At 72.7% G+C, this 55,705-nt stretch carries 54 protein-coding genes and 1 pseudogene (2 of these 55 only partly in view); 27 read left to right on the top strand and 28 right to left on the bottom strand.

From position 1 onward, the window contains the following. The 5 genes from ACLZOT_RS33455 to mug all read left to right on the top strand — a co-directional run. Positions 1-526, top strand: the 3' portion of a protein-coding gene (locus ACLZOT_RS33455) for a hemolysin family protein (RefSeq protein WP_416972878.1). The gene continues 488 nt to the left of window position 1, outside the view; only the last 526 of its 1,014 coding nucleotides appear in the window; its start codon lies off the left edge, out of view; the stop codon is at positions 524-526. Positions 527-875: 349 nt separating this feature from the next. Continuing rightward, positions 876-1,664: an SGNH/GDSL hydrolase family protein gene (locus ACLZOT_RS33450; RefSeq protein WP_416972877.1), complete on the top strand. Its 789-nt coding sequence runs from the start codon at positions 876-878 to the stop codon at positions 1,662-1,664. A 23-nt stretch (positions 1,665-1,687) separates the two neighbouring features. Beyond that, positions 1,688-2,131 carry an excalibur calcium-binding domain-containing protein gene (locus ACLZOT_RS33445; RefSeq protein WP_416972876.1) on the top strand — a complete coding sequence of 148 codons (444 nt, stop codon included), beginning with the start codon at positions 1,688-1,690 and terminating at the stop codon, positions 2,129-2,131. Positions 2,132-2,204: 73 nt separating this feature from the next. After that, positions 2,205-3,647: an adenylosuccinate lyase gene (purB, locus tag ACLZOT_RS33440; RefSeq protein ID WP_416972875.1), complete on the top strand. Its 1,443-nt coding sequence runs from the start codon at positions 2,205-2,207 to the stop codon at positions 3,645-3,647. Continuing rightward, positions 3,644-4,189 (top strand): G/U mismatch-specific DNA glycosylase, encoded by a 546-nt coding sequence (gene mug, locus ACLZOT_RS33435; RefSeq protein ID WP_416972968.1) that lies wholly within the window; start codon positions 3,644-3,646, stop codon positions 4,187-4,189. Before purB ends, mug begins: the two co-directional genes overlap by 4 nt. A 3-nt stretch (positions 4,190-4,192) precedes the next feature. Here the strand turns inward: mug and ACLZOT_RS33430 are convergent, their stop codons facing one another. Together ACLZOT_RS33430 and ACLZOT_RS33425 are read right to left on the bottom strand one after the other, a co-directional pair. Continuing rightward, positions 4,193-4,876, bottom strand: coding sequence for an ABC transporter permease (locus ACLZOT_RS33430; RefSeq protein WP_416972874.1), 684 nt, complete (start codon positions 4,874-4,876; stop codon positions 4,193-4,195). Positions 4,877-4,885: 9 nt separating this feature from the next. Beyond that, positions 4,886-5,797, bottom strand: a complete 912-nt coding sequence (locus ACLZOT_RS33425) for an ATP-binding cassette domain-containing protein (RefSeq protein WP_416972873.1) — start codon at positions 5,795-5,797, stop codon at positions 4,886-4,888. A gap of 109 nt (positions 5,798-5,906) precedes the next feature. Here ACLZOT_RS33425 and ACLZOT_RS33420 point away from each other — a divergent pair, with 109 nt between their 5' ends. From ACLZOT_RS33420 to ACLZOT_RS33410, 3 genes are all read left to right on the top strand, one after another. After that, complete coding sequence (locus ACLZOT_RS33420; protein ID WP_416972872.1) at positions 5,907-7,055, top strand: sensor histidine kinase; 1,149 nt, start codon at positions 5,907-5,909, stop codon at positions 7,053-7,055. Positions 7,056-7,069: 14 nt separating this feature from the next. Then, the gene (locus ACLZOT_RS33415) at positions 7,070-7,720 is read left to right on the top strand and encodes a response regulator (RefSeq protein ID WP_416972871.1); all 651 of its coding nucleotides are present in this window, start codon (positions 7,070-7,072) and stop codon (positions 7,718-7,720) included. Positions 7,721-7,782: 62 nt separating this feature from the next. Next, positions 7,783-8,151: a bleomycin resistance protein gene (locus ACLZOT_RS33410; RefSeq protein WP_416972870.1), complete on the top strand. Its 369-nt coding sequence runs from the start codon at positions 7,783-7,785 to the stop codon at positions 8,149-8,151. Positions 8,152-8,174: 23 nt separating this feature from the next. Here ACLZOT_RS33410 and ACLZOT_RS33405 read toward each other — a convergent pair whose 3' ends face one another. Next, the gene (locus ACLZOT_RS33405; RefSeq protein ID WP_416972869.1) at positions 8,175-8,612 is read right to left on the bottom strand and encodes an ATP-binding protein; all 438 of its coding nucleotides are present in this window, start codon (positions 8,610-8,612) and stop codon (positions 8,175-8,177) included. Positions 8,613-8,774: 162 nt separating this feature from the next. On the opposite strand from ACLZOT_RS33405, the gene ACLZOT_RS33400 reads away from it, so the two are divergent. Both ACLZOT_RS33400 and ACLZOT_RS33395 read left to right on the top strand, forming a co-directional pair. Next, on the top strand, positions 8,775-9,659 hold the full coding sequence (locus ACLZOT_RS33400; protein ID WP_416972868.1) for a helix-turn-helix domain-containing protein: 885 nt from the start codon (positions 8,775-8,777) through the stop codon (positions 9,657-9,659). Then, positions 9,656-9,898: a DUF397 domain-containing protein gene (locus tag ACLZOT_RS33395; protein ID WP_416972867.1), complete on the top strand. Its 243-nt coding sequence runs from the start codon at positions 9,656-9,658 to the stop codon at positions 9,896-9,898. Before ACLZOT_RS33400 ends, ACLZOT_RS33395 begins: the two co-directional genes overlap by 4 nt. Positions 9,899-9,914: 16 nt before the next feature. Here ACLZOT_RS33395 and ACLZOT_RS33390 read toward each other — a convergent pair whose 3' ends face one another. Continuing rightward, positions 9,915-10,496 (bottom strand): hypothetical protein, encoded by a 582-nt coding sequence (locus tag ACLZOT_RS33390; RefSeq protein WP_416972866.1) that lies wholly within the window; start codon positions 10,494-10,496, stop codon positions 9,915-9,917. Between the two features lie 125 nt (positions 10,497-10,621). On the opposite strand from ACLZOT_RS33390, the gene ACLZOT_RS33385 reads away from it, so the two are divergent. Then, a complete protein-coding gene (locus ACLZOT_RS33385) occupies positions 10,622-11,791 on the top strand; it encodes an ROK family transcriptional regulator (RefSeq protein ID WP_416972865.1) in 1,170 nt (389 codons plus the stop codon). Between the two features lie 265 nt (positions 11,792-12,056). On the opposite strand, the gene ACLZOT_RS33380 is transcribed toward ACLZOT_RS33385, so the two are convergent. Continuing rightward, positions 12,057-12,812 (bottom strand): GntR family transcriptional regulator, encoded by a 756-nt coding sequence (locus ACLZOT_RS33380; protein ID WP_416972864.1) that lies wholly within the window; start codon positions 12,810-12,812, stop codon positions 12,057-12,059. 235 nt (positions 12,813-13,047) lie between these two features. On the opposite strand from ACLZOT_RS33380, the gene ACLZOT_RS33375 reads away from it, so the two are divergent. Then, entirely contained in the window at positions 13,048-13,878 is an 831-nt protein-coding gene (locus ACLZOT_RS33375; RefSeq protein WP_416972863.1) for an alpha/beta fold hydrolase, read from the top strand. On the opposite strand, the pseudogene ACLZOT_RS33370 reads toward ACLZOT_RS33375, so the two are convergent. Then, positions 13,849-14,761 (bottom strand): annotated as a pseudogene (locus ACLZOT_RS33370) (EamA family transporter). The gene ACLZOT_RS33375 and the pseudogene ACLZOT_RS33370 overlap by 30 nt on opposite strands. A 47-nt stretch (positions 14,762-14,808) precedes the next feature. Here ACLZOT_RS33370 and ACLZOT_RS33365 point away from each other — a divergent pair. The 4 genes from ACLZOT_RS33365 (at position 14,809) to ACLZOT_RS33350 (ending at position 21,278) form a co-directional block, all read left to right on the top strand. Beyond that, entirely contained in the window at positions 14,809-16,269 is a 1,461-nt protein-coding gene (locus ACLZOT_RS33365) for a PLP-dependent aminotransferase family protein (RefSeq protein WP_416972862.1), read from the top strand. A gap of 131 nt (positions 16,270-16,400) precedes the next feature. After that, entirely contained in the window at positions 16,401-17,987 is a 1,587-nt protein-coding gene (locus ACLZOT_RS33360; RefSeq protein ID WP_416972861.1) for an alkaline phosphatase D family protein, read from the top strand. Between the two features lie 173 nt (positions 17,988-18,160). After that, positions 18,161-19,387, top strand: coding sequence for a GNAT family N-acetyltransferase (locus ACLZOT_RS33355; RefSeq protein ID WP_416972860.1), 1,227 nt, complete (start codon positions 18,161-18,163; stop codon positions 19,385-19,387). A gap of 202 nt (positions 19,388-19,589) precedes the next feature. After that, on the top strand, positions 19,590-21,278 hold the full coding sequence (locus tag ACLZOT_RS33350; protein WP_416972859.1) for a DUF885 domain-containing protein: 1,689 nt from the start codon (positions 19,590-19,592) through the stop codon (positions 21,276-21,278). A 51-nt stretch (positions 21,279-21,329) separates the two neighbouring features. Here the strand turns inward: ACLZOT_RS33350 and ACLZOT_RS33345 are convergent, their stop codons facing one another. After that, positions 21,330-21,794, bottom strand: a complete 465-nt coding sequence (locus ACLZOT_RS33345; protein ID WP_416972858.1) for a rhodanese-like domain-containing protein — start codon at positions 21,792-21,794, stop codon at positions 21,330-21,332. A gap of 94 nt (positions 21,795-21,888) precedes the next feature. Between ACLZOT_RS33345 and ACLZOT_RS33340 the strand changes: the two genes are divergently transcribed. After that, the gene (locus tag ACLZOT_RS33340; protein WP_416972857.1) at positions 21,889-22,335 is read left to right on the top strand and encodes an Lrp/AsnC family transcriptional regulator; all 447 of its coding nucleotides are present in this window, start codon (positions 21,889-21,891) and stop codon (positions 22,333-22,335) included. Here the strand turns inward: ACLZOT_RS33340 and ACLZOT_RS33335 are convergent. From ACLZOT_RS33335 to ACLZOT_RS33315, 5 genes are all read right to left on the bottom strand, one after another. Then, entirely contained in the window at positions 22,329-25,313 is a 2,985-nt protein-coding gene (locus ACLZOT_RS33335; protein WP_416972856.1) for an AAA family ATPase, read from the bottom strand. The two genes, ACLZOT_RS33340 and ACLZOT_RS33335, sit on opposite strands and share 7 nt — an antisense overlap. Next, positions 25,310-26,464: an exonuclease SbcCD subunit D gene (locus ACLZOT_RS33330; RefSeq protein ID WP_416972855.1), complete on the bottom strand. Its 1,155-nt coding sequence runs from the start codon at positions 26,462-26,464 to the stop codon at positions 25,310-25,312. The genes ACLZOT_RS33335 and ACLZOT_RS33330 overlap by 4 nt, the downstream gene beginning before the upstream one ends. 87 nt (positions 26,465-26,551) lie before the next feature. After that, positions 26,552-27,178, bottom strand: coding sequence for a YigZ family protein (locus ACLZOT_RS33325; protein ID WP_416972854.1), 627 nt, complete (start codon positions 27,176-27,178; stop codon positions 26,552-26,554). A gap of 24 nt (positions 27,179-27,202) precedes the next feature. Beyond that, the gene (locus ACLZOT_RS33320; protein WP_416972967.1) at positions 27,203-27,718 is read right to left on the bottom strand and encodes a SixA phosphatase family protein; all 516 of its coding nucleotides are present in this window, start codon (positions 27,716-27,718) and stop codon (positions 27,203-27,205) included. Between the two features lie 341 nt (positions 27,719-28,059). Then, positions 28,060-28,788 carry a hypothetical protein gene (locus ACLZOT_RS33315; RefSeq protein ID WP_416972853.1) on the bottom strand — a complete coding sequence of 243 codons (729 nt, stop codon included), beginning with the start codon at positions 28,786-28,788 and terminating at the stop codon, positions 28,060-28,062. Between the two features lie 186 nt (positions 28,789-28,974). Between ACLZOT_RS33315 and ACLZOT_RS33310 the strand changes: the two genes are divergently transcribed. Together ACLZOT_RS33310 and ACLZOT_RS33305 are read left to right on the top strand one after the other, a co-directional pair. Continuing rightward, positions 28,975-29,385, top strand: coding sequence for a CoA-binding protein (locus ACLZOT_RS33310; RefSeq protein WP_416972852.1), 411 nt, complete (start codon positions 28,975-28,977; stop codon positions 29,383-29,385). A 39-nt stretch (positions 29,386-29,424) separates the two neighbouring features. Next, positions 29,425-30,624: a 4-hydroxybenzoate 3-monooxygenase gene (locus ACLZOT_RS33305; RefSeq protein WP_416972851.1), complete on the top strand. Its 1,200-nt coding sequence runs from the start codon at positions 29,425-29,427 to the stop codon at positions 30,622-30,624. Positions 30,625-30,677: 53 nt separating this feature from the next. Here ACLZOT_RS33305 and ACLZOT_RS33300 read toward each other — a convergent pair whose 3' ends face one another. The 3 genes from ACLZOT_RS33300 to ACLZOT_RS33290 form a co-directional block, all read right to left on the bottom strand. After that, entirely contained in the window at positions 30,678-31,238 is a 561-nt protein-coding gene (locus tag ACLZOT_RS33300) for a YbaK/EbsC family protein (RefSeq protein WP_416972850.1), read from the bottom strand. A gap of 69 nt (positions 31,239-31,307) precedes the next feature. Further along, on the bottom strand, positions 31,308-31,880 hold the full coding sequence (locus ACLZOT_RS33295; protein ID WP_416972849.1) for a helix-turn-helix domain-containing protein: 573 nt from the start codon (positions 31,878-31,880) through the stop codon (positions 31,308-31,310). 45 nt (positions 31,881-31,925) lie between these two features. Next, positions 31,926-32,690, bottom strand: coding sequence for an acyltransferase (locus ACLZOT_RS33290; RefSeq protein ID WP_416972848.1), 765 nt, complete (start codon positions 32,688-32,690; stop codon positions 31,926-31,928). A 100-nt stretch (positions 32,691-32,790) separates the two neighbouring features. On the opposite strand from ACLZOT_RS33290, the gene ACLZOT_RS33285 reads away from it, so the two are divergent. Further along, positions 32,791-33,321 (top strand): gamma carbonic anhydrase family protein, encoded by a 531-nt coding sequence (locus ACLZOT_RS33285; protein WP_416972847.1) that lies wholly within the window; start codon positions 32,791-32,793, stop codon positions 33,319-33,321. A gap of 20 nt (positions 33,322-33,341) precedes the next feature. On the opposite strand, the gene ACLZOT_RS33280 is transcribed toward ACLZOT_RS33285, so the two are convergent. Next, positions 33,342-33,992 (bottom strand): DedA family protein, encoded by a 651-nt coding sequence (locus tag ACLZOT_RS33280; protein ID WP_416972846.1) that lies wholly within the window; start codon positions 33,990-33,992, stop codon positions 33,342-33,344. Between the two features lie 172 nt (positions 33,993-34,164). On the opposite strand from ACLZOT_RS33280, the gene ACLZOT_RS33275 reads away from it, so the two are divergent. Then, on the top strand, positions 34,165-34,557 hold the full coding sequence (locus ACLZOT_RS33275) for a hypothetical protein (RefSeq protein ID WP_416972966.1): 393 nt from the start codon (positions 34,165-34,167) through the stop codon (positions 34,555-34,557). Positions 34,558-34,560: 3 nt separating this feature from the next. On the opposite strand, the gene ACLZOT_RS33270 is transcribed toward ACLZOT_RS33275, so the two are convergent. Further along, the gene (locus tag ACLZOT_RS33270) at positions 34,561-36,960 is read right to left on the bottom strand and encodes a beta-glucosidase family protein (RefSeq protein ID WP_416972845.1); all 2,400 of its coding nucleotides are present in this window, start codon (positions 36,958-36,960) and stop codon (positions 34,561-34,563) included. A 602-nt stretch (positions 36,961-37,562) separates the two neighbouring features. Beyond that, positions 37,563-39,689 (bottom strand): RICIN domain-containing protein, encoded by a 2,127-nt coding sequence (locus ACLZOT_RS33265; protein ID WP_416972844.1) that lies wholly within the window; start codon positions 39,687-39,689, stop codon positions 37,563-37,565. Positions 39,690-40,120: 431 nt separating this feature from the next. Here ACLZOT_RS33265 and galU point away from each other — a divergent pair, with 431 nt between their 5' ends. The 3 genes from galU to ACLZOT_RS33250 all read left to right on the top strand — a co-directional run bounded on the left by galU (position 40,121) and on the right by ACLZOT_RS33250 (position 43,660). Beyond that, entirely contained in the window at positions 40,121-41,044 is a 924-nt protein-coding gene (galU, locus tag ACLZOT_RS33260; protein WP_416972843.1) for a UTP--glucose-1-phosphate uridylyltransferase GalU, read from the top strand. A 99-nt stretch (positions 41,045-41,143) separates the two neighbouring features. Further along, a complete protein-coding gene (locus ACLZOT_RS33255) occupies positions 41,144-42,301 on the top strand; it encodes a hypothetical protein (protein WP_416972842.1) in 1,158 nt (385 codons plus the stop codon). A gap of 78 nt (positions 42,302-42,379) precedes the next feature. After that, positions 42,380-43,660: an MFS transporter gene (locus ACLZOT_RS33250; protein ID WP_416972841.1), complete on the top strand. Its 1,281-nt coding sequence runs from the start codon at positions 42,380-42,382 to the stop codon at positions 43,658-43,660. On the opposite strand, the gene ACLZOT_RS33245 is transcribed toward ACLZOT_RS33250, so the two are convergent. Together ACLZOT_RS33245 and tuf are read right to left on the bottom strand one after the other, a co-directional pair. After that, positions 43,622-44,401 carry a spermidine synthase gene (locus ACLZOT_RS33245; RefSeq protein ID WP_416972965.1) on the bottom strand — a complete coding sequence of 260 codons (780 nt, stop codon included), beginning with the start codon at positions 44,399-44,401 and terminating at the stop codon, positions 43,622-43,624. The two genes, ACLZOT_RS33250 and ACLZOT_RS33245, sit on opposite strands and share 39 nt — an antisense overlap. A gap of 144 nt (positions 44,402-44,545) precedes the next feature. Next, positions 44,546-45,718: an elongation factor Tu gene (tuf, locus tag ACLZOT_RS33240; RefSeq protein WP_416972840.1), complete on the bottom strand. Its 1,173-nt coding sequence runs from the start codon at positions 45,716-45,718 to the stop codon at positions 44,546-44,548. 323 nt (positions 45,719-46,041) lie between these two features. Here tuf and ACLZOT_RS33235 point away from each other — a divergent pair, with 323 nt between their 5' ends. Further along, positions 46,042-46,782, top strand: a complete 741-nt coding sequence (locus ACLZOT_RS33235; protein ID WP_416972839.1) for a TVP38/TMEM64 family protein — start codon at positions 46,042-46,044, stop codon at positions 46,780-46,782. Between the two features lie 3 nt (positions 46,783-46,785). Here ACLZOT_RS33235 and ACLZOT_RS33230 read toward each other — a convergent pair whose 3' ends face one another. From ACLZOT_RS33230 to ACLZOT_RS33210, 5 genes are all read right to left on the bottom strand, one after another. Further along, positions 46,786-47,955, bottom strand: coding sequence for a thiolase family protein (locus ACLZOT_RS33230; RefSeq protein ID WP_416972838.1), 1,170 nt, complete (start codon positions 47,953-47,955; stop codon positions 46,786-46,788). Positions 47,956-48,061: 106 nt separating this feature from the next. Further along, positions 48,062-48,652, bottom strand: coding sequence for a hypothetical protein (locus ACLZOT_RS33225; RefSeq protein WP_416972837.1), 591 nt, complete (start codon positions 48,650-48,652; stop codon positions 48,062-48,064). Between the two features lie 16 nt (positions 48,653-48,668). Beyond that, positions 48,669-49,379: a cupin domain-containing protein gene (locus tag ACLZOT_RS33220; protein ID WP_416972836.1), complete on the bottom strand. Its 711-nt coding sequence runs from the start codon at positions 49,377-49,379 to the stop codon at positions 48,669-48,671. Next, a complete protein-coding gene (locus tag ACLZOT_RS33215) occupies positions 49,373-50,287 on the bottom strand; it encodes a PmoA family protein (protein ID WP_416972835.1) in 915 nt (304 codons plus the stop codon). Before ACLZOT_RS33215 ends, ACLZOT_RS33220 begins: the two co-directional genes overlap by 7 nt. Next, entirely contained in the window at positions 50,284-51,420 is a 1,137-nt protein-coding gene (locus ACLZOT_RS33210) for a Gfo/Idh/MocA family protein (RefSeq protein ID WP_416972834.1), read from the bottom strand. The genes ACLZOT_RS33215 and ACLZOT_RS33210 overlap by 4 nt, the downstream gene beginning before the upstream one ends. A gap of 337 nt (positions 51,421-51,757) precedes the next feature. On the opposite strand from ACLZOT_RS33210, the gene ACLZOT_RS33205 reads away from it, so the two are divergent. Then, positions 51,758-52,633 carry an undecaprenyl-diphosphate phosphatase gene (locus ACLZOT_RS33205; protein ID WP_416972833.1) on the top strand — a complete coding sequence of 292 codons (876 nt, stop codon included), beginning with the start codon at positions 51,758-51,760 and terminating at the stop codon, positions 52,631-52,633. Positions 52,634-52,737: 104 nt separating this feature from the next. Here the strand turns inward: ACLZOT_RS33205 and ACLZOT_RS33200 are convergent, their stop codons facing one another. Beyond that, on the bottom strand, positions 52,738-53,220 hold the full coding sequence (locus ACLZOT_RS33200) for a hypothetical protein (RefSeq protein ID WP_416972832.1): 483 nt from the start codon (positions 53,218-53,220) through the stop codon (positions 52,738-52,740). 112 nt (positions 53,221-53,332) lie between these two features. Beyond that, complete coding sequence (locus tag ACLZOT_RS33195) at positions 53,333-53,845, bottom strand: DinB family protein (protein ID WP_416972831.1); 513 nt, start codon at positions 53,843-53,845, stop codon at positions 53,333-53,335. Positions 53,846-53,956: 111 nt separating this feature from the next. Here ACLZOT_RS33195 and ACLZOT_RS33190 point away from each other — a divergent pair, with 111 nt between their 5' ends. Beyond that, positions 53,957-54,859, top strand: a complete 903-nt coding sequence (locus ACLZOT_RS33190; protein WP_416972830.1) for a Gfo/Idh/MocA family protein — start codon at positions 53,957-53,959, stop codon at positions 54,857-54,859. Here ACLZOT_RS33190 and lnt read toward each other — a convergent pair. Next, positions 54,786-55,705 carry the 3' portion of an apolipoprotein N-acyltransferase gene (gene lnt, locus ACLZOT_RS33185; RefSeq protein WP_416972829.1) on the bottom strand. The gene runs 652 nt beyond the window's last position, so 920 of the gene's 1,572 nt are visible here — the last part of the coding sequence; the start codon falls outside the window, past its right edge — the gene reads right to left on this strand; the stop codon is at positions 54,786-54,788. The two genes, ACLZOT_RS33190 and lnt, sit on opposite strands and share 74 nt — an antisense overlap.

Here is a 55,705-nt window from a genome sequence, read left to right as displayed (position 1 = left end):
GCTGAAGCTCCTGCGCATCGAGGCCAAGGACGAGGTGACCGCGACGTTCTCGGACGCCGAGCTCGCCCAGATCGTCAAGGACGCCGGGGAGGCGGGCCTCATCGACGACCGCGCGCAGGAACGTCTCCACGACGCCCTCGAACTCGGCCGCCGTCCCGTACGCGACGTCGTCCTCCCCCTCGAACGCGTCGTCTACGCGCGCGTGGGGGTCACCCCCGAGGCCCTGGAGGAACTCTCCGCCTCCTCCGGCTTCTCCCGCTTCCCCGTCGTCGACGAGGGCCGCCGCATCGTCGGCTACCTCCACATCAAGGACGCCCTCGACGCCTCCCCCCGCGACATGCCGTTCCGGCTGCGGGACCTGCGGCCCATCGCGCGCGTGCGCGAGGCCACGCCGCTGGACGACGTCCTGACGGCGATGCGGGGCAGCCGTACGCATCTGGCGGCGGTCCTGGGGGACGACGGACGGCTGGCCGGGATGGTGACGATGGAGGACGTGCTGCGGGAGCTGTTCGGGCAGCGGGCGTGAGGGGGCGGGCCGGGCGGGTGTGATCCGGCGGTGGGGCCGGGCGGCCGGCGAGTCGGGCCGGAGGGGCCGATCCGGCGAGGCCGACTGGCGCCTGCGGGAGGCTGTGGGGCTGGTCCGGCGAGGCCGGTCGCCATGTGCGGGCAGCCAGCGAGGCGCGATCCGTGAGGCTGGCCCGGTGAGGTCGGCTAGCACCTGCGGGCAGCCCGTGAGGCCGATCCGCCGAGGTCAGTCGGCGCTTGCGGCCGGTATGGCCATCCGCTGATCCGGCACCCCGCCGGCGCGGTCGGTTGCCTCGGGCACCGGGGCGACCGACCGGCCGGTATCGCCCGGGGTTACCATCGCTGACGCCATGCAGACGAAACCCACTCCCCCGTACGGCAGCCTCGTCGCGGTCGGCGACTCCTTCACCGAGGGCATGTCGGACCTCCTTCCCGACGGCACCTACCGAGGCTGGGCCGACCTCCTCGCGGCCCGCATGTCGGCCCGGACCACCGGCTTCCGGTACGCCAACCTCGCCGTACGCGGCAAGCTCATCAGCCAGATCGTCGAGGAGCAGGTGGGGGTGGCCGCCGGTATGGGCGCCGACGTCATCACCCTCGTCGGCGGCCTCAACGACACCCTCCGCCCCAAGTGCGACATGGTCCGCGTCAAGGACCTCCTCACGGAGGCGGTGGAACGCCTGGCGCCGAGCTGCGGACACCTGGTCCTGATGCGCAGCCCCGGCCGCCAGGGCCCCGTCCTCGAACGTTTCCGCCCCCGCATGGAGGAACTCTTCACCTGCGTGGACGACCTGGCCTCGAAGCACGGCGCCCTGGTGGTCGACCTCTACGGCGCCCCCTCCCTCGCGGACCCCCGCTCCTGGGACGTCGACCGCCTCCACCTCACCCCCGACGGCCACCGCCGCGTAGCGGAAGCGGTCTGGCAAACCCTGGGCCACACCCCCGAATTCCCGGACTGGCACGCCCCGATACCCCCCACTCCCCCACCGACCTGGACAGCCCGCCGCACCGCAGACATCCGCTTCACCCGCCAGTACCTCCTCCCGTGGATAGCCCGCCGCCTGACGGGCCGCTCCTCAGGAGACGGCCGAGCCCCGAAACACCCGGAGCTGCTGCCGTACGAGGGCCCGACGCCGTAAGCCTCACGCGGCGGCGGGCGTGCATGGGGTGGCCGGCGCGGGTGTTCTCCGCGCCGGCCGGGGTGTTCATCGCCTTCATCGCGCTGGGGGTCGTGGTCGGCGCCTGCGGCGCGGAGCCGGACAGCCCACGGCCCGAGCCGTCGACCGTCCAGCCGGTGACACCGACGCCGACCCCCACACCAACCCCGACACCGCCGACGCCTACGACCCCGTCGCCGTCGGCCGTGGTGCCGGAGGCCCCGACGCCCGAGGCGGAGATCCCCGCCACCCCCGAGATCCCCGAACCGGCCGCCCCAGAGCCTTCGGAGACCCCGCCGAGCCCGGCGGACCCGTACGTGTACTACAAGAACTGCGACGAGGCGCGCGCCGCTGGAGCCGCACCGCTGCACAGAGGGGACCCCCGTTATCGCGCGGAACTGGACCGCGACGGCGACGGTGTGGCCTGCGAGCCGTACTTCGGGCGGTGATGCGCGTCTCGTAGCTTCGCACCAACCCCACCCCGGCCCTGGCCTGCGTGAATCGCCAGTAGAATCAGGTCACGTGACTTCCGCTGCCGTAAAGCCCCGTATCCCGAACGTCCTCGCCGGACGGTATGCCTCCGTCGAGCTGGCCACCCTGTGGTCGCCCGAGCACAAGGTGAAGCTGGAGCGGCAGCTCTGGCTCGCGGTGCTGCGGGCGCAGCGGGATCTGGGGATCGAGGTGCCCGAGGGGGCGATCGAGGATTACGAGCGGGTGCTGGAGACCGTTGACCTCGGGTCGATCGCCGAGCGGGAGAAGGTCACGCGGCATGACGTGAAGGCCCGGATCGAGGAGTTCAACGACCTCGCGGGGCACGAGCAGGTGCACAAGGGGATGACGTCCCGGGACCTCACCGAGAACGTCGAGCAGTTGCAGGTGCGGCTGTCGCTGGAGCTGGTCAGGGACCGCACGGTGGCGGTGCTGGCCCGGCTCGCGAAGCTGAGTTCGGAGTACGGCGAGCTGGTGATGGCCGGCCGCTCGCACAACGTGGCGGCGCAGGCGACGACCCTGGGCAAGCGTTTCGCGACGGCGACGGACGAACTGCTCGTGGCGTACGCGCGCGTGGAGGAGCTGCTCGGCCGCTACCCCCTGCGCGGCATCAAGGGCCCGGTGGGCACGGCGCAGGACATGCTGGACCTTCTCGGCGGCGACGCGGCGAAGCTGGCGGACCTGGAGGGCCGTATCGCCGGTCACCTGGGCTTCTCGCAGGCGTTCACGTCGGTGGGCCAGGTGTACCCCCGCTCGCTGGACTACGAGGTCGTGACGGCCCTCGTACAGCTCGCGGCGGCCCCGTCGTCGCTGGCGAAGACGATCCGTCTGATGGCGGGCCACGAGCTGGTGACGGAGGGCTTCAAGCCGGGCCAGGTCGGCTCCTCGGCGATGCCGCACAAGATGAACACGCGCTCCTGCGAGCGGGTCAACGGCCTGATGGTGATCCTGCGCGGGTACGCGTCGATGACGGGCGAGCTGGCGGGCGACCAGTGGAACGAGGGCGACGTGTCGTGCTCGGTGGTCCGCCGCGTCGCCCTCCCGGACGCGTTCTTCGCGCTGGACGGCCTGCTGGAGACGTTCCTGACGGTGCTGGACGAGTTCGGCGCGTTCCCGGCGGTCGTCGCGCGCGAGCTGGACCGCTACCTGCCGTTCCTGGCGACGACGAAGGTCCTGATGGGCGCCGTACGCGCGGGCGTGGGCCGTGAGCTCGCGCACGAGGCGATCAAGGAGAACGCGGTCGCCTCCGCGCTGGCGATGCGCGAGCAGGGCGCCGAGCGCAACGAACTCCTCGACAAGCTCGCCGCCGACGACCGCATCCCCCTGGACCGCGCGCAGCTCGACGCGCTGATGGCCGACAAGCTGTCCTTCACGGGCGCGGCGGCCGACCAGGTCGCGTCGGTGGTGTCCCGCGTCGAGGAGATCGTCAAGCAGCGTCCGGAGGCGGCCGGTTACACCCCCGGGGCGATCCTCTGACCCGCTTCACCCAGGCCGAGCTGGAGGCCGCGCGCGACCGCCTCGTCCCCGACGTGGCCGCGCCCGGCCTCCGCGTGCTGTTCTGCGGCATCAACCCGGGCCTGATGACGGCGGCGACGGGCCACCACTTCGCCCGCCCCGGCAACCGCTTCTGGCCGGTCCTGCACCTCTCCGGCTTCACACCCCGCCAGCTGAAACCGGCGGAGCAGTCGCAGCTCCTGTCGTACGGCCTCGGCATCACGAACGTCGTCGCCCGCGCGAGCGCGCGTGCGGACGAACTCTCCGCCGAGGAGTACCGCGAGGGCGGGCGCATCCTGTCGGCCAAGGTGACCCGCCTCAAGCCCCGCTGGCTGGCGGTCGTCGGCATCACGGCCTACCGGGCCGCCTTCGACGACCGGCACGCGCGCGTGGGACCGCAGGAACGGGTCATCGGCGACACGCGCGTGTGGGTGCTGCCGAACCCCAGCGGCCTGAACGCGCACTGGACGGCGTCGACGATGGCGGAGGAGTACGCGCGCCTGCGGGAGGCGGCGGAGGACTGACGTTCACGCGTCCCGCCTCCGTACCCGCCAACCCCCCACCCCCAGCGCCGCAGCGCTCCACAAGGCCGTCACCAGCAGCCCCGCCCACGGATCGACGTCCGGCTCGCTGTGCAGCACCGCCTGCCCCGCCCGGTCCGGGAACCAGTCCGCGGCCGTCCCGGACATGTCCCCGACGACGAACGACACGATCAGCAGAAACGGTACGACGATCCCGAGCGTCGCCACCCCGCTGCGCAGTACGGCCGTGAGCCCCGCCGCCAGCAGAGCCATCAGCGTCAGATAGATCCCGCACCCCACGGCACCCCTGACGCCCTCACCCCACCCGACCCCGTCACCGGTCAGAAGGGTGACGGCACCGGTGAGCAGGCCGACCGCCAGTACGGGTCCGGCGATGGCCGTCACCTTCGCCGCGAACCAGCGTGTGCGGTCGGGTACGGCCGCGAGGGACGTCCGCAGGGCGCCGTCGCGGAACTCGGCGGCCATGGCGGTCGCCGCGAAGGACACGGCGGCGATCTGGCCGAAGCTGATGCCGAAGAAGGCGGCGAAGAGCGGGTCGCCGTCGGACGCCCCCTGCCCGGCGAGGGCCGAGAAGGCGACGGTGGTGAGGCAGAGCGCGCCCAGGGCGACGAACGGTGACCGCAGGGTGCGGATCTTGAGCCACTCGGCGTGGAGTGCGGAAACGTACATGCGGGGCTCCTAGAGGTGTGCCGTGAACTCGGTCTCGCCCGCGGTCAGGTCGAAGTACGCCTGCTCCAACGTGCCCTCCTCGGCGGCGAGTTCGAGGAGGGGCACGCCCGCGTCGGAGGCGAGGCGGCCGATGTCGTCCACGCGCGCGTGGTGGACGGTCCAGTGCCCGTCGGGGTGTACCTCGGCGCGACGGCCCGCGCGCGCGAGGGCGTCGGTGAGGGCGGCGGGGTCGGACGTACGCACCCGTACGCGCGGGTGCACGCGTGCGTCGACGAACTCCTTGAGCGGGGTGTCCGCGAGGAGGCGGCCCCGGCCGAGGACGACGAGGTGGTCGGCGTAGGCGGCGGTCTCGTTCATGAGGTGGCTGGAGACCAGGACCGTACGGCCCTCCTCGGCGAGGCGGCGCAGGAGGCGGCGGATCCAGGCGATGCCCTCCGGGTCGAGGCCGTTGGAGGGCTCGTCCAGCAGGACCACCGCGGGGTCGCCGAGGAGGGCGGCGGCGATGCCGAGGCGCTGGCGCATGCCGAGGGAGTACGTCCGTACGCGCCCGCGCGCGGCGGACGCGAGGCCGGTCTCCTCCAGGACCGCGTCGACCCGGCGTACGGGGATGCGGTTGCTCGCGGCCAGCACGCGCAGGTGGTCGCGGCCGGTGCGGGCGGCGTGCGCGGCCTGCGCGTCGAGCAGCGCGCCGACGTGGCGCAGGGGTTCGGGGAGCGAGGCGTAGGGGCGGCCGTCGAAGGTGGCACTGCCCGAGGTGGGGTGGTCCAGGCCGATGAGGAGGCGCAGGGTGGTGGTCTTGCCCGCGCCGTTCGGGCCGAGGAAGCCGGTCACGCGGCCGGGTTCGACGCGGAAGGTGAGGCCGTCCACGGCGCGGCGGGTGCCGTGGACCTTGGTCAGGTCGCGGACGTCGATGCTGGTCATGTCCACCACCCTGGCGTCCGGCCCGGTCCGGGGGCTTCCCCCGGCGGTGGGATCCGTCTCCCCCGGCCGGGGGAGGCCCGTTGTCAGTGGTGCCTGTCACGCTGTCCGTATGGCCCGGTTCCTGAGCCCGCTGCTGCGGGGGACGACGTACACACGGCTCCTGCATCTGTGGGTGCCGATGCTCCTGGTGAGCGTGTGGATGTTCATCGATCCCCGGCGGCCGTGGGTGGTGGCGCTGCTGGTCATCCCGGTCGGGCTGGTCGCGGGGGTGCGGACGGGCGAGGGCGTGCAGGCGCGGTGGATGCTCACGCCGGGGAAGGAGAACCCCGGCTTCTCGATCGCGCCGTCGGTGACCCGGCGGGACCGGCTGCGTACGGTCGTCTGGCTCGAAGCCCGGTTGCTGCTGGGGGCTGCGGCGACGTTCGTGTGTGTCTGGATGCCGTCGCTCGTGTACGACCTCGTGCGGCTCTCCCTGGGACACCCGAGCGGCCTGGTGGCCTGGAGTCCGTCGCCGCACTGGTCGTACGCCCTGCTGATCCCGTTCCCGCTCCTCGCCCTGTACGGCGGTGTCGTCGGCCTCGGGCAGCTCGTGACCGTCGCCGCGCGCGCCCTCCTCGGCCCGTCCGCCGCCGAGCGGCTCGCGGCGCTGGAGGAGCGTACGGAACGGCTGCTGGAGCGCACGCGCATCGCCCGGGAGCTGCACGACTCGATCGGGCACGCGCTGACGGTGGCCGTCGTGCAGGCGGGCGCCGCGCGGGCGGCCGGTGATCCGGCGTTCACCGCGCGGGCGCTGGAGGCGATCGAGGAGACCGGGCGGGCCGCGCTGGAGGATCTGGAGCGGGTCCTCGGGGTGCTGCGGGAGTCCGAGCGTCCGGCGAGCGGCCGGCCGACGCTCGCGGAGGCGGACCGGCTGCTGGAGTCGGCGCGGGCGTCGGGGGCGCTGGTGGACGCGGAGCTGTCGGGGCCGCTGGAGACGGTGCCGGGGCCGGTGTCGCGGGAGAGCTACCGGATCCTTCAGGAGGCGCTCACGAACGTCCTGCGGCATGCGGGACCGGTACCGGTGCACGTCCGCGTGGGCGTCGAGGCGGACGTACTGCGGCTGGAGGTGCGTAACCCGCTGGCCGAGCGCCTCCCCGGACCCGGGCGCGGCAGCGGGCTGCGGGGCATCCGCGAACGGGCCGCGCTGCTCGGTGGGCAGGCGTCCACCGGGCCCGACGCCGGGGAGTGGCGGGTACGGGCGGAGCTGCCGTTGGGCTGATCTACGCTGACCGGATGCCGGTCACTGTTCTCCTCGTCGACGACGAGCCGCTGGTCCGCGCGGGGTTGCGGGCCGTCCTGGAGGCCCAGCCCGACATCACCGTCGTCGGCGAGGCGGCCGACGGAGCCGCCGTCGTACCGCTCGTCCGGCAACTGCGGCCCGACGTCGTCGCCATGGACGTACGGATGCCACTGCTCGACGGGATCTCCGCGACCCGGGCCGTGCTGCGGGGAGTCGACGCGCCGCCGAAGATCCTGGTGGTGACGACCTTCGAGAACGACGAGTACGTGTACGAGGCGCTGCGGGCCGGGGCCGACGGGTTTCTGCTGAAGCGGGCGCCGGCGGCGGAGATCGTGAACGCGGTGCGGGTGGTGGCGGCCGGGGACTCGCTGCTGTTCCCGGCGTCCTTGCGGAAGCTGGCGGCGGAGTACGGGGGCGGGGAGGGCCGGGACCGGCTGGAGTCGGCCGGGCTGACCGAGCGGGAGGGCGAGGTGCTGCGGCTGATGGCCCGGGGGCTGTCGAACGCGGAGATCGCCGGGCAGTTGGTGGTGGGCGCGGAGACCGTGAAGTCGCATGTCAGCGCGGTGCTGGGGAAGGTGGGGGCGCGGGACCGGACGCAGGCGGTGATCGCCGCGTACGAGTCGGGGTTCGTGGCGCCCGGGTAAGGGGACGGTGAGGCCGGCGCTGGGGCGGTTGCTCCGGGGCGCACGCGTGTGAGACTGCCCGTATGGCACAAGTGACCTTCACGAGCGTCGCCCCCGTCATCCCCGTCCGCGATCTCGACGCCGCCCTGGAGCGGTACCGGCGCCTGGGCTTCACGGCGGACGCCTACGACGGTCCGGACCGGTACGGCTTCGTCGAGCGGGGCTCGGTCTCGCTGCACCTCACCGAGTGGGCCGACCACGATCCCACCCGCACCGGCGCCGTGATCTACCTCTACGTGAGCGACGCGGACGCGCTCCATGCGGAATGGAAGGCGTCCGGCGTCGAGGGCCGCCTCGGGGAGCCCGAGGACACGCCGTACAAGCTCCGGGAGTTCACGTACACCGACGTCGAGGGAACGGCTCACCGCGTGGGGTCACCACTGGCGACGTGAGCGGTGCCTGTCGGGTGGGCCGCCTATCGGGTGGGCCGGCGGAGGTCGAACTCCGCCCACACCGTCTTGCCGCTCGGCGGGTACGGGATGGTCCCCCAGCGGTCCGCCAGCGCCGCGACGAGGACCAGGCCCCGGCCCGACTCGTCGTCCGGGTTCGGCCGCGGCCACGGGAGCCGGTCCCCGCGCGCGTCCGTGAGCGCCGCGCGCAGGATGCCGGTCGTCCTGTCGAGCGCCAGGCCGATACGGAAGTCGCGGCCCTGCACGCGGCCGTGCAGCGCCGCGTTCGACGCGAGTTCGGCGACGACCTGCTCGACGCGCTCCGCCTGCGCCGCAGGGACGTGCCACGCCTGGAGGCGCTCGACCGTGAGGAGACGGGCCAGGCGGGCGCCCCTGCGCGTGGACGACAGGAGCTGGTCGAAAGTGTGTACGGTGTCGGGGAGTTGGGGAGTCGTGGTGTTCATGAGGCCAAGGTGGAGGGCGCGCGGGGGCGCGTTCCAGACCTGAGGCCCGTACGCTGCGTCAGCGTACGGGGGCAATCCGTAGACGGTACGCGGGTGTTGCCGTCACCCTGGGCGGGTCGATCGCGGGGAACAGCGCACGTACAGACCCGGAGGTGGCCGCGTATGACCGACGGTGCGGAGATCTTGGACGACGAGGAGGACGGGGACGGGGTGGAGGCGGTCGACGATCACGAGCGTGAACCCGATCCCTCCGACAGTCTGAAGACGTTCGGGGCTGTCGTCCAGGGTCTGCGGGAGCATCAGGGGCTCAGCAGGGAACAATTCGGCTCGATCATCGGGTACTCCAAACACACGGTGGAATCAGTGGAGTTGGGGAGGCGGATGCCGGATGAGAGGTTCGTGGACAGGGCGGAGGAGGCGCTCGGGAACACGGGGGCACTGCGAAGGGCGGCACCGTTCCTGACGCGGGGTGAGACCGGGTTGGCGGTGTGGTTCAGGAAGTGGGCGCGGCTGGAGAAGAAGGCGGTGAGCCTCTACACGTACGAATGCCGGACGGTGCCGGGGCTGTTGCAGTCGGAGCCGTACGCGCGGACCGTGTTCGGCAACAGTCTCCCTCCACTGTCGGATGGGCAGATCGAGGAGCAGGTCGAGGCTCGGTTGGAGCGTCAGCAACTGCTGTACACCCGGCCGAATGTCCCCTTCAGCTTCATCGTCGAGGAGCACCTCTACCGACGGCGACTGGGCGGGGTGGAGGTGACACGGAGCCTGCTCGACATGGCGCTAGAGCTGAGTTCCTTGCGCAATGTGACGCTCCAACTCATGCCGCTGGAGTCTGAGTTCCACGCGTGCCTGGATGGGCCTCTGCGCCTTCTGGAAAATCCGACGCGGAGGCGGCTCGCGTACTCCGAAGGCCAAAAGAACGGCCGCCTGATCAGCGAACCGAAGGAGGTGAGCCCTCTCTACCAGCGCTATGACACACTGCGCTCGCAGGCCCTGAACCCGAAGGAATCGCGGGGTCTGTTGGAGCGACTGCGAGGAGAGCTATGAGCACCACGGAACTCGCCTGGTTCAAGTCCAGCTACAGCGGGACGCAGGGTGATAGCTGCGTTGAGGTTGCGGCGTGGTTCAAGTCCAGCTACAGCGGCACTGAGGGCGACGACTGCGTCGAGGTCGCCATCGCCCAACAGGCCATCTCCGTGCGGGACTCCAAAGACGTGACCCGCCCCCACTTCTCCGTCGGCCGTACCGGCTGGAAGCACTTCGTGGGGTTCGTGTCGGAGGCGTGAACCCGGCTCGCGTCCGTCAGTTGGCCAGCGCCGTCCGCAGGACGTGGGCCACCTTGACGGACGCGATGTCCTTGAGACTGTGACCGTCCGCCAGGTCGCTGTACTCCCCGAACTCCCCCGTGTCCGCATCGGACTTGCCGGGCGCGAGGTGGACCGCGTTGATGTACGCCTGCCCCACGTACTCGCCGCCCTTGTCGAAGGCGTTGACGATCGCAACGTAGTTCGCGTGCTCGTCACCTTCGTTCGTGATCTTGTACGTGAACTCGTAACTGCTGTCCGCGTAGCAGTCGTTGTAGCCGTACTCGTCGGTGTCGTCGCACTTCTCCCCGGCGTCGAGGTTGTCGTTCGTCCTCTCCACGAACTTCCCGCCGGAGACCTCGACATGACTCAACGCGTCGCCGTCGCCCTTCAGCGTCCACCAGGCGACGCCACCACCGACGAGCAGCGCGGCGACGGCGCCGACGGCTATCAAGGCCCGCTTGTCCAGGCCCCGTCGCGGGGTGACCGGGGGCTGTGGCGGAAGGTCGGGGGCATGGAACTCGACCTCGGAGATGGCGGAGCCGAGGGTCTCGGGTCTTTCGGGGGTGTTGTCGGTCATCAGGTTCCTTCGGGGTTTCCTCGCCGTTGGCCACGGCTGCGCTGCCGATGAAGCGTACGGTCGATGACGCGTCCCCCACCTCCGAGTACGATCCGCCCACACTCGACTTGCCTGGGAGGACGCGCGTGGGGCGGCTCATCGGTGGGGATCCGTCGTTGTTGCGGCGGATCAACTCCGCGGTGGTGCTGCACGCGCTGCGTGCGGCGGAGCGGGCGACGTTGACGGAGGTCACGCGGGTGACCGGGCTGTCGCGGCCGACGGTCGAGGGGGTCGTGGAGGATCTGATCGAGGCGGGGCTGGTCGTCGAGGAGGCGGCCGATGTGACGGTCGTACGGCGCCAGGGGCGGCCGGCCCGGCGGTTCCGGTTCCGGGCGGAGGCCGGGTATCTGCTGGGGCTGGACATCGGGGCGCACCGGGTGTCGGCGGTCGTGGCGGACCTGGACGGGCGGGTGCTGGGGGCGCAGAGCAAGGAGGTCGCGGAGGCGGCGCCCGCCGACGAGCGGCTGGAGCGGGCGCGTACGGCTGTCGCGGAGCTGCTGCGGCGGGCCGGGGTGCCGCGCAGCGCGCTCAGGGCAGTCGGCGTGGGGACGCCGGGGATCGTGGAGGCGGACGGGACCGTGCGGCTGTGCGCCGCGCTGCCCGAGTGGACCGGGCTGCGGCTGGGTGAGCGGCTCAGCCGGTCGTTCAAGTGCCCGGTGCTGGTGGAGAACGACGCGAACGCCGCGGCCGTCGCCGAGCACTGGAAGGGCGCCGCCGTCGACTCCGACGACGTGGTGCTGGTCCTCGCGGGGCTGAGCCCGGGGGCCGGGTCGCTGATCGGAGGGCGGCTGCATCGCGGGTACGGCGGGGCGGCGGGGGAGATCGGGGCGCTGCACCTGCTGGGGCGCGAGGTCACGCCCGAGGCGCTGCTCTCCACGACCGGCGTGCCGCTGTCCCCTCAGGACCATCAGGCGGCCACGGCGGTCTTCACGCGCGCGGGGGACGGCGATCCCGGCGCCTGCGCGGCCGTCGACCGGTTCTTCCGGCGGCTCGTCCACGATGTCGCCGCGCTCGTCCTCGCGCTGGATCCCGAGCTGGTCGTCGTCGGCGGGGCCACGAGCGGACTCGGCGACCTCCTCGACCCGCTGCGCGACGAACTCGCCCGCTACTGCCTGCGGCCGCCGCGGGTCACGCTCTCCTCCCTGGGAGAGGCGGCTGTGGCGATGGGGGCGCTGCGGCTTGCTCTGGACCATGTGGACCAGCAGTTGTTCGCGGTGGAGGGGACGGTGACGGGGCGGCAGGGGTTGGGGTGGTGAGGCGAAGGGACGGGGGTGCACGGGTCGGAGGGGACGGGAGCGGCAGCGGCAGCGGCAGCGGCAGCGGCAGCGGCAGCGGCAGCGGCAGCGGCAGCGGCGAGGTGCCCCGGCCCGCTTGGCTTGTCGGGGAAACGGGCAGCGCTCCGGGAAAGTTCCCGCGCACCCCTCCGGCTTACGCCGCCTCCCTCGCTCGACGCCAGGGCGCCCCGCCGCAGGGGCACCCGGCCCGGCAATGCCGCCGAACGGCCGGGCGCCCCGCGTCGGCTCAGGAAACCCTCTCCCCTTCCTCGATCTCCACCCCGCCCGACGCCCCGAACGTCAGGCGGCACGTGTCAGCGCGGTACGTCGCGACCGAGAGCGCGGCTAGGCGGTCGGCGGTCGTGAAGTGCGTGGTGACGACCAGGACGGGAGCCCCCGGCAGCCGGTCGAGCTGCTTCGCGTCGTCCGCGCGCGCGGAACCGAGTTCCACGGAGCGGTTCTGGGCGGTGAGGTCCAGGTGGTGGAGTTCGCGGAGCAGCGCACGCGCGCGGGCGGGACCGGAGAGGTTGTCGGTGGGCGGGAGCGCGGGGACGGAGGTCTCCGGCACGTAGAGGAGTTCCGCGGCCACCGGCTGCCCGTGCGAGACGCGTGAGCGCCGGACGACGTGGACGGCGAGCCCGCGCGGGAGCGCGAGGGCGGTGGAGACGGCCGGCGGGGGCGCGGTCAGGTCGCTGTCGACGGGCTGCCAGGTGTCGTCACCGGCGTCCGGCCAGGACGTGCCCTCGGGGCCGACATCGACGCCCACGCGCGGGGGCGCGACGGTGGTGCCGACGCCCCGGCGGCGGTGGAGCCGCCCCTCCAGTTCGAGTTGTTCCAGTGCCTGCCGGAGCGTCGCGCGGGCCACGCCGAAACGGGCCGCGAGTTCGCGCTCGTTGGGCAGCACCTCCCCCACCGTGAACTCCGAGTCGAGTGCTTCGCTGAGCACTGTCCGCAGATGCCAGTACTTCGGTTCCGGCACCGTTTCCAGCTGCGTGGTCCCCACCCTGTCCTCCACCCCGCCCCGTGGTTCAGGCCCTTTACGCGCCCTTGTTTATTAAAGGTTGTTTCACTTGTCAGCGACCATAGGGCGGCCCCCAACCTTGGTCAATACCAATGGGAGAAACCGCTTTCGGCCAGGTGTGGACCGGAAAACCGAACCAGGGGCTACCCGTCGGTAGCAACAACTGACAAGCTGTCTACGGAGTTTCACCGCCGCGTTCCAGACGAGGAGCATCCGCATGTCAGCCACCGTCTCCTTCAAAGTGCCTTCCGCGCGCGGACCGCAACCCGTGACCGTCTCGTACGCGCGCGTGGGACACGGCGAACCGCTCCTCCTCCTGCACGGCATCGGGCACCACCGCCAGGCGTGGGACCCGGTGATCGACATCCTGGCGACCGAACGGGACGTCGTCGCGGTGGACCTTCCCGGCTTCGGCGCGTCCCCGGGGCTCCCGGAGGGACTCCCGTACGACCTCCCGACGACGACGGCCGTCTTCGCGGCGCTCTGCGAGGCCCTGGACCTCGACCGCCCGCACGTGGCGGGCAACTCCCTCGGCGGCCTGATCGCCCTGGAGCTGGGCCGCGAGCGCCTCGTACGGTCCGTCACGGCGCTGGCCCCCGCCGGTTTCTGGTCCGAGGCGGAGCGGCGTTACGCGTTCACCGTGCTGCTGACGATGCGCCGTATCGCGCGCGGGATGCCGCTGCCGCTGGTGGAGCGCCTGTCCCGGTCGGCGGCCGGCCGCACTGCCCTGACGAGCACCATCTACGCCCGCCCCGCGCGCCGTTCGCCGGAGGCGGTGGTCGCCGAGACGCTCGCCCTGACCGGCGCGACCGGCTTCGACGCGACCCTGCGCGCGGGCGGCGCGGTCCAGTTCACGGACGACGTACGGGACGTCCCGGTGACGATCGCCTGGGGCACCCGGGACCGCGTACTCCTGCGGCGTCAGGGCGTCCGCGCGAAACACGTCATCCCCCAGGCCCGGTTGATCCGTCTCCCCGGCTGCGGTCACGTGCCGATGCCGGACGACCCGGCGCTGGTGTCACGGGTGATCCTGGACGGGAGCCGCTGAGGGCTCGCCAGCGCCCCCAGGCGCCCTCCTGAGCGCCCCCGACCCCACCGCCACCCCGAGACCCACCAGCGCGCTCCCCAGCCCCTGAGCGGCCCCGTAGGAGCCCGCGCCGACGACAGGCGCGGTTCCCGCGGCGGCGACCGGGATCAGCCCGGAGAAGAGCGTCGCCCGCTCGGCCCCCAGCACCCGCAGCCCCCGGTACCAGCACACGAACCCCACGACGGTCACCACCACGGCCTGCCACAGCAGCGCGACCGCCTCACCCCCGTCCGGCCACCGCACCCACGCGCCCCCGTCGACGATCAGCCCCAGCCCCGCCGACTCGACCGCCGCCACCCCGCACACCGTCGCCGACGTCAACACCGGCCCCAGCACCCGCAGCACCGGCGTCGCCAGCACCGCGAACCCCACCTCACCGACCAGCGCGAGCCCCGAGTAGGCGAGCCCGGCGCCGTCGGTACGCCCCCACCCCTGCACGACGAACGCGCCCCCGGCCACCAGCAACGCCCCGAACAGGCGAGGGCGCCTCCCCTCCAGGAGCGGCACCAGTACGGCGACGACGACCGGCGCGCACCCGACGAACACCCCGGGGACGGCCGGTTCGGCGGAGCGCTCCGCCGCGAGGACGGCCAGGTTGAAGCCGACCATGCCGACGCCCGACAGCAGCGCCACGCGCAGCCACTGACGCAGGCCCAGCAGCCGCAGGCGCTCGCGCGCCGCGCCGGGCGAGGGGCGCGAGCAGCAGGAAGGCGAGGCCGTAGCGCAGGGCCTGCCCGCCCGCGTACGGGTAGTCGCCCAGGACGCTGTTGGCGGTGAAGGAGGCCCCGACGAGGAGGCAGGCGAGCGCGGCGAAGAGCGCGCCGCGCGCGTAAGCGGCGTTCATGGACGGGACGTTAGGGACGGCGGCGGCCCGCATTAAGGTCCACTTCCATGGCGTCATCGGGGACCAATCCGTGGGAGGTGCTCCGGCCTGTGGCCGACGCTCCCGCGCGCACGCGGGGACGGGCGTTGCAGGAGGCGCTGCGGGAGGCGATCCGCGCGGGGCGGCTGGCTCCCGGGACGCGGCTGCCGTCCAGCAGGGACCTCGCCGCCGATCTGGGGGTGTCGCGGGGGCTGGTGACCGAGGCGTACGAGCAGTTGACCGCCGAGAGCTACCTGCGCAGCGGGCGCGGCGCGGGGACCTGGGTCGGGGACGCGGTCCGCGCGGCGGCGCCCCGCGCGCGGGACCGTGCGCCGCGTACGCGGGACGCCCGCGCCGACTTCGTGCCCGGCTCGCCCGACCTGTCGCTGTTCCCGCGCGCCGCCTGGGCCGCCGCCCAGCGTGCCGTGCTCGCCGAACTCCCCCACCGGGACCTCGGCTACCCCGACCCGCGCGGCCTGCCCCGCCTGCGCACCGCCCTCGCCGCGCTGCTGACCCGGCGCCGGGGCGTGGCCGCCGATCCGGAGCGGCTCGTCGTCGTCTCCGGCGTCGCGCAGGCCCTCGCGCTGCTCGGCGGCGCCCTGCACGCGCGCGGGATCCGCGAGGTCGGCGTCGAGGACCCGGGGAGCCCGCCGCACGCCGAGCTGTACGCCGCCGCGGGCCTGGACGTCGTACCGCTGCCCCTGGACGGCGAAGGGCTCGCGCTCGGGCCGCTGCGTCGCGCGCGGGTGCGGACGGTCGTCACCACGCCGGCCCACCAGTTCCCGACCGGCATCGCGTACGCGCCCCGGCGGCGCGCGGAGCTTCTGGAGTGGGCGCGCGCGGTGGACGGGTTCGTGCTGGAGGACGACTACGACGGGGACTTCCGCTACGACCGGGACCCCGTCGGCGCGCTCCAGGGGCTCGACCCCGAGCGCGTCGTCTACACCGGGTCGGTCAGCAAGTCCCTCGCGCCCGGACTGCGTCTGGGCTGGCTGCTGCTCCCCGAGGCGCTCGCCGAGGACGTCACCGAGCGCAAGCGCACCGCCGACCTCGGGCATCCCGCCCTCGACCAGGCCCTCTTCGCCCGCTTCGTCGAACAGGGCGACTACGACCGCCATCTGCGCCGCTGCGGGCGTGCCTACCGGGAACGCCGGGACGCCCTCGTCTCGTCCCTCGCGGACCACTTCCCCGGCACCGAGGTCTCCGGCATCGCCGCCGGGCTGCACGTCATCGCGACACTCCCGGAGCGGTACGGGCCCGAGGGGCGGTTCCTGGAACGGGTCGCGCGGGCGGGGGTGGCGGTGCGGGGGCTGGAGGAGTATCAGCACGCGCGCGGGGACGACGATCCCGGCCTCGCCCCCTCAGCGTCGTCCACGCGCGCACGCGTACGGAGCGACGTACGCCCCCGTCTCGTCCTCGGCTACGCCCACCTCACGCCGGGACGGATCCGTACCGGCGTCGCGCTGATGGCGCGGGCCGCCGGGGAGTGACGTATCCCACCGGCACCCCAAGCCATTCCCCCGTACGCCCCGTTGTTCACCCGCCATTCGCGAACCCGTCCTCCGCCCCCAGTAGGTCTGACTGTGCACACCGGCCCCTTCCCCTTCCCGGAGGCCCTCTCATGCCGTCGTTCTCCTCTCCCAGCCGCCGCGGCGTCCTGCGCGGTTCGCTCGCCGCCTCGGCGGCGCTGTCCCTGCCCGGTGCCCTGGGTGCCGCGCCCGCGTTCGCCCTGTCGGGGCGGCCGAGCGCGGGGTGGGGGGTGCAGACGGGCGACGTCGGCGCGCACTCGGGGCTGGTGTGGGTGCGGTCGGACCGGCCCGCGCGGATGGTCGTGGAGACGGCGGCGACCGAGTCGTTCCGTAACGCGCGGCGCTGGTACGGGCCGCTGCTGGGCGCCGGGACGGACTTCACCGGCACGACCCGGCTGCACGGGCTGCCGTCCGGCGAGCAGATCCACTACCGGGTACTGCTCGCGGACCCGGACGACCCGCACCGTACGGGCGAGCCGGTGGCCGGGACGTTCCGGACGGTGTCCGAGAAGCGGCGCAAGGACGTGAAGTTCCTGTGGTCGGGCGACCTGGCCGGGCAGGGCTGGGGCATCAACCAGGACATCGGCGGCTACCGCATCTACGACGCGATGGCGAAGCTGGACCCGGACTTCTTCCTGTGCAGCGGCGACAACATCTACGCGGACGGGCCGATCGCGGCGACGCAGGCGCTGCCCGGCGGCCGGGTGTACCGCAACCTGGTGACCGAGGAGAAGGCGAAGGTCGCCGAGACGCTCGCCGAGTACCGGGGGAACTTCCGCTACAACCTGCTGGACGAGAACCTGCGCCGGTTCAACGCGCAGGTGCCGTCGATCATCCAGTGGGACGACCACGAGGTCCGCAACAACTGGTACCCGGGCGAGGTGATCACCGACTCGGACCCGCGCTACACGGAGAAGAGCGTGGACGTGCTCGCCTCGCGCGCGCGTAGGGCGTTCAGCGAGTACTTCCCCGTCTCGACGCTGGCGCCGGGCGCGCGGGAGGGCCGGGTGCAGCGGGTACTGCGGCACGGTCCGCTGCTGGACGTGTTCGTGCTGGACATGCGCACGTACCGCAACGCGAACTCGACGGACGTCCAGACGACCGACCCGCAGGGCATCCTGGGCCGCGAGCAGCTGGAGTGGCTGAAGCGGGAACTGGCGTGCTCGCGCGCGGTGTGGAAGGTGATCGCCGCCGACATGCCGCTCGGGCTCGTCGTGCCGGACCCGATGGAGAACAGGCCGAACTTCGAGGCCGTCGCGCAGGGCGACCCGGGCAAGCCGCTGGGGCGCGAACTCCAGATCGCGGAGCTGCTGCGGTTCATCAAGCACCGGCGGATCACCGGGACGGTGTGGCTGACGGCAGACGTGCACCACACCTCGGCGCAGCACTACCAGCCGTCGCGGGCGGCGTTCAAGGACTTCGAGCCGTTCTGGGAGTTCGTCTCCGGGCCGCTCAACGCGGGTGCGTTTCCGGCCAATGATCTGGACGGCACGTTCGGCCCCGAGCGGGTGTTCGTCAAGGCGCCGACGACCGCGAACGTCTCCCCGGCCGACGGGTACCAGTTCTTCGGCGAGGTCGACATCGACGGCGACAGCGGGGAGTTGACGGTCCGGCTGCGCGAGGCGGACGGAACTGTCCTGTACACGCGGGTACTTGAGCCGGGACGTGTCGGCCAGTAGGGCGCGGGTCCCGTAGGCTCGACGGTGTGCCGCGTACCGGCGTCATCCCCCGGTGCGCGGTGTCCCGCTCTGGCGTGAAATGGCCGTTCTGAGCCGAAAAACCGAAATGAGCTTTTACTCATCGGTCACAGTACGTTCGTGATCACGCAACACCGTTCCTGCACAGTGGATGCATGACTCAGAAGACGACTGTCGTCACCCGTTCCGTCGCGGCCCTCCGGGCGGCCCTGCACACGTGGCGATCACACGGCCACGACCCCGCCCCACCGGGAAGTGATACCGGCCCCCGGCCGCCCGCCGGGGACACCGACGCCTTCGCGAGCACGCTGTGGCGCATGCGGACGACCGTGCGGGACGCGCCCGGTTCGCTGGCCGCGCTGTGCGCCGCGCTCGCCGGGCACCAGGTGGACATCCTGAGCCTCCAGACGCACCCGCTGGGCCTGGAGACGGTCGACGAGTTCCTGCTGCGCGCGCCGGGCTCGTCGAGCGCCGCCGAGATCACCCACGCGGTCGCGGCGGCCGGCGGCACCTCGACGTGGATCGAGCGGGCCGACGCCCACGACCTGGTCGACGCGCCCACCCGGGTCCTCGGCCTCGCCACCCGTACCGCCCTGGACGCGGCGGAACTCCCCCTCGCGCTGCGGCAGTTGCTGGGCCGGTGCGCGATCCGTTCGCTGCCCGGCGCGCACGGCGTACCGGCCGAAGGGGTCCTGGAGGAGACAGTGCTGCGCCTGCGGGCGCCGGAAGGCGGAGTGATCACCGTGGAGCGGCCGTACCTGCCGTTCACCCCGACCGAGTTCGCGCGCGCCCGCGCGCTGGTCGAACTCGACGCCCGGCTCGGCCCCCGCGTGCCGCGCGGCCTCGACGTCCTGACGCTCCCGGAGGGCGCCGACATCACCGTCGGCCGCGCCGACCAGGCCGACCTGGAGGCCGCGAAGGCGATGCACGAGCGGTGCTCGGCGCAGACCCTCACGATGCGCTACCACGGGCCCGTCAACGACGCCGACCGCTACCTGAACCACCTCCTGAGCCCCCGCTTCGGCCGCACCCTCGCCGTGCGCACCGCCTCCGGCCGCGTCGTCGGCCTCGGCCACCTGCTGTGGGACGGCGACGAGACCGAGGTCGCGCTCCTCGTCGAGGACGGCTGGCAGGGCCGCGGCATCGGCGGCGAACTGCTGCGCAGGCTGGTGCGGATGGCCGTCGAGGCGGGCGGCGAGAGCGTGTACGCGGTGACCCGGTCCGGGAACACGGCGATGGTCGCGGCGATGCGGTCGCTGGGCCTGCCGCTCGACTACCAGATCGAGGAGGGCACCCTCGTCATCACGGCCCGCCTCGACGGGGTGACCCCGGAGACGCTGCCGTTCGAGGTGCGGGCACAGGAGCGGATCGGGCGGGAGTAGGGGGACGGGGTGGGCTGCTTCACGTACGGGGTCGGCGGGTGCGGATCTCTCGACGTACGGGGTCGACGCGGCCGGGGTTCCTCACGCACGACCCGGCTCCGGCTCGGCTCCGGCTCGGCTCTCGGCGAAATCCGGCCGCCCCCGCCCGGCTCCCGCGCGATCCGGGCTGACGCCGCACCGCTGTCTGTATGACGATGTCCGCATGTCAGAGACGAACAGCCCGCTGCCCCGCGAGGTCGCCGACGCGTATGTCGACGGTCTCATCGCCCTCGATCCGGTCACCGGTACCTACCTCGGCGCGAAGGAGAGTTCGAGCCGGATGCCGGACCTCTCGCCCGCCGGACAGGAGGAGTTGGCGGATCTCGCGCGCCGGACGCTGGCCGCGCTGGACGAGGCGGAGCGCAGGCCCGGTGCGGACAGCGACGTGGAGCGGCGGTGCGCGCGGCTGCTGCGGGAGCGGCTGAGTGCCGAACTCGCCGTCCACGACGCCGGGGAGGGGCTGCGTTCGGTCGGCAACCTGGGGACGCCCGCGCAGCACGTGCGCGAGGTGTTCACGGTGACCCCGGCCGACACCGACGAGGACTGGGCGGCGATCGCCGAGCGGCTGCGGGCCGTACCGCAGGCGCTGCGCGGCTACCGCGAGTCCCTCGAACTCGGCCTGGAGCGCAAGCTGTTCGCAGCCCCGAGGCCGACGGCGACGTTCGTCGAGCAGCTCGGCGAGTGGGCCGACACGGGTGAGGGCAAGGGCTGGTTCGAGGACTTCGCGGCGTCCGGCCCCGACCCGCTGCGCGCCGAACTCGACGCCGCAGCACGGGAGTCGACCGCAGCGGTCGTCCAACTCCGGGACTGGATGCGGGAGGTGTACGCTCCGGCGATCGAGGACGCCCCGAACGTCGTCGGCCGTGACCGGTACGCGCGCCTGTCGCGCTACTACAACGGCACCGACCTCGACCTGGACGAGGCGTACGCGTACGGCTGGGCCGAATACCACCGTCTCCTGGGCGAGATGAGGAAGGAGGCCGAGAAGATCCTCCCCGGCGCCGCGACCCCGTGGACGGCGCTCGCGCACCTCGACGAGCACGGCCGGCACATCGAGGGCGTCGACGAGGTCCGCGACTGGCTCCAGAGCGTGATGGACCGCGCGATCGAGTCCCTGGACGGCACGCACTTCGAACTCGCCGAGCGGGTACGGAAGGTGGAGTCGCGGATCGCCCCGCCGGGCAGCGCGGCGGCCCCGTACTACACGGGCCCCTCGGAGGACTTCTCGCGTCCGGGCCGCACCTGGCTCCCGACGATGGGTCAGACCCGGTTCCCCGTCTACGACTTGGTGTCGACCTGGTACCACGAGGGCGTCCCCGGCCACCACTTGCAGCTCGCGCAGTGGGTGCACGTCGCCGAGAACCTCTCCCGCTACCAGGCGACCGTCGGCATCGTCAGCGCCAACGCCGAGGGCTGGGCCCTGTACGCGGAGCGCCTGATGGACGAACTCGGCTTCCTGGCCGACGCGGAGGAGCGCCTCGGCTACCTGGACGCGCAGATGATGCGCGCGGTCCGCGTCATCATCGACATCGGCATGCACCTGGAGCTGGAGATCCCGGCGGACTCCCCGTTCCACCCCGGCGAGCGCTGGACGCCCGAGCTCGGCGAGGAGTTCTTCCTCGCCCACAGCAGCCGCCCGGCCGACTTCGTGGTCAGCGAACTCACCCGCTACCTGACGATCCCCGGCCAGGCGATCGGCTACAAACTCGGCGAGCGGGCCTGGCTGCTCGGCCGCGAGAAGGCCCGCGAACGCCACGGCGACGCCTTCGACCTGAAGGCGTGGCACATGGCCGCCCTGTCCCAGGGCTCGCTGGGCCTGGACGACCTGGTGGACGAACTCGCGGCGCTGTAAGGCTTCTCGGGTGCCCTCTCCGTACGTCGGTGAGGGCGCCCAAGTCGTGTGTCAGCAGCCGCAGTTGTCCGAACCGACGGGCGCGGTGAGCGGGTCGGCGTCACGGGTCTCGCGTCCCTCCCAGGTCTCGAACTCGAAGCCCTCGCGCACCCAGTACTCGAACCCGCCGAGCATCTCCTTGACCTGGTAGCCGAGTTCGGCGAGCGCGAGGGCGGCGCGGGTGGCGCCGTTGCAGCCGGGCCCCCAGCAGTAGGTGACCACGGGGACGCCCTTGTCGAGGAGCCCGCCCGCCTGCTCGGGGATGAGCGCGGTCGGCAGGTGGATCGCGCCGGGGATGTGCCCCTGGTCCCACGCCTCGGTGGAGCGGGAGTCGAGGACGACGAACTCGTCGGTGGGCAGCGCGGCGGCGACGTCGGAGACGTCCGCGTGGAAGACGAGGCTCGCGCGGAAGTAGGCGGCGGCTTCGGCGGGGGCGGCGGGCGCGGTGCGCAGTACGGGGTTCGTGATCGTCGTCATGACGGAAAATCTACGGTCGATGACCGCTTCCCTGAAGTCGCTTCCCCCCGGTTCAGACCTTGATCGACCGGGGATTCCCCGGCACTCTGACCCCATGACCACGTATTCCCCGGACGCCACCGACTGGCGCATCCTCGATGTCCTCCAGCGCGACGGCCGCGCCTCGTTCGCCGACCTCGCGCGAGCCGTGTCGATGTCGCCGAGCGCGGTGACGGAGCGGGTGCGGCGCCTTGAGGAGGCCGGGGTGATCCAGGGGTACGCGGCGGTCGTCGACCCGGAGCGGCTGGGCCTGCCGATTCTGGCGTTCGTCCGGCTCAGGTACCCCAACGGCAACTACAAGCCGTTCCACGACCTGGTGGCGGTCACCCCGGAGATCCTGGAGGCGCACCACGTGACGGGCGACGACTGCTTCGTCATCAAGGTCACCGCCCGCTCGATGAAGCACCTGGAGGAGGTGTCGGGGAAGCTCGGCGCGCTCGGGTCGGTGACGACGAGCGTCGTCTACTCCTCGCCGCTGCCGCGCCGCCCGCTCGGTCAGTGACCGCGCCTGCGCAGCGTCGACCCGGTGCGCCCCTTCACCACCTCCAGCTGGGCGTGGACGCGCCGCCGCAGGTCGGCGACGTGGCTGACGATGCCCACGCTGCGGTCGCGTTCGCGCAGTGAGTCCAGGACGTCGAGGACCTCGTCGAGGGTCTGGTCGTCGAGGCTGCCGAACCCCTCGTCGATGAAGAGGGTGTCCAGGCGCACCCCGCCCGCCTCGTCGGTGACGACGTCCGCGAGCCCGAGGGCGAGCGCGAGGGACGCGAAGAACGTCTCCCCGCCGGACAGGGTCGCCGTGTCGCGCTCCCGGCCCGTCCAGGCGTCCACGACGTGCAGCCCGAGGCCGCTGCGCCCGCGCCCGGAGCGGTCGGCGGAGTGGACGAGGGTGTAGCGCCCGGACGACATCCGCTGGAGCCGCGCGGTCGCGGCGGCGGCGACCTGCTCCAGGCGGGCGGCGAGCACGTACGCCTCCAGGCGCATCTTGCGCTCGTTGTCCGCCGAGGTGCCCGCCGTGAGCCCGGCGAGCCGGGCCACCCGGTCGTACTCCCGGCGCAGGGGCGCGAGCCCGCGTACGCCGCTCTCCGCGCGCGCGGAGAGGTGGTCCAGTTCCTCGCAGCGGCCGGCGGCGGCGTCGCGCCTGGATGCGGCCCGGCGCAGTGCCTCTGCGGCTGCGGAGGCCCGTTCGGCGGCGCCGGTGACGTCGGCGGGCGGGCGGCGGGCGGCTGCGGCCGTCTCGGGTTCGGCGAGGACGGCCCGCACGGCGGACTCCTCTGCCTGCCAGGCGTCCAGACGGTGTTGCAGGTCGCGGTGGGCGTCGGGGGCGAGCAGCGCGTCGCCGGCCTCGCGGGGCGTGCTGAAGCCCGCCCGGTAGGCGGCCTCGGCGAGCCGCCCGTCCGCGTCCTTGAGCCGGCCCGCACTCTCCTCGGCGCTCCGTACGGCGTCCGCGGCGCCGGTCAGCAGGTGCGCGCGGCGCTCCAGGTGGGCGGCGCGCGCGGCCACGCTCTCGGCGGTGCCGCGCGCCCGCGTCAACTCCTCTTCCAGACCGGCCTGTTCACGCTCCAGGTTCTCCCGGTGGACGGCCCTGGAGGCGACCCGTACGGCCGCGTCGCGCTGGACAGTGATGCGCCGCTCGCGTTCCTGCTCCGCAGCTTGTAGCTCCTCGCGCGCCGAGTGGTAGTCCGATGCCTCACGGCGCGCGTGCGCGTACTGGCGTTCCAGGTCCTCGGTCTCGGCTGTGAGGGCGGCGGTCGGGGTGTCGCCGGCTTCGGCCGAGGCGGCGGCGAGGGCCTGGCGGGCGTTGCCCAGGTGCTGTTCGTGCTCTTCGTGCCGGGCCTGCGCGCGCTGGAAGGCGTCGAGGGCGTTCTCCTCGGCCGCGCGGTCCACGTGCCCGGTGGCCTTGCGCGCGGGCGCGGGGTGCTCGGTGGCGCCGCAGACGGCGCAGGGGGCGCCGTCGACGAGGCTCGCGGCGAGTTCGGCGGCGATGCCGTCGAGGCGCTGCTCCTTGAGGTCGAGCCAGTGTGCGCGGGCCCGCTGGGCGGCTTCCCCGGAGGTGAGGGCGCGCTGCTGGGCGCTCTCGATGTCGCGGGCGAGGCTGTCACGGAGTTCGGCCGCCGCGAGCCTCCTGCGGGCCGGTTCGCGGCGTACGGCGAGCTGTTCGGCGCGGGTCGTGGCGTCCTGGGCGGCGTCGATACGGCTCTGGAGGGCGGCGCGGGCCGTGTCCCAGCCGGTGAGCCACGTCTCGGCGTCGGTGAGGTCGGCGGCGTCGGCGCGCTCCTGACGGTCCAGGCTCGCACGCTCGGCGACGAGGTCGGTGAGCCGGCGTTCGGCTCTGCGGGCCGACTCCAGGCCGCCGAGTTCCTCGGTGGCGCGGCGTGCGGCGGCCGTGAGGGAGGCGGCGTCGGCCTCGCTGTCGGGCAGCGGGAGCAGCGCCCGCGCGCGGGCCTCGTCCCGCGCCGCCCCGGCGTGCTCCGCGTCGGCGGCCTCACGCAGGTCCAGCGCGGGCTTGACGGCCTCGGCCTTCCGCGCGCGCTCCATGCGGGCGCGGGCCTCCTCGTAGGCGCCGGAGCGCTCCTGGAGCAGCGCCGCCCGCGCCTGCGCCTCACCGAAACGCCGCTGGAGGCGCGCGAGTTCGCGTACGTCGTCCAGGGCGCGCTGGGCCGTGTTCTGGACGGACTCCGCCGCCGTACGGCCGCAGTGGGCGATCGTGAGCTGTTCGCGGGCGGTGCTGCGGGCGATGGCCGCCGCGGTGAGGACCGCTTCCGCCAGCCCCGGTTCGCCGGGGGCGAGGTCGGGGAGGTCCATCGCGTCACCGGCCGCCTGCTGCATGCGGTGCGCGTCCGCGAGGAGGGCCGCGTCGCCCTCCTTGACGCGGGCTTCCGTGGTCCGGCGGCGGTCGGCGAGGCGCTTCTCGACCTCGGCGAAGCGCTGGGTGTCGAAGAGGCGGCCGAGGAGCTTGCCGCGCGCTTCCGCGTCCGCGCGCAGGAACCTCGCGAAGTCGCCCTGCGGGAGCAGGACGACCTGGCAGAACTGTTCGCGGCTCATGCCGAGGAGCTGGGTGACCTCCTCGCCGATCTCCTGGTGCGAGCGGCTGAGGTCCTTCCAGGCGCCCGCCTTGTGCTCCCTGAGCCAGGTCTGCGCCTTGTCGAGGGTGGTGCCCGAGCCGCGCTTCTTGGGGCGCTCCCACGGGGGCTGCCGGGTGATCTCCAGCCTGCGGCCCGCGACGGTCAGGTCGAGGGTGACCTCCGTACGGACCTCCGGGGCGGCGTGGTCGCTGCGCAGGCCGAGACCCTGGCCATGCTGGCGGGCGCCGGGGACCGTGCCGTACAGGGCGTAGCAGACGGCGTCCAGGACGGAGGTCTTGCCCGCGCCCGTGGGGCCGTGCAGGAGGAAGAGGCCGGCGGTCGAGAGGGCGTCGAAGTCGACGGCCTGGGTGGCGCCGAAGGGGCCGAAGGCGGTGAGGGACAGGCGGTGGAGCCTCATCGGGCCACCGCCTCTTCCTCGCGCACCGCGTCGAACGCCGCCCTCAGGACGCCCTGTTCGTCCGTGTCCGGTCCCGCTCCCCTCACGTGCGTCACGAAGTCCTCGGCGATCTCCTGGTCCGTGCGGCCCGCCAGGCGGCGCGCGTAGGACGCCTCGGGGTCCTCCGGGGCGCGGTCGGGGGCGAAGACCAGGTTCAGGGTGTGGGGGAAGCGGGCTGTGAGGCGGGCCATGGGGTCGGTGGGGCGGACCGGGTCCGTGAGGGTCGCCTCCAGCCACGCGTCCTCGTGCCGGGTCAGCTCCGGGTCCGCCAAGAGGTCCTCCAGCGTGCCCTTGACGCGCGCGAGGGCCCTCGGGACGGGGCAGTCCACGCGCTCCGCCGTCGCCGTGCCGTCCGCGTCCAGGTCGATCAGCCACATGCTCTTGCGGTGGGCCGCCTCCGAGAACGAGTACGGCAGGGGGGAGCCGGAGTAGCGGACGCGGTCCGTGAGGGTCTGGGCGCCGTGGAGGTGGCCCAGCGCGACGTAGTCGACGCCGTCGAAGACCCCCGCCGGGACGGAGGCGACGCCGCCGACCGTGATGTCCCGTTCGCTGTCACTGGGCTCGCCGCCGGTGACGAAGGCGTGCGCGAGGACGACAGAGCGGGTGCCCGGCGCGCGGGCGGCGAGGTCGGCTCGGACGCGGTCCATGGCGGCGGCGAGGACCGCCTCGTGACCGGCCTTGTCGACGCCGAACTCGTCCTTCACGAGGGCGGGTTCGAGGTACGGGAGGCCGTAGAAGGCGACGTCCCCATGCGCGTCCGGGACCATCACCGGGGTGCCCGCCGACGCGGGGTCCGTGCGCAGGTGGATGCCCGCGCGGTCGATGAGTCCGGCGCCGACGCCGAGGCGGCGGGCCGAGTCGTGGTTCCCGGAGATCAGCACCGTCGGCACGCCGAGTCCGGCCAGCTGGTGCAGGGCGTCGTCGAACAGCTCCACCGCCGCCAGCGACGGGACCGCGCGGTCGTACACGTCCCCCGACACGACCACCGCGTCGACCTCGCGCTCACGCGCGGTCGCCACCAGGTGGGCGATGAACCCGGCCTGGGCGCCGAGCATGTCCACCCGGTGGAACGCCCGGCCCAGATGCCAGTCGGAAGTGTGCAGGAGCCTCATGGTCACCGAGGTTAACGGCCGGGTCTGACATCCCGTGCGCCATCAGGGACACCGGCCCTCCCGAGGCCCTCAGCCCCCTCACGCCCCTCACACGTCCCCGTACGCCTCCCCGCCCAGCTCGAACCCCGCCGTCCCCGCCGTCGCGTCCGCGAGCCAGCCCCGGAAGGCGTCCACATCGGCGTCGGGCAGGCCGATCTCGATGGTGACGCCCTCCCCGTACCGGACGTCGCGGACCTCGCGTCCGGTGGAGCGCAGGTCGTTCTGGAGCTTGCCGGCGCGCTGGTGGTCGACGGTGACGGTGGCGAGGCGGAAGCGGCGCCGGGTGATCGTGCCGAGCGTGTCGATGGCCTCGCCGACCGCGCCGCCGTACGCGCGGATGAGGCCGCCCGCGCCGAGCTTGACGCCGCCGTAGTAGCGGGTGACGACGGCGACGACGTACCGCATGTCCCTGCGGGTCAGCATCTGGAGCATGGGGAGACCGGCGGTGCCGCCCGGTTCGCCGTCGTCGCTGGCCTTCTGGACGGACGCGTCGGCGCCGATGACGTACGCCCAGCAGTTGTGGGTGGCGTCGGCGTGCTCCTTGCGGACGGCCGCGACGAAGTCCTGGGCCTCCTGCTCGGTGGCCGCCGGGGCGAGCGCGCACAGGAAGCGGGAGCGGTTGACCTCGGTCTCGTGCACGCCCGCGCGGGCGACGGTTCGGTACTCGTCCTGCATCCGGTCAGCCTACGGGGTGGCCGGTCAGGGCTTCTTCCCGCGCGGGACCGTCACCGACGTCAGGAGCGCCGTCCCGCGCGCGAGCGTGCGCCAGGTCGCCGCGTGCCAGGCGAGGACCGCGATCGCCGAGGTGGGGAACTTCACGGCGACCCGCTCCAGGGTGTCGTCCACGCCGTCGCCCGCGAGGTCCAGGACGAGGTCCTCCAGGCCCGGGTTGTGGCCGACCAGGAGGAGCGTCTCGACCTCGGACGGCGTCTCGCGCAGGACGTCGAGGAGTTCGGGGACGTCGGCGCCGTACAGGCGCGGGTCGTGGCGTACGGGAGGCGGGGTGCCCCACTCCCGGGACGCCAGTTCCCAGGTGCGGTGGGCACGTTCGGCGGTCGAGCACAGCGCGAGGTCGGGCAGACAGTCGCCCTCGGCGAGAGCCAGCCCGGCGGCGGGCGCGTCCCGCAGCCCCCGGGGCCCGAGCGGCCGGTCGTGATCGGGAACCCCGTCGGGCCAGGCCGACTTGGCGTGCCGCAGAACGACGAGACGGCGCAGAGCACCGACACCGGCGGGGACGAAGCCGCCCCCCGCAAGCTCCCGCGCGCGGGCGCCGAGGCTGTCCTCTTCCGCGCGGGCACGGTTGGAGCCGACACCGTCCCCTCGCGCGCGGGCGGGATTGACGCCGTGCCCGCGCGCGCGGGCACGGCCGGAGCCGGCACCGACCACTTCCGCGCGGACGGGACCCAAGCCGACGCCGTCCCCTCGCGCGCGGGCCCGGCCGAACGCAGCCCCTCCCGCGTGGGCGCGTGGCAGGTCCCCCGGCGTGAGGAGGTGGTTCGCGAAGGGCCCGGCCCGTCCCGCGTCGGCGCCCGGCATGCCCGCTCCCTCCCGCGCGCTCACGCCACGCCCCCGATGTCCCGCGCGAGGTCGAGGCCGAGGAGGCGGTCCGCGTACACGTACGTCTCGAAGCGGGCGCCGTCGGGGAGGGCGGGGTCGGTCTCCACGGCGCGCAGGGTGCCGAGGACCGAGGGGACGTCGAGGTCGTCCTCCCAGGCGTGGCGCAGGCGTGTGCGGACGGTGTCGGGGACGGGGCGCGAGGGGCGGCGGGCCCAGTCGGCGACGGCGTGCCGCCAGCGGGCCAGCGTCTCGCGGGCCTCGCGCACGGCGTCCTCGTCGAGCCGCAGGGCGGTCTCCCGGCGCGCGGCGAGCAGTGCGAGGCGCAGGACGGCCGGGTCGGTGTCCCAGGCCGCGGCAGGGCTCGTCACGCCCTCGACGGGGGCCACGGTGAGCAGCAGCCCGTCGGGCCTGGCGCCGCCCTCCCGCGCGACGTGCACCACCTGGGCCTCCCCGAGCCCCTCCCCGACGTCCCGGCTGTCCTCGAAGGGCCGCGCCCCGAGCGCGACCGCCCCGGCGCGCAGCTCGGCCTGATCGCGTTCCCCGGTGAGCAGTGCCCACACGGGCGTGCCGCCGAGTTCGAGCGCCCGCACGAGGAGGTCGGCGACGAGCAGCACCCGCAGCGCCCCCGTCCCGTACCCGGAGGCGTGCACCTCGACCCGGGTGAGACCACGGCGGACAGGGGCGGCGGCGACGGACTCGCCGGTACGGGCGTCGATGATGCGGAGCACGGGGCGAGCGTAGGCGGCCCGGCGCCCGCGCGCAGTTCGATGGACCGGAACAGCCGGGAAAGGCACGGAATCAGGACACCGGTGGTAGGCCCCACGCGTGCGCGCGTGCCCCGCCCCGGAATCACCCGCCCCCTCCGACGGTTGGCAACGGCAGACACGTCATCCCACGCCCCCAGGAGGCCGACCGTGTACGGCGACGAGGCAACGATCCGCAAGATCCTCACCGAGAGCGGTGACACCTGGGCCGTGGTGGGCCTGTCGACGAACCCCTCGCGCGCGGCGTACGGGGTCGCCGAGGTGCTCCAGAGGTTCGGCAAGCGGGTCGTGCCGGTGCACCCGAAGGCGGAGACGGTGCACGGCGAGCGCGGGTACGCGTCCCTCGCGGAGATCCCGTTCCCCGTGGACGTGGTGGACGTCTTCGTGAACAGCGCCCTCGCGGGCGGGGTCGCCGACGAGGCGGTGGCGAAGGGCGCGAAGGCGGTGTGGTTCCAGCTGGGCGTGGTCGACGAGGAGGCGTACGCGCGCACCCGCGCGGAGGGCCTCGACATGGTCATGGACCGCTGCCCGGCGATCGAGATCCCGAGGCTGGGCCGCTAGGCAAAGCCCGTTGTCAGACCCGGCGTCCATACTGGCGGTGTGAGCTCACCGTCCCCCGAACGCGTCCCGGTCGTCGTCATCGGCGCGGGCCCCGCAGGACTCGCCGTCGGCACGATCCTGCGGGCCGCGTCGGTGGACTGCGTGGTGCTGGAGACCGAGAGCCGGGCGTTCATCGAACAGCGTCCCCGCGCGGGCGTGCTGGAGGAGTGGGCGGTGCGCGCGCTGGACCGGCGGGGCCTGGCGCACCACCTGCTGGAGCGGGCCGAGCGGCACACGGCGTGCGAGTTCCGCTTCGGCGGCGCGGGCTACCGCTTCGCGTACGGCGAGCTGACGGGCCGCCACCACTACGTGTATCCGCAGCCGTTGCTGGTCACGGACCTCGTGCGGGAGTACGCGGACGTGCGCGCGGGGGACGCCCGCTTCGGAGTCCGGGACGTCGAGATCGACGGCCTCGCGACCCCGGGCCCGACGGTGTCGTACACGGACCCCACAGGCGAACGGCGCCTGCTGCGCTGCGACTTCGTGGTGGGCGCGGACGGTGCGCGCGGGGTGAGCCGGGCGGCGATCCCGCCGGGCCACGCGCGGGTGGCCCGGCACGACTACGGCATCGGCTGGCTGGCGCTGCTCGCGCAGGCGCCGCCGTCGTCGGACTGCGTGCTGTTCGGCGTGCATCCGGACGGGTTCGCCGGGCACATGGCGCGCAGCCCCGCGGTGACCCGCTACTACCTCCAGTGCCCACCCGGGGACGACCCGGACAACTGGCCCTCCGAGCGCGTCTGGGAGGCCCTGCGTACGCGCCTGGCGGCGGCCGGGGCGCCCGCGCTCACCGAGGGCGAGCTGATCGAGAAGCGCGTCCTCGACATGCACGACTACGTGGTCGAGCCGATGGCGTACGGGCGCCTCTTCCTCGCCGGGGACGCGGCGCACCTGATCGCGCCGATCGCCGCGAAGGGCATGAACCTCGCGCTGCACGACGCGTTCCTGCTCGGCGACGCGCTGGTGGCCTACCTGCTGCGGGGCGACGGACGGGGGCTGGACGCGTACTCGGACGCGTGTCTGCGCCGCGTGTGGGACTACCAGGAGTTCTCGCAGTGGCTGTCGGAGGTGTACCACGGCTCCGCGAGCGGCGATCCCTTCCGCGCGGGGACGTCCTTCGCGCGGCTGCGCCGCCTGTTCACGTCACCGACGGCGGCAGCGGCGTTCGCGGAACAGTACCTGGGCAGCGCCGAACACTACTGACCCGCCACCGTCACCGGCCACCAGCCGACGATCCCCAACCGCCCCCGCCCCCATCAGCCCGCGACCCCCAACCCCTCCACCACAACCGCCCCCGCCAGTTCCCCGAACGCCTTCCCCGGGACGAGGAGTTTGCCCCGCCGGCGCCCGCTGCCGATCAGGACCCACGGGAGGTCGACGACGGCCGCGTCCACCAACAGCGGCCAGGCGGCGGGGAGTCCGATCGGGGTGATGCCGCCGTACTCCATGCCGGACTCACCGACAGCCGTGTCCATGGGCGCGAACGACGCCTTGCGGGCCCCGAGTTGACGGCGGACGACACCGTTGACGTCGACCCGGGTGGTGGACAGCACGAGGCAGGCGGCGAGGGTCGTCTCCCCGCCCCGCTTCCCCGCGACGACGACACAGTTGGCCGACTGCTCCAGCAGGTCGCGCCCGTAATGCTCGACGAAGACGGCGGTGTCGGCCCACTCCGGGTCCGTGTCGACGTACAGGATCTGCTCGGCGGGGACGCTCGCGGACCAGCCGCGGACGGCGTCGGCGACGGGAGCGACGAGGTCGGCCAGGCAGTCGGGAGCGGGGGTCGCGGTGTCGAAGTCTCCGATGGGTGCGCGCATGACCGCACGCTAACAGCCGCCGGCAGGACGACCGGAGGGCACCGGAACACCCCCGCCCCAGCCCCCCGCTCAGGGCACCGGCGGCACCGACACCGCGAGGACCAGCACCGCCGGAACGTCCCCCTGATTGCCGTACGTATGAGGGTTGTTGGCGTCGAAGGTCGCGCTCGCGCCGGTCGGGACGCGGTACTCGGTGTCGTCGACGGTGAGGGTCAGTTCGCCGGAGGTGACGTGGAGGAGTTCGACCGTGCCGGCGGGGTGCGGTTCGGAGCTGCTGCTCTCGCCCGGCATCAGTTTCCACTCCCACAGCTCGACGGGGCCGGGGGCCTCCGTGCCCGCGAGGAGGCGGCTGTAGCTGCCCGCGTCGGTGTGCCAGAGGCGTACGGCGTCCTCGGCGGGGACGATGCGGACCTTCGCGCCCTGCTCGTAGTCGAGCAAGGTCGTGATGCTGACCCCGAGCGCGTCGCCGATCTTCACGACCGTGCCGATGCTCGGGTTGGTGCGGGCCTGCTCGATCTGGATGAGCATCCCCCGGCTGACTCCGGCGCGCGCGGCGAGCACGTCGAGGGTGAAGCCGCGTACGGCCCGCCAGTGCTTGACGTTGCGTGCCAGGTACTGGGTCAGCAGTTCGAGGTCCGCCACGATCCATCCACTTCAGGGGCCGATACAGGGAAGCGCCGAGTCTACTCAGCGCTCCGGTTCGAGCCGCGCGAGCCCCGCCACGGCCTCCTCGTCCAGCTCGGACAGGGCGACGAGTTCCTCGGAGGTGACGCCCTCGGGGATCGGCACGGGCGGGGGCGTCCGCAGGGGCGGCTGCCAGCCCTCGGCGGGCGTCCAGCGGCGTACGACGCGCGCGGGGGCGCCGGCGACGACCGCGTGGTCGGGGACCTCGCCCCGGACCACCGCCCCGGCGGCGACGACCACGTTCCGGCCGATACGCGCGCCCGGGAGGATGACCGCGCCGGTGCCGATCCAGCAGCCGGGGCCGATCTCGACGGGCTCCATGCGGGGCCACTGCTTGCCTATGGGCTCGTGGGGGTCGTCGTACGAATGGTTCGTGGACGTGACGTACACGTACGGGCCGAAGTAGCAGTCGCTGCCTATCGTCACCGTCGTGTCCGCGATGACGTGGCTGCCCCGGCCGAGGACGACGCCGTCGCCGATGCGCAGGATCGGGTCGGCGCCGAGGTCGAGGTCGGGCATCAACCCGGCGGTGAGGGTGACCTGTTCGGCGACGATGCAGTGGGAGCCGAGGTGGATCCAGGGTTCGCCGAAGACCGTGCCGAGCGGGAACGCGAGGCGGGTGTGCTCGCCGATCGCGCCGAAGCGCAGCCGGCCGGGCCGCTCGGCGGTCACCGCGCCCGTGCTGCGCACCCATTCCCACCCGGCGTGCACGGCGCGCTGGGCGAGACGACGCCGCCAGGACGAGAACGTGTTCTTGGGCTTCGGCACGCGCCCACGGTAGCCGCCCGCGCACGCCCCCGCCCTGTGATCTTCACCCCACGCCCGGTGGCGTACGGTGCGGTGACACCAGCGACACGAGGAGGCGGCGATGACGCAGCGGGCTCTGATCACGGGCATCGGGGGCAGGGAGCCGGAGATCGACGGCGAGGCGTTCGTCGCGCCGACGGCGACCGTGATCGGGGACGTCACGCTCGGCGCGGGCGCCAGCGTCTGGTACGGCGCCGTCCTGCGCGGCGACGTCGAGTCGATCGCGGTCGGCGCCGCCAGCAACATCCAGGACAACTGCACGCTGCACGCGGACCCCGGGTTCCCGGTGCGCGTCGGCGAGCGGGTGTCGGTGGGCCACAACGCGGTCGTGCACGGGGCGACCGTGGAGGACGACTGCCTGGTCGGGATGGGCGCGACGATCCTCAACGGGGCGGTGATCGGGGCGGGTTCACTGGTCGCCGCGCAGGCGCTGGTCCCGCAGGGAATGGTGGTCCCGCCCGGCTCACTGGTCGCGGGCGTCCCCGCGAAGGTGCGCCGCGAACTGACCGCCGAGGAGCGCGACGGGGTCACGCTCAACGGCACGGCGTACGCCGAACTGGCCAAGGCGCACAAGGGAGTTCACGGCGGCTAGCTCGGGGCTCCGTCAGCCGCTCACTCGGCCGCGGGAACCGGCTCAGCCCCCTCGGCCTTCCCCTCCTGCTGCACCTTCTTCGCCTTCCGCTTCAGCACCAGCATCGACGTCACACCGATGAGCAGCGCGAGGACGAGCCCCAGCCACGAGAACCGCTTGAGCCAGTCCTCGGCGACGATCCCGACGTAGTAGATGACGGCGGTGGTGCCGCCGGCCCAGGCGATCCCGCCGAGGACGTTCGCCGTGAGGAACTTCCAGTACGGCATGTGCAGGACGCCCGCGAGGGGCCCGGCGAAGATCCGCAGCAGGGCGACGAAGCGGCCGAAGAAGACCGCCCACATGCCCCACTTCTCGAAGGAGCGCTCGGCGGTCGCGATGTGCCCCTCGCTGAAGTGGCGCGGGAACTTCTTCCCCAGCCAGGCGAGCAGCGGCCGTCCGCCCTTGCGGCCGATCGCGTAGCCGATGGAGTCGCCGACGACGGCCCCGACGGTCGCGCAGGCGCCGAGGACGATCGGGTTGATGCCCGCGTGCTGGGAGGAGAGCAGCGCGGCCGAGACGAGGATGATCTCGCCGGGCAGCGGGATGCCGAGGCTCTCCAGGCCGATGACCAGCCCCACCACGGCGTATACGGCGGCCGGGGGCACCGAGTCGAGCCACTCCTGGACGTGCACCGCCGGGTTCCTTCCGTTGGAGGTCGATGAACCCGGCGAGCCTATCGCCCGCGCGGGGGTGGAGCTGGCTACACCTCGGGTCCGGGTGCGGGCTCCCTCGTGGCGGCACCCGTGCCGACGGGATCGTAAGGAGCGTCACCAACCGGCACTCGAAGGGACCCCCTCCGTGAACATGCTCCGCCGACGCCGCACCGCCACCCTCGCCTCGACCGCGGCCGTCGTCGCCCTGTCGGCCGCCCTGCTCACCGGCTGCGAGTGGGACGACACCTTCGACTGCCTGTCGAACGCGGACACGATCTCCGACAACGTCACCGCCATCCACGAGGCCGGAATCGACGCGATCAAGGACCCCACCAAGACAGAGGATTCGATCAAAACGATCGAAAAGAACCTCGACACGATCAACGACAAGCAGGACAAGGACGACAGCAAGGTCGACAAGGCGGTGGACGACCTGAACCAGGCGATCGAGGACTACAACCGCGACATCCTGAACGGCGACTCCCCGGACTCCACGAAGATCGACCGCGCCGCCGAGAACCTCAAGGACGTCTGCACGAACTGACGCTCACAGGGCGACCTGAGCCGTCAGCCCCAACTCCCCCGCAGACGCCCCCACCCACACGGTCCGCGCTCCCGTCCCCAGCACCCACTTCCCCGCCCCGGCGTCCCACGACGACAGCGTCCGCGCCCCCACCTCCACCCGGACCCGCCGCCGCTCCCCCGCCCTCAGCGCCACCCGCCGATACCCGGCCAGCACCCGCACGGCCTGCGCGACGGAGACGTCCGGCGAGGGCCCCACGTACACCTGCGGCACGTCCACCCCGTCCCGCCCGCCCGTGTTGACGACCGTGAACTCCACGCCGATGCCCCGCCCTTCGGCACTCACCGCGAGGTCGCTGTACGCGAACGACGTGTACGACAGCCCGTGCCCGAAGGGGAACAGGGGGCGCACGCCCTGCGCGTCGTACCAGCGGTAGCCGGTGTGCACGCCCTCCGAGTACTCGACGACCCCGTCCGCGCCGGGGTAGCGGCGCGCGTCCCCGGCGACCGGGTGGTGCGTGTCGTCCACGGGGAACGACTGGGTGAGCCGCCCGCCCGGGTCGCAGTCCCCGGCGAGGACGGCGGCGGTCGCGGCGGCGCCCTCCTGGCCCGGGTAGTACATCTGGAGAACCGCGCCGGTCCGCTCCAGCCAGGGCATGGTCGTCGCGGAGGACGTGTTCAGGACGACGGTGGTACGCGGGTTGACCGCCGTCACCGCCTCGATCAGGCGCTCCTGGTGGCCGGGCAGGGCGAGGGTCGTGCGGTCGAGGGACTCGGTGGCGTCCTCGTACGCGAACAGGACGACCTGGTCGGCGGCGCGGGCCACGGCCACCGCCTCGGCGACGTCCCGCGCGCGGGTGGCGTCGGTGACGCACCGGAGGCGGAAGCGCTCTCCCGGGTCGCCGCCGGTGATCTTCAGGGTGTGCTCGCCCGGTGCGAGGTGCCGGGTGGCGCGGCGGACGGTCAGGCCGTCGGGGGCGGTGGTCGTGAGGCCGCCGACGAAGTACTCGGCCCAGCCGGGGGCCAGCGGGAAGAGTTCCTCGCCGTCGAGGAGGACGGTGGGCCGCCGGACCGGGGAGCCGGTGAAGTGCAGGACGAAGGTGTGGTCGCCCTCGCCGGTGAACGCCGTTTCCCCGGCCTGCCGTCCGTCAAACTTCCCGAGCGCCAGGTCCTTCCCGAACAGGTCCTCCCCGACCGCGTACGTCACCTCGCCCATCCGCCGCCTGATCGCCGTCAGCGGACTTTCCGCGCCCGCGCTCACCACATGCGCGCTGCCCCCGCCGCTCACGAACGCGTAGTCAGCACTGGCCCCGATCACCGCGACCGACTCCCCGGCCCTCAGCGGCAAGGTCCCCCGCTCGTTGCGCAGCAGGGTCGCCCCCGCCTTCGCGACCTCCAGCGCGACGGCCGCCCCCGCCTCGGCGTCCCGCGCGGGCCGTACGGCGCCGTCGAAGTGCCCGAACCTCTCCCGTACGGCGAGGATCCGCCGCACCGCCCGGTCGACGTACGCCTCGGACACCTCCCCCTTCTCGACCGCCGCCTTCAACTCCGCCCCGAAATACGCCCCGTCGGGCATCTCCATGTCGAGCCCGGCGCGCAGGGAGGCGGCGGTGCTGTGAGCGGCGTTCCAGTCCGTCATGACCCAGCCGGTGAAGCCCCAGCGGTCGCGCAGGACGCCGGTGAGGAGGCGTTCGTTCTCGCAGGCGTAGGTGCCGTCGACCTTGTTGTAGGCGCCCATGACACAGCCGACGCCCGCGCCGACGGCGGCTTCGAAACCCCGCAACTCGACCTCGTACAGCGTCTGTTCGTCCACCCGGACGTCGACCGTCTCGCGGTTCGCCTCCTGGTTGTTGAGCGCGAAGTGCTTCACCGTCGCGATCAGCCCCTCGCCCTGGATGCCCTCGATCTCGGCGGCGACAAGGTCGGCTGCGAGCAGCGGATCCTCGGTGAACGTCTCGAAGTTCCGCCCGCCGTAAGGCGTACGCAGCAGATTGACCATCGGCGACAGCAACACGTCCTGCCCGAGGGCCCGGCCCTCCCGCCCGATCACCTGCCCGTACCGGCGCGCGAGCCCCGGATCGAAAGCGGCGGCGAGCAGCACGGGCGCGGGCAACGCGGTGGCGGTCGCCGACACCCGCACCCCGGCCGGCCCGTCGGCCAGCCGCAGAGGCGGAATCCCGAGACGGGGTACGCCGGGCAGGTACCCGGCCTGACCGAGGGAGGCCGGATCGTGGGCGCCGTGCAGAAGGACGAGCTTCTCGTCGAGGGTGAGGCGGGATACGAGCCTGTCGACGCGACCGGCGTCCCCGCCCACCCCCTCACCGGACCCCTCGTCCACACCGGCCGCCGACGCCCGCGCGGGCGAGCCGAGCCCGGCAGCGGCCAGCAGAGCGAGAAGGGTGCGCCGGGAGAGGGGGGAGGGCATGGGGCGGGGCTCCTTCGGGGCGGCGGGCGAGGGTGGCTCGGAGGCGGGCGTCGGGCGAGAGGGCGGGGCGGGGGGCTGGACGGGAGGGGCTGGGCGGGGACTTCACAGCGGGTGGGCTTCGAGGCGGGTGGACTTCAAGGCGGGGAGACGAACCGTCCGCCCCCGCACGGCACTATGCGCCGACACCGACCCGACAACCCGCCGGACACACCACGAACCCGACAAACCACCTCGATCCCCACGCCAAGCTCACCCACACCGGACGCCGAGCCGGACCTCACACTCCACCCGCATCACCCCTCGGGCACGCCGAGCCGGACCTCACACGCCACCCGCATCACCCCTCGGGCACGCCGAGCCCGACCCCACACGCCACCCGCATCACCCCTCGGGCACGCCGAGCCCGACCCCACACGCCACCCGCATCACCCCTCAGGCACGCCGAGCCGGACCTCGCACGCCACCCGCATCACCCCTCAGGCACGCCGAGCGGGCCCCGGGAACGTCAGATCCGCCCGACGCCCCCGAAGGCCCGCTCCTCACCTCACCCCTCCACCTCCCCGAGCACCTCACCCGCCCGATGCCCCGCAGGCCCCCCCACCTCAGCCCTTGACCACCCCCCGCATCAGCCCGTCGAGCACATCAGCCACCCGCCCGACGCCCCCGGACACCTGCCCAGCCACCCCAGGCACCTGCCCAGCGCCCCGCCACCCCGGCTCCCGCACGGTCCCGGCGACCCGCTCCACCACCCCACTCACGGAAACCGGAGCCGAGCCGCGCCCCGGCACCGAGACCGGCACCGAAACGGAGCCCAGCACAGGCACCGGAACCGAGACCGAGCCCAGCCCTCCGACCGGAACCGAGACCGGCCCCGCCCCTGAGCCCGCGCCCGCCTCTCCGTCCCCGGCCGCCCCAGGCGCCCCGACCTGCACCATCCGCGTGTTGTACCGCGGAACCTCACCTCCGCCACCCCCGGGGCCCCCGCCCTGCTCACCAGACCCTCCACCCGCACCGGCCCCACCGGACCCAGCGGTCCCACCAGTTCCCGCCCCACCGGAAGAAGCCCCGGGAGCCGCAGAATCCCCCTCCGAACCTTGCGACCCCCCGGACCCCTGCCGTTCCGGCCCCTCCTCGGGCCGCCCCGCATCCGGAGCGCCCCCACCGGACGGCCCGGGTGTCACCGAACCGCTCCCGGAGGAGTCGAAAACCCACCGCTGCCCGGCGGAACCGTCCCGCTGGGTCACCACGACCCCCATCCCCTCCCGGCTCTCCCCGGGCGCGACGACGAGCCCGCCACTGCGCCGCAGCAAAAGCTCTCCCCGCACGGTGAGATCGAAGAACACCTCCCCGGAGTGCACGACGCACCCGGCGAGCACGGCGGCCCCTTGATGCCCGTCGGCGTCGGCGGCGAGGCACAACGTCGGCGCGGCGGCACTCCGCAGCAACCCGTCGGCCTGGTACGCCCACTGCTGCGAGGCGGCACCGGAGCAGTCGGCCAGCACGACCCGCGCCCCGTCCCCGACCTGCCCGCCCGCACCGTCCATGCAGAGCCCGGCGGCCGGCGCGAAGAGCCGCCCGTGGGCGATCTCGGCGGGCTGCTGCTCGACGGACGCGGGCGAGGCGGCCCCGGAAGCGGACGGCTCAGGCCCCTCGGGCCCCTCAGGCGTCGAGGAGAAGTCGGGCCCGCCCACGGGCGCACCCCACGTCACCTGCGGCCCGGGCTGCGACCCCCCACCGGACCAGCCCGTGGCGACGAGCACGCTCCCGATGAGGACGAGCGAGGTCACCCCGGCCCCGATGAGGACGGCCCTGGCCCGCCGCCCGGCGAGGTCGACGATGCGGGTGCTCCGATGTCTGCCGGCGTGGACCGGCGTCGAGGCGGGCCCGTGGGCACCGCCACGGCCGGGCCGGGAATCGAGGTAGCGCCGGGCACCCCAGCCGAGCACGGTCTCGGCGAGCAGCACGTCCAACGCGTCGTCGAAGAAGCTGAGTTGCTCGGCGGCGTGCCGGCAGTAGCGGCACTCGGCGAGGTGGTCGCGGACCTCGGGCAGCAGGGTGCCCCCGCGGCGCAGCGGGACGTCGAGGAGCCGGTTGTTGAAGCGGCATTGGTCGGAGGGGGCGAGTTCCCGGTGGGCGCGGACGCAGGCCGTACGGAATTGGGTGCGCGCCTCGCGCAGTGCGGCGGTCGCCGTCAACTCGTCGACACCCAGCAGACCAGCGGGTATGGATATGGGCTCGGCTTCCACTTCCGTGTGCCACAAGAGGCATTGGGAGGCGGCCGGGAGCGATCGGAAAGCGGCGTCGGCGAGTTGTCGCCTTTCCGGGGTTCCGGCGCGCGCGGCGCGCAGTCCGCGGCCGCCGACGGTCTTGCCGAGTTCCGGCAGAGCGGCGGGCACGGCGTCGGCGCCGGCCCATTCCCGCACGATGTCGCGGACGGCGACGAGGAATTGGGGACGCAGCGCGCCGCCGGTACGGCCGCCGGCCAGCCTGCCGAGGACCCGGTGGAAGGCCGCCGCGGCCACGAGCTGCGGGGACTGTCCTCGGGCGGCGAGGCAGACGGCCGCGTACTCGTGGGTGGCACGCCAGTGCCGGGCCAGCAGGAGGGCGACGGCACGGGATCCGCCGCCGTCCGGGGCGGCGACCTGGGCCGCGAGATCGCGGTCCGAGTCGCCGGGGTGCCGGCCGGGACGGGGCGGGTAAGGAGGACGAGGTGGGTTGGGCGACTGCACGGAACCATTTCCTTCCAAGCCGGCGCCCGTGCACGGAAAAGTGCGCGCCGGAAAAGCAGGTGCGTGATTGGTGCGTACCTTGTGGCCGGATCGGCCCTCTTGGCCTGAACCGAACCCCCTTAAGGGACGCTTACCTTCGCACATACGCCTCATAGGAAACAAGAAGTTCGGGTGACCCAAGTTCAAACAGCCGGAATTTCAGATAAGTTACCGCCGGTATCCGCACCGGCATTCGAAAACTTCCGCCAAGCGCCCGGAAGGCGGACCTCAACTTGTGCGGGCACCCCGGTGGATGGCACACGAAATCTTCAACCCCCGTACGACGTGCCGTCGTCCGCCGCTCGCCGCCGGGCCACCCCCCGGCGCGGATCCACAGGTTTCTCCGATCCGGCTCTCGGCGTACTCCCAAACCGCCGGTCCAGCATGGCCGTATGACCACCCCCCGCCGCCCCGCGCCCACCGTCCGCAAGGCCGTCGTCCCGGCCGCCGGCCTCGGTACCCGCTTCCTGCCCGCCACGAAGGCGACCCCGAAGGAGATGCTCCCGGTCGTCGACAAGCCGGCCATCCAGTACGTCGTGGAGGAGGCCGCCGCGGCCGGGCTCGACGACGTCCTCATGGTCACCGGCCGCCACAAGCGCGCGATCGAGGACCACTTCGACAACGCCTTCGAGCTGGAGCAGGCCCTCGCCGCGAAGGGCGACACCGTCCGGCTGGACGCCGTGCGCGACCCGGCCCGGCTCGCCGACATCCACCACATCCGCCAGGGCGACCCCCTCGGCCTCGGCCACGCCGTCCTGTGCGCCAGGCACCACGTCGGCGACCAGCCCTTCGCCGTCCTGCTCGGCGACGACCTGATCGACGCCCGCGAGAACCTGCTCAGCGAGATGCTGGAGGTCCGCGAGCGGTACGAGGGGAGCGTCGTCGCCCTCATGGAGGTCCCGCGGGAGCAGGTCCACCTCTACGGCTGCGCGGCCGTGGAGCCGACCGGCGAGGACGGCGTCGTACGCGTCACCGGGCTGGTCGAGAAGCCCGCGCCCGAGGACGCGCCCAGCCGGTACGCCGTGATCGGGCGGTACGTCCTCGACCCGGCCGTCTTCGGCGTCCTGGAGCGCACCCCGCCCGGCCGGGGCGGCGAGATCCAGCTCACGGACGCGCTCCAGGAGCTCGCGGCGGGCGGCACGGTGCACGGGGTGGTCTTCGAGGGGCTGCGCTACGACACCGGGGACAAGGCCGACTACCTGCGCACGGTGGTGCGGCTGGCCTGTGCGCGGGACGACCTCGGGCCGGAGTTCCGGGCGTGGCTGGCGGAGTTCGTCGCCGGGTTCGGGGAGGGGGCGGGGCGGCTGGCCGCGTGACATGCGGCGGGCGTACGAACCGGGCGAGTCGTGATCGAACCGTGAGTGTCCGGGGGTGGTGGCCGAAAGGCGACCCCGGCGCTACTAGGGTTTCTCCGCATGTGGCAAGGACAGCAGCCGCCCGGGGGAGAGCAGAACCCGCAGGCGCAGAACAATCCGTATCAGCAGCCGGGCTATCAGCAGGGCAATCCGTACCAGCAGGGCGGGTACCAGCAGCCCGGGGCCCAGCAGCCCGGTGCCCAGCAGCCGGGGGCCGCGCAGCCCGGCTACCAGCAGCCGGGAGCCCCTCAGCCCGGCTACCAGCAGCCCGGCGCACCGCAGCCCGGCTACGGGCAGCCCAACCCCTACGCGCAGCAGCAGCCCGCCTGGGGTGCGCCGACCGTCGTGGGCGGGGCGCAGGCGCAGCCGGGCGGCGGAGGCGGGAACGGCGGCCGTAACCGGACCAAGCTCGTCGCGATCGTCTCCGCGTCCGCGGTCGTGCTGACCGCCGCGGTGACCGGGTTCGTGGTGCTCGACGGCAAGGACGACTCGAAGACCGACGCCAAGGGCGGCGACACGAGCGCCTCCGCGTCGCCCACGCCGACGCCGACGCCGACCGTGTCGAGTGACGCCGGGTCCAACCCGCGCAGCGGCGACAGCGACGTGAAGCCGACGGTCGCCGGGTGGAAGGTCGTCGTCAACCCCAAGTGGGGCACCGCGTTCGACGTGCCGGCGGACTGGGAGGTGCAGCCGCCCGGGACCGCGCTCGGCTACGAGTGGGAGGACAAGACCAAGCCCACCGGCTTCGACTCGGTCATCATGACCGGCACCGCCGCGCTCAAGCCGAAGTGGTGCACGTCCGACCCCGACAAGGACGGCAAGACCAGCGACTCGCGGCTCGGCGTGACCGGCACGAAGGGCGCGTCCGGGGCGAAGAACACCGACGAGATCGCCGTGAACACGCCCGCGTGGTGGGTGTTCGGCGGGTACACCAACCCCGACAAGAAGAGCATCACCTTCGACAAGAAGGGCACGCCGTACACCACCGCCGCCGGGATCGCGGGCAGCTACGGCTGGGCGCGGTCCGCGAACAACCCCACGAAGGGGAAGTGCGCGGCGGACGGCAAGGCGATCACGTTCGGCTTCAAGAACTCGAAGGGCGACTTCGTGTCGTGGACGCTGTCCACGGCGAAGGGCGTCAAGGACGAGGTGCCGGACGCGACGATCATGAAGATCCTGAGCACGGTGCGGCTGCACGGGGATCCGGTGGAGGGCTGATCCCACCGTGTGAGGGGGTGATGGGACGGGTCGATAATCCGTTTGTCGACCCGTACCGCCGGCCGCGATAGTCACCCGGTGACCCGAGCCGCCACTCCCCGCCCCCGACGTGCCCGCCCCGCCTGGGCCGGCCGCAACTACACCCTCCTCACCGCCGCCGCGTTCGTCACGAACCTCGGCGGCCAGGGTGCCCTGATCGCCTCCGCGTTCGCCGTCCTCGAAACCGGCGGCGACGGCGGCGACGTGGGCCTGGTCGCGGCGGCCCGCACCCTCCCGCTGGTCCTGTTCCTGCTGATCGGCGGCGCGGTGGCGGACCGCCTCCCCCGCCACCACGTGATGGTCGCCGCGAACACGCTCAACTTCCTCTCCCAGGGCGTGTTCGCCGCACTGGTCCTGCTCGGGGAGCCGATGCTGTGGCAGATGCTGCTGCTCAGCGCGCTGGGCGGCACCGGCCAGGCGTTCTTCGGCCCGGCGTCCGAGGGCATGCTCCTGTCCTCGGTCTCGGGATCGCAGGCGGGCCGCGCGTTCGCGGTCTACCGGACGGCGATGCAGGGCGCGTCGCTCGGCGGGGCGGCCCTCGGCGGTGCCATGGTCGCCGCGATCGGCCCCGGCTGGGTCCTCGCCGCGGACGCGGCGGCCTTCGCGGTCGCGGGCTCGCTGCGGGCGTTCCTCGACGTGAGCCACATCCCCCAACGCGCCGAGCCCCAGGGCCTGTTCGCGGATCTCCGGGAGGGCTGGCGGGAGTTCAGCAGCCGCCCCTGGCTGTGGGGCATCGTCCTCCAGTTCTCGATCGCCAACGCCCTCGCGGGCGCCGCGGACGCGGTCTACGGCCCCCTGGTCGCCCGCGACCACCTGGGCGGCGCGGCCCCCTGGGGCATCGCCCTCGGCTTCTTCGGCGCGGGCACGGTCGTCGGCGCCCTCCTGATGACCCGCTGGCACCCCCGGCGCCTCCTCCTCGTCGGCACCCTCTGCGTCTTCCCCTACGCCTTCCCGGCCGCCGCCCTCGCGGTCCCGGCGCCGATCGTGGTCCTGTGCGCGGTGATGTTCCTCAGCGGCCTGACGGTCGAGGTCTTCGGGGTGAGCTGGATGACCGCCCTCCACCAGGAAATACCGGAGGATAAGCTCTCCCGCGTCTCCGCCTACGACTGGTTCGGCTCCGTCGCCCTCGTCCCCGTCGCCCTGGCCCTCGCGGGCCCCGCGGAGACGACGTTCGGCCGCTCGCCCGCACTGTGGGGATGCGCGGCGGCGGTCGTCGCGGTGACGGCGGCGGTCCTGTGCGTCCCGGACGTCCGCAACCTCAGACTCCGTACGCCCGACCCCTCACCCGACCCCGAAGGCGCCGTCGGGCGGCTCGGGTGAGGCAACGGCCTCAGCGTCCGGCACGGGCCGCGCATCGCCGATCAACTTCCGCACACCGGGCCCGTGTTCGACCCGCGCCGGAAACGCGTCAGCAGCGGTACGCCGGGCCAGCGCGGCCAGATCGAGCGGCCGCCGCGCCCCGATGAGCACGACGTTCCCGAACCGCCGCCCCCGCAGCACCGCCGGCTCCGCGACAACGGCCAGCTCCTCGAACACCTCGGCGAACCCGGCGAGTTGAGAACGCAGGAAGCCGAACGGCGCGGAGTCGGCGAGGTTGGCGAGATAGACGCCGTCGCCACGCAGCACCCGGGCAACCTCACGGACGTACCCGGTGGAGGTCACTTGCGCGGGCACGCGCGAGCCGCCAAAAACGTCGGCGACAATGAGATCGGCGGAGGAGTCGGGCGCGGCGGCGAGCCACTCGCGGGCATCGGCGGCGTGGAGAGTGAAGTCCCCTTCAGGCAAGGGGAGTTGCTCGACAACCAGCTCCAGCAACCCGCGATCGAACTCGACGACATGCTGCCGACAGCCAGGCCGGGTGGCGGCGAGATAACGGGGAAGAGTGAGCGCACCCCCACCGAGATGAACGACGTCCACAGGCTCCACAAGCACATCAAGCGCATGCCCGAGCCGACGGACGTACTCGAACTCAAGATGATCGGGCGCATCGAGATCGACGTAGGACTGAGGAGCCCCATCGACGGTCAGCAGCCAAGCCCGTTCCCGATCGACGTCAGGCATGAGCTTGGCAAACCCATGATCGACGGAACGAAAGACGGGGATGGGCTCGGGGTTCACCCCTCCATTGTGCCTGGTCCTGTGTGCTTCCAAGGGGCGCGGGGGACTGCGCGACCAGCCACAACGGCCCCGCAGTCCCCCACTCACCTAACCCAACACGGCGGTGATGGTCCCAGCCCCCACAGTCCTGCCACCCTCACGAATGGCGAACCCGAGACCGGCCTCCAGTGGCACATCCCGCCCCAACTCAACGGTCATGTCCACCCGCTCCCCCGGCCGAACGACACCGACCTCACCGAGGTCGACGTCCCCCACCACATCCGCCGTACGGATGTAGAACTGCGGCCGGTACCCACTCGAAACGGCGGTCGTACGACCCCCCTCCCGAGCCGAGAGCACATAAACCTGCGCGGTGAACTTCCGCCGAGGCACCACACTCCCCGGCGCGGCGACGACATGCCCCCGCCGCACGGAGTCCCGGGCAACTCCCCGCAGCAGAAGGGCGACATTGTCCCCGGCCTGCGCTTCGTCCATCGGCTTCCCGAAGGTCTCCACGCCAATGACAACCGTGTCGACCTCCGCCCCGAGCACTTCGACCCGGTCACCGACCCGAACGGTCCCCCGCTCAACAGCCCCGGTGACGACGGTCCCACGCCCGGTGATGGTGAGCACGTTCTCGACGGACAGAAGGAACGGCGCGTCGAGATACCGCTCAGGCATCGGCACGTACGTGTCGACCGCGTCGAGCAGCGCCTCGACGGAGGCGACCCAACGGGGGTCCCCCTCAAGGGCCTTGAGCCCGGAGACACGGACGACGGGCGCGCTGTCACCCCCGTACCCGTGGGTCGTCAGCAGGTCCCGGACCTCCATCTCGACGAGTTCGACGAGCTCTTCGTCCGCGCCGTCGGCCTTGTTGAGCGCGACCACGATGTGGTCGACACCGACTTGCCGGGCCAGCAGCACGTGTTCGGCGGTCTGCGGCATGATCCCGTCGAGCGCGGAGACGACGAGGATCGCCCCGTCGAGCTGCGCCGCGCCGGTGATCATGTTCTTGATGAAGTCGGCGTGACCGGGCATGTCGACGTGCGCGTAGTGGCGGGTGTCGGTCTCGTACTCGACGTGCGAGATGTTGATGGTGATACCGCGGGCGGCCTCCTCGGGGGCGCGGTCGATGCGGTCGAACGGCACGAACGTGCCGGTGCCGCGGTCGGCGAGGACCTTGGTGATGGCGGCGGTCAGGGTGGTCTTGCCGTGGTCGACGTGCCCCATCGTGCCGATGTTGAGATGCGGCTTGGTGCGTACGTACGCGGTCTTGGGCATGGCTGTACCTCGAAGCGTGTCCGTGGTGAAGAGAAACGGGACCCCGATCGACCGTCCGACCCTCCCCCTGCGGGGTCCGCCGGACTTTCCGGGGAGGGTCAGCTTCGGGCGCCGTCGGCAGCGGCCAGGAAGTAGGCGACGGCAGCCTTCGGGGCATCCGCGACGGCGGATGCTGCGAGGTGGAAGGCGTACCGGAACATGTGCTCGATCATCGTCGAAGGAGCTTCGTGCGTCGAACGGTTTTCCGCGCCGTGCCGTTCAGGGTCGTCCCGGTGAGAAGACCCATACAGCGATCAGACAGCTCCGTGGGCTACCGTCACGGAATGCTCGATGCCACCACCCGCTCTGGCGGCACCGCCACGGCCGCTCCCCCGGCCGCCCCCGCCCTGGTCGTGCCCGTGTCCCTGGGCACCCGCCTGCTGTCCCCCTGGTCGCGCCTGTTCCTGCTGGTCACGCTGCTCGCGGGGGCCGGTTCGTGCGTGCTGCTCTTCGAGCCGCAGAAGCTGCTCCAGGACGGCTGGCCGCCGCAGCTGACGGGGGCTTCTGCCGCCGCTGTGTTCACGGTCGCGTACGGACTGTGCACGGTCGCGTTCGTGCCCCGGCCGCTGCTGAACCTCGCGGCGGGGGCGTTGTTCGGCTGGGAAGTGGGGCTCGTCACCACGCTCGCGGGGACGGTGCTCGGCGCGGGCGTGGCGTTCGGGCTCGGGCGGACCCTGGGGCAGGACGCGCTGCGGCCCCTGCTGCGGGGGCGGCTCCTGAAGGCTGCCGACGGTCAGCTGAGCCGGCACGGGCTGCGGTCGATGCTCGCCGCGCGCCTGTTCCCGGGGATGCCGTTCTGGCTGGCCAACTACGGTGCCGCCGTCTCCCGCATCGGCTGGTTCCCGTTCCTGTTCGCGACCGCGCTGGGCTCGGTGCCCAACACGGCCGCGTACGTCGTCGCCGGGGCGCGGGCCTCGTCGCCGACATCGCCGGTGTTCCTGATCGCCGTCGCGGCCATCGCGCTGCCGTCGGTGGCGGGGGCGGTGGTGGCCTGGCGGAAGAGGCATCACCTGCGGGGGAAGTAGTCCTTATACGGACTCCAGGATCATCGCGTTGGCCAGTCCTCCCGCCTCGCACATGGTCTGCAGGCCGTACCGTGCCCCGCGCTCGCGCATCGCGTGCACGAGCGTCGTCGTCAGCCGCGTCCCGCTGGCGCCCAGCGGATGCCCGAGCGCGATGGCCCCGCCGTTGACGTTGACCTTCGCCAGATCCGCGCCGGTCTCCTGCTGCCAGGCGAGGACGACGCTGGCGAACGCCTCGTTGACCTCGAACAGGTCGATGTCCCCGACCCCGAGCCCGGCCCGGCTCAGCACCTTCTCCGTCGCCGGGATGACGCCGGTCAGCATGAGGATGGGGTCGGACCCGGTCACGGCGAAGTCCCGCACGCGCGCGAGGGGGCGCAGTCCGAGGCGTACGGCCGTGTCGGCGGAGGCGATGAGGACGGCGCTGGCGCCGTCGTTGACCGGGCTGGCGTTGCCGGCGGTGACGTTCCACTCGATCTGCGGGAAGCGCTCGGCGAAGCCGGGGTCGAAGTAGGCGGACTTCAGCCCGGCGAGGATCTCGGGGGTCGTGCCGGGCCGTACGGACTCGTCGCGCACGGCGTCGTCCAGGGGGGCGACCTCGGCGTCGAAACGGCCCTGGTCCCACGCGGCGGCGGCCTTGCGGTGCGAGGACGCGGCGAACTCGTCCATCCGCGCGCGCGTGAGGGACCACTTCGCGGCGATCAGCTCCGCGCTGACGCCCTGCGGGACGAGGCCCTCGGAATAACGCCGGGCGATGCCCGGACCGAAGGGATCCTTGCCCGCCGGGACGTTCGACCACATCGGGACCCGGCTCATCGACTCCACCCCGCAGGCCACGACCAGGTCGTACGCGCCCGCCATCACGCCCTGCGCGGCGAAGTGCACGGCCTGCTGCGAGGAGCCGCACTGCCGGTCCACCGTCGTCGCCGGCACGGACTCCGGGAGACCGGCGGCCAGGGCGGCGTACCGGGTCGTGTTCATCGCCTGCTCGCCGACCTGGTCGACGGTGCCGCCGATCACATCGTCCACGAGCGCGGGATCGACGCCGCTGCGGTCGACGAGGGTACGCAGAGCATGGGCGAGAAGATCAACGGGATGCACATGAGACAGGGAACCGCCGGGCTTGCCCTTGCCGACGGGAGTGCGGACGGCTTCGACGATGACGGCGTCACGCATGGGGTCCTCCACAGGGGGTCAGTTTGAACTCCAAACCCACCCTACTGGCAAGTAGCCCTCGCTGACCACAAAGGTTGGAATTCCCAACTCTCTACGAAAGACCGCTCTACCCGACGAGCGCGTCCGCCAAGGCGTACAACCGGGCCCCGATGCCCGAGAGTTCGGCGGGGTCCGCGGCGAGAAAATCGATGCTGAAGTCGTCGTCCTCCCCCACCGAGGCGGCCCACCGGGCCCCGCACTCAGGACACTCCACCTCGAACTCCTCCAGCAGCAGCAGCTCCAGTTCGGTCGACCAGAAGGGCACCCCCTCGAAGGCGAGGAGCCCTTGGAGGTGGTACACGAAGTCGCCGGGCTCGTCCGCCGGTATGCCGGCGAGGAACTCACGGGCCACAGGCAGGAGTTCGGCGATCTGCTCCGCGTACAGCTCCCGCTCACCGACCCTGGCCGCGCCGACGATGTGCCCGGCCATGAGGAGTGCCTCGTCGCGCCCGCCGGGCGAACGGCCCATGGCGATGTCGGTGAGCAGCGGGAGGGCGGCGAAACTCGCGTCGTAGACGGTCCCTTGATGGCAGAGGGACGACCAGAGGGCGGCCCAGACGGCCTTGTCGCCGGGGCCGCCGTCGAGGCGGGCGAAGAGGCCGGGGGTGTCGACGGCGGAGCCATAGGCGTGGGTGAGCCGAGCCCAGTCGGTGGTCATGGGCCGGGATTCTGCCTCACCCCTCCAGCTTGTAGACCTCCAGCCGCCCGCACATCCCGAACTTCCCCACCTCGGAAGGCTGTTCGGCCCGTACGACGGCATCGCGCAAGTGCGAGGCGTCCCCCTCCTCAAGCCGATCGAGCTGCTCTCCCGTCGCCCGGGCGGCGGCGGACGCTCCCCGCTCCCAGCGCTCCCGCCACTCCCCCACCCGAGGCCGGACGAGAGCGGCGGCGGACTCGTGGAAGGCGGCCAGGGAGTCCGGGGACTCCCGGAGTACCCGGTATCCCTCCAGCGCCAAGTCCCGCCGTCTGCGGGCGACTTGCTCCTGTTCCTCGCGGGGCGCGTCCAGCGGTATCCGGGTCACCGAGGCGTAGGTCTCCGCGTCGGTGAGGTACTCGGGGGGAAGTGTCAGGACCGCGTCGCCCGCCTCCGGGAGGCCGCTGTTCTGCATGAGGACGGTGATCTGGAGGTCGTCCTCGTTGATGAGGCGGTGGATCGTGCCGGGGGTGAACCAGGCGATGGTGCCCGGGGTCAGGGGGGTGACCTCGTAGCCGGACGTGGTCAGGGTCTGGACCGCGCCCCGGCCGCCGGTCACGACGTACCCCTCCGAACAGGCCAGGTGCATATGGGGAGTTCCGCCGTGGAGGCCGTCGGCGGCAGGCCAGTCGTACACGCACAGGCGGGAGACCCCGACCCCGCCCGGGAGCCCGGAGAAGCCGCTCACCACGGCCGCTCCGCAAGGTACTTGGTGATATCGGCCCGCTCCCAGGCGCCATCGGCGACGACGACCCGGTAGCGGCGGGTGAGGGTCTCGCCCGGTGGCAGCGCGAGTTCCTCGAAGAAGGCCCAGGAGGGGGCGATGGCGGCGAAGGGCTCGTTGCGGACGAACCAGTGCGCGGGATGCCCGCCGGCGTTCTCGGGCGCGTGGGCGAAGAGGACCGTGGCGTACCCGTCGGCCCCGTCGTGTTCACCGGAGAGCGCGAGCCATTCCCCTTGCGTGCCCATGAGTTCGGGCCCTTCCCCGTCGGGCCCGATGATGCGGCCGTCCCGGAAGGCGCGGGGGCCACGCCAGAACAGCCCGGTGTACCCGGCCATTTCGCGCCCGGCGGTGGTCGGGCTCCCGAACAGAAGGGGCTCCGTACGCCGGTTGGTGATCGCGCTGCTCCACGTCAGCGCCCAGGACCGGGAGTCGAGGTCGACGTCGTGGACCTCGACGCGCCGCGTCTCCTCGGCCCACAGCTCACCGTCGTACGGATGCCAGGTGAGCCGCTCGGCGATGACGACGCGGTCGGCGTCGGCGCTCACCTCGTCGAAGGCGACGTGCCGCATGGAGCCGACGCGTTCGGGGATCGCGAGGTAACCCTCGCCGTGGATGTAGGAGTTGCCGCCCCAGAGGTTCGCGCCGGAGAGGTGCGAGGCGGTGAGGGAGAGCCCCTTGTGCCAGCGGTGGTCGTTGGGCCGGTAGTCGGTGACGACGTCCCCGGCGAGGGTGCGCAGGGGGTGGATGTACGGCTTGGGCGCCTCCCAGCCGGCCTCGGCGCGGTAGACGTACGAGAGGAGTTCGACGCCGGTGACGGGCTCGGTGACGGTGATGTGCTCGCCGTGCGCGTGGACGATCCGCAGCCGCTCGCTCACGCGGACCCCTCCTCGGGCGCCCAGCCGGCCGCACCGCCGTGCAGGGCGGTGTAGTAGGGGTCGCCGGAGCCGATCTCGCCGCGCCGGACGGTGACGTCGGTGAACGCCGACTTGTAGAGGGCGCTGATGAGTTCGAGGCTCGCGCGCCCCTCCTCGCCGCTGAGCCGGGGCCGTTCACCGGCACGCATGCTGGCGACGAGTTCCCGGAGCTGTTCGAGGTGCGAACTCGGCACGTCCGTACCGAAGTCGAGCCAGGAGGCGAGCTCCTCCTCGGAGACACCGGGCGCGGGGGTGATGCGCCAGTTCGCGTTGGAGTGGCCGTAGAGGTGGACGAGTTCGACGGTCGCGCGTTCGCAGTCGATGCGGATGCGGCTGACCTCGTCGGGACTGAGGACGCTGTTGACGACGGTCGCCATCGCGCCGTTGTCGAACCGGACGAGCGCGGTGGAGACGTCCTCGGTCTCGACGTCGTGCACGAGCCGTCCGGCCATCGCGCGGACCTCGCTCCAGGACCCGAGCAGGTCGAGCATGAGGTCCATCTGATGGATGCCGTGCCCCATCGCGGGCCCGCCGCCCTCGGTGGCCCAGCGTCCGCGCCAGGGCACGGCGTAGTAGGCGGTGTCGCGGTACCAGGTGGTCTGGCAGTGGGCGACGAGCGGCCGGCCGAGCGCCTTCTCGGCGAGCAGCTTACGGATGTGGCGGGTGCCAGAACCGAAACGGTGCTGGAAAACGATGGAGGAGTAGGGACCCGTCTCCGTGCCTTCCTCGGCGGCGACGGCGTCGTACTCGGCAAGGGTGAGGACGGGCGGCTTCTCGCACAGCACCCAGGCGCCACCGCGCAGCGCGGCCTGGCTCTGGGCGCGGTGCAGGGTGGGAGGGGTGCAGATGGTGACGAGGTCGGGGCGCTGCTCGGCGAGCATCAGCTCCAGGTCGGTGTACGGATGCGGGACACCGCCCTCCGCGCAGAACTGCTCGACGGCTCCGGCGTCGATGTCGACGGCCGCGACGACCTCGACCTCGCCCTCGGCGGCGAGTTCCTGGAGCGCGGGCAGGTGGGAGCCGCGGGCGATGGCGCCGGTGCCGATGACGGCCGCGCGGATCCTGCGGCCGGTGAGGGGAGCGGTCGGGGGCATGGGGGTGATCAGCACTCCTCGGACTGGCGGCCGTACGCGCGAGCGGGGCACGACACCCGCAGCAAGCGCTTTCTCTCGCCTGCAACGTATGCGCCGGTGGCGGGATGGGTCAACAGCCCAAAAGGGGCGAGAGGGGATGCGCCGGAGCGTCGGTACGACCATCGGACGAGCGGCCCGCACGGCCCCTGTGCCCGGCCTGTCCGCGTGGGACGCTACGCTGCCCCCTGCACCCGTTGATCTCCGCGCGCGGCGCGCTGCCGTGTCGTCGGTGGCCGCCGTCGCCGTGTTGTCCGCGCTTCTCGTCCGTTCCCGATCGGCACTTGGACTCCGTAACCTCATGTCTTGGTTTGAATCCCTCATCCTCGGACTCGTCCAGGGGCTGACCGAGTTCCTCCCCGTCTCCTCCAGCGCGCACCTGCGGCTCACCGCGGCGTTCTCCGGCTGGGAGGACCCCGGTGCCGCGTTCACGGCGATCACCCAGATCGGTACGGAAGCGGCGGTGCTGATCTACTTCCGCAAGGACATCGGGCGGATCATCGCCGCGTGGTGCAAGTCGCTCGTCAAGAAGGAGATGCGCTCCGACCACGACGCGAAGATGGGCTGGCTGGTGATCGTCGGCTCGATCCCGATCGGCGTCCTCGGTCTCACGCTCAAGGACCAGATCGAGGGCCCGTTCCGCGATCTGCGGATCACCGCGACGATGCTCATCGTCATCGGCGTCGTCATGGGCGTCGCCGACCGCCTCGCCGCCCGCGACGAGGCGGACCGCCGGCACCGCGCGCCCAAGCAGCGCAAGGCCCTGGAGAACCTCGGCGTCAAGGACGGCCTGATCTTCGGCCTCTGCCAGGCATGCGCCCTCATCCCCGGTGTCTCCCGCTCCGGCGCGACCATCACGGGCGGCCTCTTCATGGGCTACAAGCGCGAGGCCGCCGCACGCTACTCCTTCCTCCTCGCCATCCCCGCCGTCCTCGCGTCGGGCCTCTTCGAGACGAAGGACGCCCTGGAGAAGGACCACGTGTCCTGGGGCCCCACGATCTTCGCGACGGGCATCGCCTTCGTCACCGGATACGTAGTGATCTCGTGGTTCATGAAGTTCATCAGCACCAAGTCGTTCATGCCGTTCGTGTACTACCGGGTGGCGCTGGGCATCGTCATCATCGCGCTGGTGACGGCGGGGGTCCTGAGCCCGCACGCGGCGGAATCGGCGAGCTAGGGAGGGGCAACGCCCTAAAGGGGCGCGGGGAACTGCGCGACAAGCCACGACGGCCGCCGCAGCCGCCACACAACCCCACACCCCCCTTCGGCTGGCGCTTGGCACTACCTCCCGTACGCCTCGTCACAGATCCGAGCCTCGGGACTGTCCTCCCGCCACGCCCCGTACTGCCTCCCCAACGCGCACACATCCGCCTTGCGCCGCACCTCCGACTCCACATCGGGAATCTCGATCCGCGGCCCGGCAGGCTCATGGGGTGCGGCGGGACGCCGAGGGTGGACCTTCTTCTGCCGCCCCGCGTCCTCCCGCCCCCGCGCCGCAGGCACCGGCTCAGCTTCCGGCTCGGCCCGCCGCCGAGGCGCCGGCGCCGGCTCCGCGACCATCTCCAGCGCCTCCCGGGCCGGCGCCTGGATCACCCGGGCCCGCCCCTTCCCGTCGGGACGGGGCAACGGCGGCACAGCAGGCGCGGGCACGGGCACGGCGGAAGCCCCCGGCGCGGTCGGATGATGCTGGACGGTCACGCATCCGGTGAGAGCGGAGGCGGCCACGGTCATCAGCAGGGTCGCGGTAGTCGTCGTACGGTGCACCCGCGCAACTCTGTCGGCTCCGGCGCCCGAAGGGGCCGTGGACAAGCGGAGGTTGCCCCGCACGGGTGATCTCCTGCCCCGTACGGACGGCCCGTGTCAGCCGGAACTGACGTCACTCACCGGTGGCCCCGTCGATCCGCTCGCGCAGCAGGTCCGCGTGCCCGTTGTGCCGGGCATATTCCTCGATCATGTGCGTGTAGATCCACCGCAGGGTGAACGGCTCCTTGGTGGTGCGGCCCTTCCGCACGGAGAGCGTGTCCAGGCCGACCCCCTCGGCGCACCGCCTGGCCGCCGCGATCTCCCCCTGCCAGGTCTCGTACGCCTCCTTCCACGTATCCGCCTCGGTGAGGTGGAACTCCCCGTCGGGATCGGCGTCACTGAAGTAGATCGGCGCCGACTCCTCCCCCACGAGAACGTCCCGGAACCACCCCCGCTCCACCTCGGCCATATGCCGCACCAGCCCCATCAACGACAGCTCCGACGGCGGCACGGCGGCGGTCCTCAACTGCTCGTCGCTCAGCCCCTCGCACTTCCACGCCAGCGTGTCGCGGTGATACTCCAGCCACCCCTCCAGCATGTCGCGCTCGGAAGCGTTCTGGGCGGGCTCGGTACGTTCGATCGTCATGCCCGGCATGATCCCGTACGCCGCCCCACCCGGACCACGCGTTTTCACCCGCCCGGCGACTCCCGCACGTCCCCGTATGCTGCGGAGCGGACGGCGAGGTGAGGAGCACACGTGAAGGTCGGCTGCATCGGGCTCGGGGACATCGCGCAGAAGGCGTATCTGCCGGTGATCGGCGCGCAGGCGGGGATCGACCTGCATCTGCACACCCGAACGCCCGCGACGCTCAAGGAAGTCGGGGAGGCGTTGCGGGTGCCTGCCGCCCAACGGCACACCGGACTCGACGAGTTGCTCGCCCAGGACCTCGACGCCGCGTTCGTGCACGCGCCCACCGCCGCGCACCCGGAGATCGTGACGCGGCTCCTGGAGGCGGGCGTACCGACGTACGTCGACAAGCCGCTGGCGTATCAACTCGCCGACTGTGTACGGCTGGTGGAGCTGGCGGAGGCGCGCGGCGTGTCGCTGGCCGTCGGGTTCAACCGGCGGTACGCGCCCGGGTACACGCAGTGCGCCGACCACCCGCGTGAGCTGATCCTGATGCAGAAGAACCGCATAGGGCTTCCGGAGGACCCGCGCACGATGGTGTTCGACGACTTCATCCACGTCGTCGACACACTGCGGTTCCTCGTGCCGGGGGAGATCGGGGACGTCACCGTGCGCGGGCGGGTCGAGGACGGGCTGCTGCACCACGTCGTCCTCCAGCTCGCGGGCGACGGTTTCACCGCGCTCGGCGTGATGAACCGGCTCAGCGGGTCGAACGAAGAGGTCCTGGAGGTCTCGGGGCAGGACACGAAGCGGCAGGTCGTCAACCTCGCGGAGGTCATCGACCACAAGGGCCAGCCGAGTGTGCGGCGGCGCGGCGACTGGGTGCCGGTGGCCCGGCAGCGGGGCATCGAGCAGGCGGTGCTGGCGTTCCTCGACGCCGTGCGCGCGGGCAGGACGCTCAGCGCACGGGACGCGCTGGCGACTCATGAGCTGTGCGAGCGGGTCGTGCGCGAGGTGTCCGCCGCAGGGTGACGGCGTACGCGGCGAGCGCGAGGAGGGCCGCGTACACCGTCCAGTCGCCGTAACGGGCGTACAGGGTACGGCCGCCCGCGAGCGGGACCTCGTACACGGCCGTGCCGCTCGTGCTCGTGCCGAGGGTGCGGCCGACGCGGTGGCCCGACGGGTCGTAGACGGCGGAGACGCCGGTGAGCGTCGCGTGGACGAACGTGCGGCCCGTCTCGGCGGCGCGCAGGGCACCCAGCGAGGCGTGCTGCGCGGGGGCCCAGCTGTGCTGGAACGACGAGGTCGAGGACTGGGCCACCAGAAGGTCGGCGCCCTTGCGGGCGAGGCTGCGGCTCATGTCGGGGAACGCGGTCTCGAAGCACACCATCGGGCCGATCCGCAGGTCGGGGGCGATGTCCATGACGACCTGGCGCGTGCCGCGCTTGCGGTCCTCGCCGGCCGCCTTCCCCACGGACGTCGCCCAGCCGAGCAGCGAGCGCGCCGGGATGTACTCCCCGAACGGCACCAGCCGCATCTTGTCGTACCGGTCACCGGTCGGGCCGTCCGGGCCCACCAGGATCGAGCTCTTGTAGATGCCGGGCCGGTCCGAGCGGCGCGCGTCGACGTTCACGAGGATGTCCGCGCCGGTCGCGCCCGCCAGCGCGGCCAGCCGTCCGGCCAGGTCGGGGCGGTCCTTCAGGTCGTACCCGACGCTGCTCTCGCCCCACACGATCAGATCGACATCTTGTCCGACGAGCTGCCGGGTGAGCTGCTCCTCCCGGTCGAACCGGCGATCGGGGCCGTCGATCACGCCCGCCTGGACGACAGCGATCCGGGTCCGGCCGGTCGTCTCGGGGCGCGGGGCGCCGACGTACG

Source organism: Streptomyces sp. 4F14 (genome assembly GCF_048159485.1).
Classification (GTDB): Bacteria; Actinomycetota; Actinomycetes; order Streptomycetales; family Streptomycetaceae; genus Streptomyces.
This window is presented reverse-complemented; position numbering and strand designations above follow the sequence as displayed.

Excerpts from the sequence above, each read along its gene's own strand:
- ACLZOT_RS33450 (WP_416972877.1), top strand. The coding sequence starts at position 876 with ATGCAGACGAAACCCACTCCCCCGTACGGCAGCCTCGTCGCGGTCGGC.
- ACLZOT_RS33445 (WP_416972876.1), top strand. The coding sequence starts at position 1,688 with ATGGGGTGGCCGGCGCGGGTGTTCTCCGCGCCGGCCGGGGTGTTCATC.
- ACLZOT_RS33430 (WP_416972874.1), bottom strand. The coding sequence starts at position 4,876 with ATGTACGTTTCCGCACTCCACGCCGAGTGGCTCAAGATCCGCACCCTG.
- ACLZOT_RS33425 (WP_416972873.1), bottom strand. The coding sequence starts at position 5,797 with ATGACCAGCATCGACGTCCGCGACCTGACCAAGGTCCACGGCACCCGC.
- ACLZOT_RS33420 (WP_416972872.1), top strand. The coding sequence starts at position 5,907 with ATGGCCCGGTTCCTGAGCCCGCTGCTGCGGGGGACGACGTACACACGG.
- ACLZOT_RS33415 (WP_416972871.1), top strand. The coding sequence starts at position 7,070 with ATGCCGGTCACTGTTCTCCTCGTCGACGACGAGCCGCTGGTCCGCGCG.
- ACLZOT_RS33410 (WP_416972870.1), top strand. The coding sequence starts at position 7,783 with ATGGCACAAGTGACCTTCACGAGCGTCGCCCCCGTCATCCCCGTCCGC.
- ACLZOT_RS33405 (WP_416972869.1), bottom strand. The coding sequence starts at position 8,612 with ATGAACACCACGACTCCCCAACTCCCCGACACCGTACACACTTTCGAC.
- ACLZOT_RS33400 (WP_416972868.1), top strand. The coding sequence starts at position 8,775 with ATGACCGACGGTGCGGAGATCTTGGACGACGAGGAGGACGGGGACGGG.
- ACLZOT_RS33395 (WP_416972867.1), top strand. The coding sequence starts at position 9,656 with ATGAGCACCACGGAACTCGCCTGGTTCAAGTCCAGCTACAGCGGGACG.
- ACLZOT_RS33390 (WP_416972866.1), bottom strand. The coding sequence starts at position 10,496 with ATGACCGACAACACCCCCGAAAGACCCGAGACCCTCGGCTCCGCCATC.
- ACLZOT_RS33375 (WP_416972863.1), top strand. The coding sequence starts at position 13,048 with ATGTCAGCCACCGTCTCCTTCAAAGTGCCTTCCGCGCGCGGACCGCAA.
- ACLZOT_RS33365 (WP_416972862.1), top strand. The coding sequence starts at position 14,809 with ATGGCGTCATCGGGGACCAATCCGTGGGAGGTGCTCCGGCCTGTGGCC.
- ACLZOT_RS33360 (WP_416972861.1), top strand. The coding sequence starts at position 16,401 with ATGCCGTCGTTCTCCTCTCCCAGCCGCCGCGGCGTCCTGCGCGGTTCG.
- ACLZOT_RS33355 (WP_416972860.1), top strand. The coding sequence starts at position 18,161 with ATGACTCAGAAGACGACTGTCGTCACCCGTTCCGTCGCGGCCCTCCGG.
- ACLZOT_RS33350 (WP_416972859.1), top strand. The coding sequence starts at position 19,590 with ATGTCAGAGACGAACAGCCCGCTGCCCCGCGAGGTCGCCGACGCGTAT.
- ACLZOT_RS33345 (WP_416972858.1), bottom strand. The coding sequence starts at position 21,794 with ATGACGACGATCACGAACCCCGTACTGCGCACCGCGCCCGCCGCCCCC.
- ACLZOT_RS33340 (WP_416972857.1), top strand. The coding sequence starts at position 21,889 with ATGACCACGTATTCCCCGGACGCCACCGACTGGCGCATCCTCGATGTC.
- ACLZOT_RS33335 (WP_416972856.1), bottom strand. The coding sequence starts at position 25,313 with ATGAGGCTCCACCGCCTGTCCCTCACCGCCTTCGGCCCCTTCGGCGCC.
- ACLZOT_RS33330 (WP_416972855.1), bottom strand. The coding sequence starts at position 26,464 with ATGAGGCTCCTGCACACTTCCGACTGGCATCTGGGCCGGGCGTTCCAC.
- ACLZOT_RS33325 (WP_416972854.1), bottom strand. The coding sequence starts at position 27,178 with ATGCAGGACGAGTACCGAACCGTCGCCCGCGCGGGCGTGCACGAGACC.
- ACLZOT_RS33300 (WP_416972850.1), bottom strand. The coding sequence starts at position 31,238 with ATGCGCGCACCCATCGGAGACTTCGACACCGCGACCCCCGCTCCCGAC.
- ACLZOT_RS33285 (WP_416972847.1), top strand. The coding sequence starts at position 32,791 with ATGACGCAGCGGGCTCTGATCACGGGCATCGGGGGCAGGGAGCCGGAG.
- ACLZOT_RS33275 (WP_416972966.1), top strand. The coding sequence starts at position 34,165 with ATGCTCCGCCGACGCCGCACCGCCACCCTCGCCTCGACCGCGGCCGTC.
- ACLZOT_RS33270 (WP_416972845.1), bottom strand. The coding sequence starts at position 36,960 with ATGCCCTCCCCCCTCTCCCGGCGCACCCTTCTCGCTCTGCTGGCCGCT.
- galU (WP_416972843.1), top strand. The coding sequence starts at position 40,121 with ATGACCACCCCCCGCCGCCCCGCGCCCACCGTCCGCAAGGCCGTCGTC.
- ACLZOT_RS33255 (WP_416972842.1), top strand. The coding sequence starts at position 41,144 with ATGTGGCAAGGACAGCAGCCGCCCGGGGGAGAGCAGAACCCGCAGGCG.
- ACLZOT_RS33245 (WP_416972965.1), bottom strand. The coding sequence starts at position 44,401 with ATGCCTGACGTCGATCGGGAACGGGCTTGGCTGCTGACCGTCGATGGG.
- tuf (WP_416972840.1), bottom strand. The coding sequence starts at position 45,718 with ATGCCCAAGACCGCGTACGTACGCACCAAGCCGCATCTCAACATCGGC.
- ACLZOT_RS33235 (WP_416972839.1), top strand. The coding sequence starts at position 46,042 with ATGCTCGATGCCACCACCCGCTCTGGCGGCACCGCCACGGCCGCTCCC.
- ACLZOT_RS33230 (WP_416972838.1), bottom strand. The coding sequence starts at position 47,955 with ATGCGTGACGCCGTCATCGTCGAAGCCGTCCGCACTCCCGTCGGCAAG.
- ACLZOT_RS33225 (WP_416972837.1), bottom strand. The coding sequence starts at position 48,652 with ATGACCACCGACTGGGCTCGGCTCACCCACGCCTATGGCTCCGCCGTC.
- ACLZOT_RS33210 (WP_416972834.1), bottom strand. The coding sequence starts at position 51,420 with ATGCCCCCGACCGCTCCCCTCACCGGCCGCAGGATCCGCGCGGCCGTC.
- ACLZOT_RS33205 (WP_416972833.1), top strand. The coding sequence starts at position 51,758 with ATGTCTTGGTTTGAATCCCTCATCCTCGGACTCGTCCAGGGGCTGACC.
- ACLZOT_RS33195 (WP_416972831.1), bottom strand. The coding sequence starts at position 53,845 with ATGACGATCGAACGTACCGAGCCCGCCCAGAACGCTTCCGAGCGCGAC.